General features: G+C 41.1%; 50 protein-coding genes, 1 pseudogene and 1 other annotated feature (1 of these 52 running past the window's edge). Of the genes and pseudogenes, 20 read left to right on the top strand and 31 right to left on the bottom strand.

What is annotated here, in order from left to right:
- Positions 1-617 carry the 5' portion of an ATP-binding domain-containing protein gene (locus tag A6M13_RS07180; RefSeq protein WP_066544467.1) on the bottom strand. The gene continues 451 nt to the left of window position 1, outside the view, so only the first 617 of its 1,068 coding nucleotides appear in the window; its start codon is at positions 615-617; its stop codon lies beyond the left edge, outside the window.
- A 27-nt stretch (positions 618-644) separates the two neighbouring features.
- On the bottom strand, positions 645-1,574 hold the full coding sequence (locus tag A6M13_RS07175; protein ID WP_066544465.1) for a helicase domain-containing protein: 930 nt from the start codon (positions 1,572-1,574) through the stop codon (positions 645-647).
- A 186-nt stretch (positions 1,575-1,760) separates the two neighbouring features.
- On the opposite strand from A6M13_RS07175, the gene A6M13_RS07170 reads away from it, so the two are divergent.
- On the top strand, positions 1,761-3,140 hold the full coding sequence (locus tag A6M13_RS07170) for an L-cystine transporter (RefSeq protein WP_066544463.1): 1,380 nt from the start codon (positions 1,761-1,763) through the stop codon (positions 3,138-3,140).
- A 157-nt stretch (positions 3,141-3,297) separates the two neighbouring features.
- Here A6M13_RS07170 and A6M13_RS07165 read toward each other — a convergent pair whose 3' ends face one another.
- The 3 genes from A6M13_RS07165 to A6M13_RS07155 form a co-directional block, all read right to left on the bottom strand.
- On the bottom strand, positions 3,298-3,915 hold the full coding sequence (locus A6M13_RS07165; RefSeq protein ID WP_066544460.1) for a LysE family translocator: 618 nt from the start codon (positions 3,913-3,915) through the stop codon (positions 3,298-3,300).
- A 120-nt stretch (positions 3,916-4,035) separates the two neighbouring features.
- The gene (locus A6M13_RS07160; protein ID WP_066544458.1) at positions 4,036-10,224 is read right to left on the bottom strand and encodes an NEAT domain-containing protein; all 6,189 of its coding nucleotides are present in this window, start codon (positions 10,222-10,224) and stop codon (positions 4,036-4,038) included.
- Between the two features lie 716 nt (positions 10,225-10,940).
- The gene (locus tag A6M13_RS07155) at positions 10,941-12,734 is read right to left on the bottom strand and encodes a sensor domain-containing diguanylate cyclase (RefSeq protein WP_066544446.1); all 1,794 of its coding nucleotides are present in this window, start codon (positions 12,732-12,734) and stop codon (positions 10,941-10,943) included.
- A 251-nt stretch (positions 12,735-12,985) separates the two neighbouring features.
- Between A6M13_RS07155 and A6M13_RS07150 the strand changes: the two genes are divergently transcribed.
- A complete protein-coding gene (locus A6M13_RS07150) occupies positions 12,986-13,309 on the top strand; it encodes a hypothetical protein (protein ID WP_066544443.1) in 324 nt (107 codons plus the stop codon).
- A 152-nt stretch (positions 13,310-13,461) separates the two neighbouring features.
- Entirely contained in the window at positions 13,462-15,207 is a 1,746-nt protein-coding gene (gene dhaK / locus A6M13_RS07145) for a dihydroxyacetone kinase subunit DhaK (protein WP_066544438.1), read from the top strand.
- A 95-nt stretch (positions 15,208-15,302) separates the two neighbouring features.
- Here the strand turns inward: dhaK and A6M13_RS07140 are convergent, their stop codons facing one another.
- The 5 genes from A6M13_RS07140 to A6M13_RS07120 are packed head-to-tail and all read right to left on the bottom strand — an operon-like array spanning position 15,303 to position 20,778.
- A complete protein-coding gene (locus A6M13_RS07140; RefSeq protein ID WP_066544434.1) occupies positions 15,303-16,268 on the bottom strand; it encodes an SDR family oxidoreductase in 966 nt (321 codons plus the stop codon).
- Positions 16,265-17,197: a bile acid:sodium symporter family protein gene (locus A6M13_RS07135; protein WP_066544426.1), complete on the bottom strand. Its 933-nt coding sequence runs from the start codon at positions 17,195-17,197 to the stop codon at positions 16,265-16,267. The genes A6M13_RS07140 and A6M13_RS07135 overlap by 4 nt, the downstream gene beginning before the upstream one ends.
- A gap of 3 nt (positions 17,198-17,200) precedes the next feature.
- Positions 17,201-18,952 (bottom strand): thiamine pyrophosphate-binding protein, encoded by a 1,752-nt coding sequence (locus tag A6M13_RS07130; RefSeq protein ID WP_066544424.1) that lies wholly within the window; start codon positions 18,950-18,952, stop codon positions 17,201-17,203.
- Between the two features lies 1 nt (position 18,953).
- Complete coding sequence (locus tag A6M13_RS07125) at positions 18,954-20,051, bottom strand: iron-containing alcohol dehydrogenase family protein (RefSeq protein ID WP_245669254.1); 1,098 nt, start codon at positions 20,049-20,051, stop codon at positions 18,954-18,956.
- Positions 20,052-20,064: 13 nt separating this feature from the next.
- Positions 20,065-20,778, bottom strand: coding sequence for a GntR family transcriptional regulator (locus A6M13_RS07120; RefSeq protein WP_066544421.1), 714 nt, complete (start codon positions 20,776-20,778; stop codon positions 20,065-20,067).
- A gap of 385 nt (positions 20,779-21,163) precedes the next feature.
- Between A6M13_RS07120 and A6M13_RS07115 the strand changes: the two genes are divergently transcribed.
- Positions 21,164-21,673: an acyl-CoA thioesterase gene (locus A6M13_RS07115; RefSeq protein WP_066544418.1), complete on the top strand. Its 510-nt coding sequence runs from the start codon at positions 21,164-21,166 to the stop codon at positions 21,671-21,673.
- Positions 21,674-21,761: 88 nt separating this feature from the next.
- Positions 21,762-22,049, top strand: coding sequence for a BRCT domain-containing protein (locus tag A6M13_RS07110; protein WP_066544416.1), 288 nt, complete (start codon positions 21,762-21,764; stop codon positions 22,047-22,049).
- Positions 22,050-22,065: 16 nt separating this feature from the next.
- On the opposite strand, the gene A6M13_RS07105 is transcribed toward A6M13_RS07110, so the two are convergent.
- The 3 genes from A6M13_RS07105 to A6M13_RS07095 form a co-directional block, all read right to left on the bottom strand.
- A complete protein-coding gene (locus tag A6M13_RS07105) occupies positions 22,066-23,655 on the bottom strand; it encodes an MFS transporter (protein ID WP_066544409.1) in 1,590 nt (529 codons plus the stop codon).
- Between the two features lie 302 nt (positions 23,656-23,957).
- Entirely contained in the window at positions 23,958-25,157 is a 1,200-nt protein-coding gene (locus tag A6M13_RS07100) for an MFS transporter (RefSeq protein ID WP_281181711.1), read from the bottom strand.
- A 4-nt stretch (positions 25,158-25,161) separates the two neighbouring features.
- A complete protein-coding gene (locus A6M13_RS07095) occupies positions 25,162-25,416 on the bottom strand; it encodes a hypothetical protein (RefSeq protein WP_066544399.1) in 255 nt (84 codons plus the stop codon).
- A gap of 132 nt (positions 25,417-25,548) precedes the next feature.
- On the opposite strand from A6M13_RS07095, the gene A6M13_RS07090 reads away from it, so the two are divergent.
- Positions 25,549-26,067: an NfeD family membrane protein gene (locus tag A6M13_RS07090; protein WP_066544397.1), complete on the top strand. Its 519-nt coding sequence runs from the start codon at positions 25,549-25,551 to the stop codon at positions 26,065-26,067.
- Positions 26,068-26,151: 84 nt separating this feature from the next.
- The gene (locus A6M13_RS07085) at positions 26,152-27,654 is read left to right on the top strand and encodes a flotillin lipid rafts scaffold protein FloT (protein WP_066544395.1); all 1,503 of its coding nucleotides are present in this window, start codon (positions 26,152-26,154) and stop codon (positions 27,652-27,654) included.
- Positions 27,655-27,939: 285 nt separating this feature from the next.
- Here A6M13_RS07085 and A6M13_RS07080 read toward each other — a convergent pair whose 3' ends face one another.
- The 5 genes from A6M13_RS07080 to A6M13_RS07060 are packed head-to-tail and all read right to left on the bottom strand — an operon-like array spanning position 27,940 to position 31,886.
- Positions 27,940-28,719 carry an FAD synthetase family protein gene (locus tag A6M13_RS07080; protein WP_083998259.1) on the bottom strand — a complete coding sequence of 260 codons (780 nt, stop codon included), beginning with the start codon at positions 28,717-28,719 and terminating at the stop codon, positions 27,940-27,942.
- A 16-nt stretch (positions 28,720-28,735) separates the two neighbouring features.
- Complete coding sequence (gene dmpG, locus A6M13_RS07075; RefSeq protein WP_066544388.1) at positions 28,736-29,734, bottom strand: 4-hydroxy-2-oxovalerate aldolase; 999 nt, start codon at positions 29,732-29,734, stop codon at positions 28,736-28,738.
- Positions 29,731-30,612 (bottom strand): acetaldehyde dehydrogenase (acetylating), encoded by an 882-nt coding sequence (locus tag A6M13_RS07070; protein ID WP_066544382.1) that lies wholly within the window; start codon positions 30,610-30,612, stop codon positions 29,731-29,733. The genes dmpG and A6M13_RS07070 overlap by 4 nt, the downstream gene beginning before the upstream one ends.
- Complete coding sequence (locus A6M13_RS07065) at positions 30,609-31,394, bottom strand: 2-keto-4-pentenoate hydratase (RefSeq protein ID WP_066544380.1); 786 nt, start codon at positions 31,392-31,394, stop codon at positions 30,609-30,611. Before A6M13_RS07065 ends, A6M13_RS07070 begins: the two co-directional genes overlap by 4 nt.
- A gap of 21 nt (positions 31,395-31,415) precedes the next feature.
- Complete coding sequence (locus A6M13_RS07060) at positions 31,416-31,886, bottom strand: flavin reductase family protein (RefSeq protein WP_066544378.1); 471 nt, start codon at positions 31,884-31,886, stop codon at positions 31,416-31,418.
- Positions 31,887-32,341: 455 nt separating this feature from the next.
- Between A6M13_RS07060 and A6M13_RS07055 the strand changes: the two genes are divergently transcribed.
- Positions 32,342-33,640, top strand: a complete 1,299-nt coding sequence (locus A6M13_RS07055) for an MFS transporter (RefSeq protein ID WP_066544374.1) — start codon at positions 32,342-32,344, stop codon at positions 33,638-33,640.
- A 22-nt stretch (positions 33,641-33,662) separates the two neighbouring features.
- On the opposite strand, the gene A6M13_RS16715 is transcribed toward A6M13_RS07055, so the two are convergent.
- The gene (locus A6M13_RS16715; protein ID WP_425393912.1) at positions 33,663-33,905 is read right to left on the bottom strand and encodes a hypothetical protein; all 243 of its coding nucleotides are present in this window, start codon (positions 33,903-33,905) and stop codon (positions 33,663-33,665) included.
- Between the two features lie 226 nt (positions 33,906-34,131).
- The gene (locus A6M13_RS07050) at positions 34,132-35,925 is read right to left on the bottom strand and encodes a V4R domain-containing protein (protein WP_066544371.1); all 1,794 of its coding nucleotides are present in this window, start codon (positions 35,923-35,925) and stop codon (positions 34,132-34,134) included.
- Between the two features lie 179 nt (positions 35,926-36,104).
- Between A6M13_RS07050 and A6M13_RS07045 the strand changes: the two genes are divergently transcribed.
- From A6M13_RS07045 to A6M13_RS07025, 5 genes and pseudogenes are all read left to right on the top strand, one after another.
- The gene (locus A6M13_RS07045; RefSeq protein WP_066544369.1) at positions 36,105-37,004 is read left to right on the top strand and encodes an alpha/beta fold hydrolase; all 900 of its coding nucleotides are present in this window, start codon (positions 36,105-36,107) and stop codon (positions 37,002-37,004) included.
- 19 nt (positions 37,005-37,023) lie between these two features.
- Positions 37,024-38,202: an acyl-CoA dehydrogenase family protein gene (locus tag A6M13_RS07040; RefSeq protein ID WP_066544366.1), complete on the top strand. Its 1,179-nt coding sequence runs from the start codon at positions 37,024-37,026 to the stop codon at positions 38,200-38,202.
- Positions 38,203-38,231: 29 nt separating this feature from the next.
- Positions 38,232-39,212, top strand: a complete 981-nt coding sequence (locus tag A6M13_RS07035; RefSeq protein ID WP_066544362.1) for a VOC family protein — start codon at positions 38,232-38,234, stop codon at positions 39,210-39,212.
- Positions 39,213-39,301: 89 nt separating this feature from the next.
- Entirely contained in the window at positions 39,302-40,348 is a 1,047-nt protein-coding gene (locus A6M13_RS07030; protein ID WP_066544359.1) for an AbrB family transcriptional regulator, read from the top strand.
- A gap of 200 nt (positions 40,349-40,548) precedes the next feature.
- A pseudogene (locus A6M13_RS07025) lies at positions 40,549-41,240 on the top strand (aquaporin).
- Between the two features lie 96 nt (positions 41,241-41,336).
- Here A6M13_RS07025 and A6M13_RS07020 read toward each other — a convergent pair.
- On the bottom strand, positions 41,337-42,269 hold the full coding sequence (locus A6M13_RS07020; protein ID WP_083998258.1) for a 5-oxoprolinase subunit C family protein: 933 nt from the start codon (positions 42,267-42,269) through the stop codon (positions 41,337-41,339).
- Positions 42,266-42,961 carry a 5-oxoprolinase subunit PxpB gene (pxpB, locus tag A6M13_RS07015; protein WP_425393911.1) on the bottom strand — a complete coding sequence of 232 codons (696 nt, stop codon included), beginning with the start codon at positions 42,959-42,961 and terminating at the stop codon, positions 42,266-42,268. Before pxpB ends, A6M13_RS07020 begins: the two co-directional genes overlap by 4 nt.
- 101 nt (positions 42,962-43,062) lie before the next feature.
- On the opposite strand from pxpB, the gene A6M13_RS07010 reads away from it, so the two are divergent.
- From A6M13_RS07010 to A6M13_RS07000, 3 genes are all read left to right on the top strand, one after another.
- Complete coding sequence (locus A6M13_RS07010) at positions 43,063-43,821, top strand: LamB/YcsF family protein (protein WP_066544352.1); 759 nt, start codon at positions 43,063-43,065, stop codon at positions 43,819-43,821.
- A gap of 74 nt (positions 43,822-43,895) precedes the next feature.
- A complete protein-coding gene (locus tag A6M13_RS07005) occupies positions 43,896-45,038 on the top strand; it encodes an NRAMP family divalent metal transporter (RefSeq protein WP_066544349.1) in 1,143 nt (380 codons plus the stop codon).
- A gap of 74 nt (positions 45,039-45,112) precedes the next feature.
- The gene (locus A6M13_RS07000) at positions 45,113-45,478 is read left to right on the top strand and encodes a hypothetical protein (protein ID WP_066544346.1); all 366 of its coding nucleotides are present in this window, start codon (positions 45,113-45,115) and stop codon (positions 45,476-45,478) included.
- Here A6M13_RS07000 and A6M13_RS06995 read toward each other — a convergent pair.
- The 6 genes from A6M13_RS06995 to A6M13_RS06970 all read right to left on the bottom strand — a co-directional run bounded on the left by A6M13_RS06995 (position 45,446) and on the right by A6M13_RS06970 (position 49,284).
- On the bottom strand, positions 45,446-45,724 hold the full coding sequence (locus A6M13_RS06995; protein WP_066544343.1) for a CPCC family cysteine-rich protein: 279 nt from the start codon (positions 45,722-45,724) through the stop codon (positions 45,446-45,448). The genes A6M13_RS07000 and A6M13_RS06995 overlap by 33 nt on opposite strands.
- Before the next feature lie 13 nt (positions 45,725-45,737).
- Positions 45,738-46,925: a hypothetical protein gene (locus A6M13_RS06990; protein WP_066544337.1), complete on the bottom strand. Its 1,188-nt coding sequence runs from the start codon at positions 46,923-46,925 to the stop codon at positions 45,738-45,740.
- A 19-nt stretch (positions 46,926-46,944) separates the two neighbouring features.
- The gene (locus A6M13_RS06985) at positions 46,945-47,412 is read right to left on the bottom strand and encodes a DUF4279 domain-containing protein (protein ID WP_169817420.1); all 468 of its coding nucleotides are present in this window, start codon (positions 47,410-47,412) and stop codon (positions 46,945-46,947) included.
- Positions 47,399-47,800: a hypothetical protein gene (locus tag A6M13_RS16100; protein ID WP_066544334.1), complete on the bottom strand. Its 402-nt coding sequence runs from the start codon at positions 47,798-47,800 to the stop codon at positions 47,399-47,401. The genes A6M13_RS06985 and A6M13_RS16100 overlap by 14 nt, the downstream gene beginning before the upstream one ends.
- Positions 47,801-47,822: 22 nt before the next feature.
- Positions 47,823-48,398 (bottom strand): hypothetical protein, encoded by a 576-nt coding sequence (locus tag A6M13_RS06975; RefSeq protein WP_066544332.1) that lies wholly within the window; start codon positions 48,396-48,398, stop codon positions 47,823-47,825.
- A gap of 340 nt (positions 48,399-48,738) precedes the next feature.
- Complete coding sequence (locus A6M13_RS06970; protein ID WP_066544329.1) at positions 48,739-49,284, bottom strand: tetratricopeptide repeat protein; 546 nt, start codon at positions 49,282-49,284, stop codon at positions 48,739-48,741.
- A 113-nt stretch (positions 49,285-49,397) separates the two neighbouring features.
- Positions 49,398-49,636, bottom strand: a binding site (T-box leader).
- Between the two features lie 251 nt (positions 49,637-49,887).
- Here A6M13_RS06970 and A6M13_RS06965 point away from each other — a divergent pair.
- Positions 49,888-50,319 carry a hypothetical protein gene (locus A6M13_RS06965; RefSeq protein WP_066544327.1) on the top strand — a complete coding sequence of 144 codons (432 nt, stop codon included), beginning with the start codon at positions 49,888-49,890 and terminating at the stop codon, positions 50,317-50,319.
- A 28-nt stretch (positions 50,320-50,347) separates the two neighbouring features.
- Here A6M13_RS06965 and A6M13_RS16655 read toward each other — a convergent pair whose 3' ends face one another.
- The gene (locus tag A6M13_RS16655) at positions 50,348-51,313 is read right to left on the bottom strand and encodes a pyroglutamyl-peptidase I (protein WP_083998256.1); all 966 of its coding nucleotides are present in this window, start codon (positions 51,311-51,313) and stop codon (positions 50,348-50,350) included.
- Positions 51,314-51,469: 156 nt separating this feature from the next.
- Here A6M13_RS16655 and A6M13_RS06955 point away from each other — a divergent pair, with 156 nt between their 5' ends.
- Entirely contained in the window at positions 51,470-51,772 is a 303-nt protein-coding gene (locus A6M13_RS06955) for a hypothetical protein (RefSeq protein WP_066544325.1), read from the top strand.
- Positions 51,773-51,975: 203 nt separating this feature from the next.
- The gene (locus A6M13_RS06950) at positions 51,976-53,106 is read left to right on the top strand and encodes a SpoIIE family protein phosphatase (RefSeq protein ID WP_066544322.1); all 1,131 of its coding nucleotides are present in this window, start codon (positions 51,976-51,978) and stop codon (positions 53,104-53,106) included.
- Positions 53,107-53,182: 76 nt separating this feature from the next.
- On the opposite strand, the gene A6M13_RS06945 is transcribed toward A6M13_RS06950, so the two are convergent.
- The gene (locus tag A6M13_RS06945; protein ID WP_066544315.1) at positions 53,183-53,995 is read right to left on the bottom strand and encodes a CheR family methyltransferase; all 813 of its coding nucleotides are present in this window, start codon (positions 53,993-53,995) and stop codon (positions 53,183-53,185) included.
- A complete protein-coding gene (locus A6M13_RS06940) occupies positions 53,988-56,675 on the bottom strand; it encodes a response regulator (RefSeq protein ID WP_066544313.1) in 2,688 nt (895 codons plus the stop codon). The genes A6M13_RS06945 and A6M13_RS06940 overlap by 8 nt, the downstream gene beginning before the upstream one ends.
- Positions 56,676-56,828: 153 nt before the next feature.
- On the opposite strand from A6M13_RS06940, the gene A6M13_RS06935 reads away from it, so the two are divergent.
- Positions 56,829-57,467, top strand: a complete 639-nt coding sequence (locus A6M13_RS06935; RefSeq protein WP_066544301.1) for a cyclase family protein — start codon at positions 56,829-56,831, stop codon at positions 57,465-57,467.
- The last annotated feature ends 204 nt before the right edge of the window (positions 57,468-57,671 follow it).

Below are 57,671 nucleotides of genomic sequence, written 5' to 3'. Positions count from 1 at the left end.
GATGAACGATACGTTGTCGTTAAACGGTGAATGGTCGCGCGTGGAAAAATAGTTGAAAGTGCCTGTAGTGACATTGTTTCATACGGAAATAACGCTTGCCCGACATCGCCAATAATTGTACGTTTACATGTAAATAGTTGTGCAAGCACTGCATATTGAATTGGTGTATAATCCTGCATTTCATCCAGCACAAAATGCTGAACAAGCTCAAATGTCGTCATGCCGGAGAAATACGTTTGTACATATAAATAAGGATACACATCATTGAACTCAAAATGCTTATTTTTAAAGTAAAATGAACCTTTTGGTAACGTCTCGATAAATGCACGATAAATCGCAAACGCTGACGGATACGCTAAACGCTTTTTCAATCGCTTCACAACTTCATTTTTAGAAGGCAGCTTTAATTCACCGTTACGCTTTCGCTTTAACACATGCATCATATCGTCGGCAATATTTGCAAGACGTACTGTAATAGGCTCTTTATGATAGGCCTCGAAGCGTTGTGCGATATAGGAGTCTTCAATGACGATATCTGCAATTTTCATATTTTCTATGCGTAAAATGGTTGTATCGACATCGGCTAAAAAACATTGCAACCGCTCAACAAATGCCATATTCGCTTTTTGTGCGGCACGTTTTGCTCATGCACTTTGGGGATTTTCTAAAATAAAGGCAGTCTCTTCTTCAAATGATGTATAGGTAACCGCATTTGGCAATAAACGTTCTGTTAGCTCATCTAATGTAAAAGAACGAATTGGCTCCTCGCCAAGCTCCGGCAACACATTTGAAATATAATGTCCGAATACTTTATTCGGTGACAAAATAAAAATGCGTTCGGCGCGTAAAGTATCTCGGTATTTATATAAATAATACGCAATACGGTGCAGTGCTACAGCCGTTTTGCCGGAACCCGCTACCCCTTGAATAATTAGTGTATGTGCCGTATCATCACGCACAATTTGATTTTGCTCCTTTTGAATAGATGTCACAATCGTCTTCATTTTGTCGCTACCATTTGCGTGTAACACTTGTTGTAGTGCTTCATCTTGAATCGTCAATGAACTATTCAACACATATTGTAGCTCTCCATGCTCAATTTTAATTTGGCGCTTGCCAATAAGTTCCCCGTCAAAGCGTTGCTGCATGGCTTCGTAATATGCCGCGCCGATTTCAAACTCATAATACATATGACAAATCGGTGCACGCCAGTCATAAATAAGCGTTTGCCCGTTTTCACCTTCATGACCAAAGCGTCCAATATAAAAACGTTCTGCCTCCGTTTCATCTTCATATATAAAATCAAAACCGCCAAAATAAGGTGAGTCTAATAGACGGTCAATTTGCTGTTTCGCTAGCACGTTTGCAACACCTTGTTTATCAATCATACGTAGTGACTGTTGATAATCATATATTTCAAACTTATCGAGTTCTGCATGAAAGTCGACGACATATTTTTGTAAGTCATTAAATGAGGCATTTTTATGCTCAATCGTCGCACATAGGTGTTTGCGAGTTTGCTGTAAGCTGTGTAATGTTTGTTGTAAATAGTCATATTCTCGTTGTTCAATCATTAAAATCCCTCCAGAACAACTAGTGTAGCAAAAGGTTTTTCGCTGGTGTCAAAGTGGAGGGTTATAAAACGCTCGAAAAATATTTCCGAAAATTCCCACATTAATTCATACTTGACTTATCGGAATTAAGGTGTATGATAAAAACAGATTTAGTTCGTAAGATGAATTGTTTGGGAGGGAATTAATATGAATTTTGCAGTATTAGCTAATATTCTTGTTTTATTAGCGCTACTAACGTTTTTATATACGTTAAAAAAGAAAAACGTTAAATTTTCAAACCGTGTATTTATCGGTTTAGCACTTGGGGTTGTATTAGGGGCTGCCTTACAACTGATTTACGGCGTGGAATCTGAAAGCTTAGCGGAGACAATGCCTTGGTATAACATTATCGGTACAGGCTATGTTCGTTTATTACAAATGATTTCAATGCCACTTATTTTCATTTCGATTTTAGCAGCGTTCACAAAAATTTCAGCTGGTAAAAATATCGGAAAGGCAGCCGCACTGATTTTAGCAGTTTTAATTGGCACAACAGCTGTTGCAGCAGCTGTCGGCATTACATCTTCTATCGTATTTGATTTAGATGCTTCTGAAATTGTACAAGGAGATGCTGAAACAGCACGTGGTGAATCACTTGTTGAGCGCTCTGAAGAAGTCACAACACTACCTGACCAAATTTTATCGATGTTCCCTGGTAATCCATTTGCCGATTTAACAGGCGCACGTTCAACATCAACAATTGGTGTTGTTATTTTTGCCGCATTACTTGGGATTGCTTATTTAAAACTTCGTCGTAAAGAAGAAGAGCAAGCAACAACGGTTAAAAAAGGCATTGACGCGATTTACGGCTTAATTATGGGTGTTGTGCGTATGGTATTACAATTAACACCATACGGGGTACTTGCTATTATGGCACGTACGATTGCGACAAGTGATTTCCAAGCAATTATTGACTTAGGAAAATTCGTGATTGCTTCTTATGTTGCACTTATTGCGATGTTTATTATCCATTTAATCATTATTGCATTGACGGGCTTAAACCCACTGCAATATGTGAAAAAAACGGGCGAAGTATTATTATTCGCATTCACATCACGTTCAAGTGCAGGTGCATTACCACTTAATATTGCGACACAAACAAAACGTTTAGGTGTGCCTGAAGGGGTTGCAAACTTTGCAGGGTCATTTGGTTTATCTATCGGGCAAAATGGCTGTGCGGGTATTTATCCGGCGATGCTTGCTGTTATGATTGCTCCGACTGTAGGCATTAACCCACTAGACCCTGGCTTTATCGCAACATTAATTTTAATTACGGCCATTAGCTCGTTCGGCGTAGCTGGCGTTGGTGGTGGTGCAACATTTGCTGCGATTATCGTTCTGTCTGCGATGGACTTACCAATTGTGTTAGCCGGTATTTTAATTTCGGTTGAACCATTAATTGACATGGGTCGTACAGCACTCAATGTAAGTGGTTCTATGCTATCTGGTATTGTATCAAGTCGTTCTACAAAAGAGCTAGATACCGATGTCTATAATGCACCTATCAATGAAAAAGGGTTATTATAAACAACTTCCCTGCGTCAGCACCGTTGAGACGGTGCTGACGCAGGGTTTTTTAGTGGCGTTCTACAATAAAAAGCTGAGAAAATTTGGTTTCAACCGCAATGTGTCAGCTTTTTTATTTGCATATTTTTATTTTCCTTTAAAAAGTGTCGGATAAACTTTATGTTTTTTCAAAGGCTAATTTAATACCAAACCCAACTAACACTGCACCTGTAATTGCCTCCATCGCTGCTTGCGTCGCTGGCTTGTTCATAAAAGTACGTATGCTGTCGAGTAATAACACGTAAAAAATAAACCAAATAAATGTCAGTACTGCATAGATGATACCCATTGCTAAAAATGCCCAAAATGGTTGGGCGTCTGGTGCTAAAAACTGCGGTAAAAACGTTAGAAAAAACACCGCTACTTTTGGGTTTGTAATATTTGTGAAAAACGCTTGTTTAAATGCGGAATTTCCTTTAGCTGCCATCTCTAACTCTGCAGCTGTCTCTTTTTTCGCGCGCATATTCATCCATGTACGAATGCCTAAATAGCATAAATAAATCGCACCGATGTATTTTAACACCGTAAACGCAAACGCTGATTGGACAATTAATGCCGATAACCCCGCTACACATGCAACGGTATGAATACCTAACCCTGCGCATGTGCCAAGCATCGACTGCATACCCGCCTTTCGTCCGCCAGTAATCGTATTTTTCGTAACAATCGCTGTATCTGGACCTGGTAAAATGATTAGCAATACACACGCCAGTATAAATAATGGTATGCTCGTCACGCTTACACCTCCTAATAGTTTTAATTTTCATTATAATCAATCTTTTTTGCGTATTCAACATCAATAAAAGCCCACTCGAAAATGCGATATGCATATCGAGCGGGCTTTTACTGTTATTCGTTAAAATTCATAACCACTTATATCCAGTGCACGCTTTAATATTTTTGCCATTTGTGAACGTGTTAATGATGCTTGTGGTGAGATTTCACCATTATTCCCCGTCATAATCTGTTGGTGTTGCAATTGGGCAAATGCTTCTTCAGCATACGCAGAAATTTTTGCTGCATCTGTATATGAAAGTGTCGTTTCTATATTTACATAGCCTTTATATTGTAGCATACGGTGAATCATCACAGCAGCTTGCTGACGCGTAATTTGTTTACCTGGTTCAAATGTTGTCGCAGATGTACCGGTAATAATACCAATTTCTTGTAATGCTTGTACATCGGCTTCATACCACTTGCCTTTTGTATCGGTAAATGTCGTAGTAGTCGTTGGCGTTACTTGTAAAGCACGCGCAATCATCACTGCAAATTGGGCGCGTGTAATTGGTGCACCTGGGCTAAATGTTGTTGCGGATGTACCCGTTGTAATACCCGCATTAAATAATGCAGCAATTTCAGCTTCATGTCCTGTTGCAGCAATATCTGTGAATGGATGTGTCACTGTCTCTTCTTCAACAACGGCTGTTGCTGTAACAGTTGCCGTTAATTCACCTTCTGTTGTTGTCACCACAAATTGTAAATTTTCAAGCGATGATAGCGTAAAGTTGACTGTTGGTGCCGGTGTTGTGGCTGTCAGACGTTGCCATAATGCGGCTAGCTTCGCCGTAAACGCTTCATTTTGCGACCAAGAGGCGATTTCTTCACCATCTTGTAGCACGGTAAACGACTGTAGCGATTCTGTCGGTTGTAATGCTAATGAGACATCATATCCATCCGCATGTTGGTGTGTGTCAATATTGCTAATAAATGCTGTAAATGCAGCGGGTGCTGTAATATCAAATGTCACATCACCTGTTGATGGTAGCGTTTCGGTAACGATAGGTTGTTGTGGTACTTCTGGTGCTACCGGCTGTTCTGGCTGTGGCTCAACAGGTGTTGGTGATCCTGGTATTACTGGTAATGATGGTGTAGTCGGTTGCTCAGGGTTTACTGGTGTTTCTGGTTCTGTTGGCTCTTCAGGATTTACCGGTGTTAATTCATATCCTGTTACTTGTGCACCAATAACCGTTTCAATCCCGCTTCCTGAAATACCATTTACATAGAAGAATAAGTCATCTAAATTGGGTACCGTAAATGTCAATGTCGTTTCTTCTGTACCTTCAGGATCAATCGATGCTACTGTTTCCCCGCGCTGTGTCACGAAGAAATCATACGTTTGACGGGGGTTAATCGTTAACGTAACTTCATATGCATCTTCGACTTTCTTTACGCTTGCTGCTGGTATAATTGTCGCCATTGCTGTAGCAGACGGAATATGTGCGATTAATGATTCATACGTGAATGTCAACGGTTGCGGCGTTGCGGTGAAAATGGTCTCATCTAAATCTGAACCATCCACATATTGTGAGCTGTCTACTTCATCGCTTGGTACTTCCTCTTCCACAACTTTCACATTGGTTAATGTTCCTGTATACGTTGTTTCTTTTTGTGCTGCGGTTTCTGTTTCTGGTGTCACATAGACAACCTCAACCGTCACATCATCAATCGACGCTACTGTAAATGTGGCTGTTTCGTGATTAGCTGCTGATACTTCTGTTAAAATATTGTCACCTTGCTTCACAATAAATGTTTGATAGAAGCCACGTGCACTTTCTGCTTTTGTCGTATCAATCGTAAACTGAATACCATCGTCTACCTTTTTTGCTTGTGCTGCTTCAATGACACCTGGAATAATAAATTGCGCTGGCATACCTGCTGTAATCGTTAATTCGACGGCTTGGTCTTGTCGTGTTAATGCATCCAACCATGATGTTGTTGCTTTGGTGAAATCAAAATTAAATGTATATGTGCCGTGTGTGCTGGCTTTTAACGTTACGGCAGCTTTATGATCTTCTAATTTCACACGGACAACACGCACAAGGTCTTTCGTTTCAGCTGAGCCTGTTTCAGATACAAGAACAGCCGCTTCGTCATTTACAACGAAATCTTCAACCGCATAGGAATGCCCCGCAAATGTAATATAGGCATAGCGGTCCCCATTTGTTGCTTCAATGACATCTGCTCTTGGTACCCACGCTGAGAAATACGCATCATTTGCTGTACCACTTGTAAAGGCAAAGCTTGTTTTTTCTTCAATAAAGTCAAATTTGAACGTATAATTTCCGCGTGTGCTTCCTAAGAAAACATTCGCCTGATAGTGTGCATCTAATGCTATACGCACCGTACGTGTTAAGTCCTTCGTATCAACTGAGCCTGTTGTTGCGACAATGGTTGCATCTGCCCCTGTTTCATTGCCTTCTTTGAATGTATCAATTGCGTATGAATGACCACCAAATGTAATTTCTGCATACGGCTCGCCGTCTTCACCAATGACAAAATCTGCATTTGTCACGAAATCACGTAAGTATGCATCTGCACTCGCACCCGTTTCAAAATCTGTACCCGTTGTAAACTGGAAGTCTACATTTTTTTCGACAAATTGAACAACTGCTGGCTGTTCTGGTTGCGCAGTCATGTCACCGGCAACAAACGCCTTCACCGGCACTTTATATACCGTGCCGTCTACATGCTCAACTTCAAAGAACATCCCTTCACCAATCGCGCCGGTAAAGCTTGTTTGCATCGCACCAGTGTCTGGACTATTCCAATTTACAAACATCATATTATCTTTTTTAATGCGTACCGCTTTTACTTCGTCTGTTGGTGCAAACGCCATGCCAAGGATAATGGCATTCTCTGCCGTATCTACATATGGCTGCTCGGTCATTGCCGATTGTAATAAACGAATCGCTTCTGCTTCTGTCCCTTCTTCATAAACAAATGTCACATTTGTTTTTTCGGTTACATCTAAATAAGAACTGAACCCTTCGTATAACGTAGCCTCTTGTGCATCTGCTGCTACTTGATACGTCACTACGTGATCAGCGGTACCTGAGCTACTAAATGTTAACGTCGCTTCGTTGTCGTCATTTAACTTCACTTCATATGTGCGTAATGGATTGGCGATTTTCACAAGCTGACCGCCTGATACTGAACCGAAAATTGGATAGCGTAAATCCAGTGAAATACGGGCATAACGTCCATCTTCACGCGTAATCACATCAATATTTTTGGTAGCCTCGCGGTAGTTCTTCACATAGTGGGCATCTGTCACATCGGTAATCGCAAAGTGTTCATGCGCCGATACATCACCATTTGCTGGTGTTTCGAATGGGAAGTAAACAGTCGTCGTGTTGTCCATCACAAATGCTGGCATTGAAGGCATTGGATAATAAGTAAATGGCAGTACCGCTTTATAGCCATCAATTAATAACACTTCAACAATTTGTGTACCATCTTCTTTTGTTGCAACAATTGTATAGGTGTCACTGTCTTTTAATTTAATATTGGTGCTTGCCGCAATTGTAAATTGCGCATATTTTGCACCGTCACGTGTAATCATATTAGCTGACTGCATCGCTGCTTCAATATATGGTCGGGCTGAAGCTCGTGTATGTTCAGCTGTAAACCACACATTTTCTTCTACTGTTTCTTCTACTGGTTGCTCCGGCTCTTGCGGTTGCTCAATAGGCGGTGTCACTGCCACGATATCTTTATCAAATGTTAAACGTAAATCATATTTACCGTATGTGTCTGCATCCACATAAATATCGAGTACATTGCTCGCTAATGGGAATTTCACCGTATACACACGGTCTAAGCCTTCTTTTTCATTGTCGGCAATAATTTCTGCATCGACTTTTTCACCAGCCGCGTTGACATATTGCAGTTCGTTCGCAATATACATTTTGCCGTTCAATGTAATATTCGCATAATATTGACCATTCTCTTTATACACTTCGGCTGGCTTTTCAAAATAAGGACCTAAGTACGCAGCAATATCAATTGGTGCAGGCGGTGCATCGGGCGCTAGCACAATTGTATACGGTACATCTTCTTTTAGGACAAAGTTTGTTTGGACATGGTACTGACCATATGTGTCACCATCCACATATAGTTTCATCGTTTCAGTGTGAACGGGGAACTTGATAACGCGCACACGATCTAAGCCTTCCTTGCCATTATCGCTCACAAATGTCACAGGCTTTTCGTTCCCCTGTTCATCCGTATATAAAATCGTGTCGGCAATATACATCTTGCCCGTAATCGTAATATATGCATAGCGCTGACCGTCTTCTTCTTTTAGTGTGGCAGGTTTTTCAAAATATGGATTTAAGTAATTCACCACGAAGTCATCCATTGCGCCATTCCCTACTGCTGTTAACGTATAGGGCAATTCTTCCCCTGCTACTTCGTTTGCTTCAAATGGGGCAACACTTTCTAAATCAAATAATAAACGACCGATAAAGGAATTTGTTAGCTTTTGATCGTACGGACGATACGTATTGAATTTCACACGTGTCGGTGCTGATAAATCATCCACTTCGACTTCAAATTCTTGATTGAAAACGCCCGCTGCGACATCTAGCTTCTTCGTCATTGTAAATGGGGTAAATGTATAATCTCCGTATACGTTCTCCATTTCCCACCCATCCGTATACGACATCGCACTATTATTACGAATTGTACCTTTTACTGTATACGTACCATCGTTGACGACAACGCGTGTATCCTCAATGAAATATTCATTTGATGCCAAACCAACCTCTTTTGTAAATGGGGCACGCTGCACATCACGTAATAATGTCACATCAATGGTATATTCGCCGTCCTCATGCGGAAATGCTGTTGGGACATGCTTCGTGTGCTTACGTAACGGTAGCGGTGCATCTAACTTTTCTAGCGTGACAAAGTTTGTCACAATGCTTCCTTGTTCCGTGACTTGTTCTCCTGTTATTTTATCTTTCCCACTAATTGTTAGTGGAATGTTTTGCTGTAATGTATCGACCGTAAATTGTAGCGCGTACACAGAGCCATCCGCTGCCTTTAGTTCCTCATACGGTAATGTCGAAGAAAACGATGTAATGTCCACTAATGATTCCTCATTATTTAATACTTGAACAGTCAGTGTCTTTTTAGCTGCCGTCACATCTATGGCCACTTCTTGTGCGAAAAATGTATTCGCATATGGGCGTGTGATGTCCATCGCGTGCGTACGATATGTTGATACTACTTTATAATTGCCTACGTCAACAGTTGGTGCTTCCGCTACATACGTAATCGTTGCAGGGTCAATTTTTAAATAAAGACGCTCTGTTCCTCCGTACGTAGGTGTTTCACGGTCATAATAATATTTTGAACTCATTAATTCCGTATAATCATATGGATTCCGAATTTCAAATCGTATCGTCGTTTCATGTGTCTCCTCATTCACTGCGACTTGAGCCGCTTTTGTCTCTTCTGTCCCTGTCCATGCATATAAAATACTGTTGATATTATGTAGTTCATAATTATTTTGTGGATTTTCTGCATGCAGACCTGGTAAAACAGTTGCGGTCACATAGTACTTCCCATTGATGACTTCTAATTTAGCTTTTGGTGCCACGGTCGCTTTAACTGCAGTTGGTGTGACAAAGCCTGAACCTGACATAAATGATGCAAGCGATACATCATAAACACCATCTGCTAACGTCTCACGCTGCTCAAACTGTCGACTTGGTGCATCTTGTTTTGTTATCGTTGTCGCATCAAATGACAATGTTGCTTGTTGTGGTATATCTTCACGAATAATCGTCGATATTTTTTGAGAAAAATTATACTGAATGGTTAATGGCTTTGTTAAATCACTTATAGTAAATTGAATCGTTTGCGGTAAACTATCGCCAACACGGGGCAGTGACTCCGTGACCGTAACCGGAATATCTTGCCCGTCTTGCTGCACCGAAATCGTATCAATATGAGACGCTGATACTACATTTCGATTGACATATAACGTGACAATCTTTTCACCAGATTCGGTTACTTCAACTTCTGCATGTAACGGTGTATGATAGGTCAGCTGGAACTGGTCTACATTGCCTCCTTCTGTCGCCAATGTTGTACCAATCGCATAATACCCTGCTTCTAATTGTGCTAAATCGTATGAGGATGTTACTTCAGCTGTTGATGCCTCTGCATGCGACATTGTCGGTGCAACAGCACTCACCGCTAATACAGTTGCTAATGCTACACGCATATACTTTTTCGAATAACGATATGATTTCATAATTTCCTCCTGCTATTTTCATCTTGTGTATGTCCTCTAAAAGAAAACGATAATCATTCTCAATGAGTGTGAAAGAAAAAAATCTATATTTCTACAGATTTCACATCGTTTTTATGATGCCCGTAAATGTTCAAGAGGCTTCTTTTTTTGTTTCTTCTCACCGCATTGTTCATACAAGTTCAATCTACAAAAAAACAGCACTGTTGTCGATAATACGTTTTTATCGAAGTGATAAGCATCAATTTTTACTATTTTTGGCTTTTTGTTCTCCATACTGCTACATAATAACGACAGAAAATGCGACTTTTACATTTTGCTTAAACGAAAGTGCCGTTCTTTTCCTAAAATTTTCATGGATAAAAGTAGCGGAAAGTGATTTATATCGAAAAAGCATATTTTTATTATTTTCAACAAAAACAAACAGACTTTACACCTATCTTTTTTCACTACGCTTCTTCGTTGTCAGATCATGTTCGTATAAGAGCCCCTCACTCTTGTCAGTTCCATGTTCGTGGCAATATACGGCGAAAATCTATAAAAATACAAAAAAAGATGCTTTAAGCATAAAAAAGTGGTAGGAGAAAATGTAATATTTCTCCCACCACTTCGTTGCTCAATATGCTGTCCGTAAAACGTCACTGCGCACCTTAAAAAGCTAATTTTCGGCACGACAGCTTAAAATTCTACTAACTTTCATCTCACAAATCAACGATTAACTATGTTGTCATATATACTTTATTACGACCTGAACGTTTCGCTGTATATAGTGCCTGGTCAGCAGCTTCAATTAACGCTCGCGGTGTTTCATATTTGTCAGCCAATGTTGCAACACCGCCACTAATTGTTACATAACCTTGCATGCGCCCTTCATGTACTAACTGTGTCTCGTGGACAATGCCACGTAAATGTTCAGCAATTGCATAGGCCTGCTCTCTCGTGTAGTTTGGCATCAACAATATAAATTCTTCGCCACCATAGCGCACAAATATAATATCATCCGGTAATTGCGCTGCGACAATTTGCGTTACTTTTTGTAAAATGGCATCGCCTTCTAAGTGACCATAAAAATCATTATATTTTTTAAACTCGTCTAAATCAAACATCATAATTGAAAACGGCTCCTGTTTCGTCTTTGCTTCATTAAATATAAATGGCAATGTATCATTTAAATATTGGCGATTATAAATCCCCGTTAAACTATCATACATCGCTTGTTTATGCAGGCGTTCGTTTGCCTTTGAGAGCTCGGCTGTACGTTGACGAATCGTTTCATCTAATGTGCTATTCATCTGCACTAACTCTTCATTTAATTGTGCCGTTTCCGTAAATTGCTGTGCATAGCGGTTCGCAATCGACATGATAACAATAATCACATTAATCGTTAAGCAAAATAACGTCATTGGAAATACGTTAATAATGCCCACACCGGATAAATAATCTGTTATCATGCCGCCTAATGTAATCGCCACACCAATACAATTTGGGATAATAAATCGACGACGATACTTTAATGCGTTTCTAAATACAAATGCAATATACATGACAACGATAAATTGTGAGACGCCTAGTATAAAGAAGACTTGTTGGAAAAATAATGGCTGTGTAAAAAGCGTAATCAGCACAATTGTTGCTAAAATCACACTGTTGAAGACCACTACCGATCGCTTAAATAAATCGCGATATAAATAATAAATAAACCATACATAAAACATCGCTGTTAAGCATGTTGCAATATATTCTAACTTTGTTGCGGTTACATACGAAATATCAATCGGTAATAAACGATAAATAAATGGCACGGTCATTAATGTGCGCACTACAATGCTAAAGCAAAAAAGGGAAAACGCTAAAAATGCCTTTTCCTCTCGACGTAGTAAACCAATAATCAACGTCAAAATACCAACAGCTAAAATAATACCGAGTAATACAATAATAAAGTACACTTGCTGTTGAAATTGTCGGTCAACAAGAGACGCTTCACCAATGAATAACGGATTGGCTAGCCCCCCACGTATATGCGCAAAGCTCGAAATTTGGATAGCAATCGTAATAACAGATTCTTCTACTTTAAAATAGCCTGTTTGTGACTCTAACATCGTGACATGTTCCGCTTCTGTACGCCCTACTTGCCCGCTTGTAGCAATGCGCTCTCCATTTACATATAACGCCATTGCACTATACTGATACGGTGAACGAATGGCTAACACTTGCCCCTTATACGATGCTGGAATTTCAATTTGCGTTACATATGTACCATAACCATTTACGTTCCCCGTAATTGCTTCAAACTCTTGTGGAATCGTGACACGTTTGCCACGTTCGTATATTTCTGGTGGCTCTAGCCCATCATACAGTTCATTTTCAAAAAATAACCAATCTCCCTGAATCTTTACAACTTCTTGCTGTTGCAAGACAGACTGCACGGGGAGAGTTGCCGCTTCTGTTTGAAAAGCACCGATTCCGATGCATAAAATGCTCATGACCCATGCTAGTAGCAATCGATTTCTCATGGCTCTCTCCTTTAAATTGCAACAATCATAAATTGTATACATTGGTTTCATCGAATTCTTTCTATTTTACCATATTTCTCTACTATATTAACTGCCTAAAATCTAGCCAATCATGCTAGTCTTCGCTTTTTTACTGATATCATCATTGCCGTTTGTTTTCATTGACGAACGCTAAGTGAACAGATACAATCAAACCACAATATAGATGTATACAAACGCATACGAATTGTGCTGAACGGAGTGATGAATACATGAGAAAAGACTACGTGATCAAGCAATCTGAGGACGAACGCCGCGCACATCATCGCGCAAACAGTGCTGAACGTCGTGAACGAGGCTCTGGTGCACAAACATTTCGTCGTAAACGCATTGTCCAATTTTTAATTCAATTAGAAACACGCAAAGCTTCGTTACAAAAACAGCTAGAAACGCCTGAACTACAAAATTTACATCCCGTGTTGGTAGGCGAATTAAAAGCAGTGCAAACGACCATTGATGAGTATATTCAATTATTCGAGCTATATGAATATGAAGATGGCTCGTTCGAACAAGCTCTTGAAGAAAAATCCGAATGATACACATACCTATTCAGCAAACAAAGCTGGATAGGTTTTTTATTAGCACATCATTACGTGACGCTTTATATCCCTTTTTTTAGGAAAATAAGGTATGATACGAATGTAATACTTAAAATACACGCATTGTGCGTCAGAAAGAGGTTAACGTCATGAAGAAAATTATAAATCAGCCAGAAAATGTCGTCGTTGAAATGTGTAATGGTCTCGTGTTAGCCCATCCAGAATTAACATTTTCACCTAAATACAAAATCATCAAAAAAAAAGACTTAAACACTCAAAAAGTAAGCTTAATTAGCGGTGGTGGTAGTGGACATGAGCCAGCACATGCAGGCTTTGTCGGCACAGGTATGCTCGATGCTGCAGTTTGTGGCGATGTGTTTGCATCCCCATCACAAATTCAAGTGTACCGAGGCATTCAAGAAGTCGCAACAGATGCCGGTGTACTGATGATTATTAAAAACTATAGCGGTGACATGATGAACTTTAAAAATGGCGCTGCGCTTGCGGAAGAAGACGGTATTACCGTAGATTACGTACGTGTAGATGATGATATTGCTGTAGAAGATAGCTTATATACAGTCGGTCGTCGTGGTGTTGCCGGTACTATTTTTGTACATAAAATTGCTGGCGCTGCGGCTGAACGTGGACTAACGTTAGCAGAAGTAAAAAGTGCTGCGGAAAAAACGGCTCGTGCGACAAAAAGCATTGGCTTAGCCTTAACCTCTTGTACGGTACCGGCTTCGGGAACACCAACATTTACATTAGCAGAAGATGAAATGGAATATGGTGTTGGGATTCATGGTGAACCAGGTATTACGCGTGAAAAACTACTGCCTGCTGATGAGCTAGCTGCGCGTATGGTTACCGATTTATTACGTGATTATGGAACAGCTCCGCAAGAAGTGGCTGTACTTATTAACGGCTTCGGTGCCACACCATTACAAGAACTATATATTTTAAATAATGCTGTATTACGTGAATTACAACAGCGTGGTGTCACAACATATCGCACATTTGTTGGCAACTATATGACAAGTATCGATATGGCGGGTGCGTCTGTGTCATTACTAGCACTTGATGAGGAATTAAAAGGTTATTTAGATGCGCCCGCTTCCACACCTACATTAAAAGTAGACGGTGCTGCACTACCGATGACGGCAGCTGCACCTCAAACAATTACAGCAGACGAGCAAGTGTCATTCACGGTTGAAACAGATGTGCAATTCGCTGCGATTACGAACGAGCAGTTCACACTACATAATATGCACTATTATGTAGACAAAATGAGCGCCGTTATTATTGAAAACGAAGTACCATTTTGTGAACTTGACCAACATGCAGGTGATGGCGACTTCGGAATGAGCGTTGCAAAAGGCTTCAAACAATTAAAACGTGAATGGGCAACAATTTTAGCAGAAACGACAACGATAAGTGCATTTTTACATGCAAGTTCTCTTGTCATTATGGAGCATTGTGGTGGTGCATCTGGTCCGATTTGGGGCTCTGCTTTCCGCGCAGCTGCCAAATCTGTAGCATCTGCGGAAACATTAACAGTGGCTCAATTTGCGAATATGCTGCAAGCAGCTGTGGACGGTATCCAAACAACAGGTGAACGCTCTTTCGGACGCGGTGCTGTTGTTGGCGATAAAACATTAATCGATGCGCTCGTACCAACTGTTGAAGCATGGCAACAAGCCGCTGCAAATAATGCTACGTTTAAAGAAGCATTTGTCACAGGAGCAGAAGCAGCTGTTGATGGCGCTGAACGCACAAAAGATATTGTCGCACGTATGGGGCGTGCCGGCGCTGTAGGTGACCGTAGTTTAGGCTACCCTGATGCTGGTGCACACGGCCTTGGCGTTATTTTCACTGCGCTTGCGCAAGAAGTAAAATAAATAAAACAATAAATACATTAATCTATTTATTTTATATTCATTCTAATAAAAACACCGGTCATCGATACTACCCATGATGACCGGTGTTTTTTTCATTATGATAGGACGGTAGCCGCTTCTTTCATACGACTCCACATATACAATTCAAATGCTTCAAGGGACGTTTTCATCGGAATATACCCAAACTGCTCTTTTAATTTTGTGTTTAACAACACCGGACGATAACGTAAAAAGTCAATTTGCTCTTCTCCATACTGTGTTAAATGCAATCGCTTCAGCGCAAACAATCCACTGTAAACAGCTGTTGCAGGAATTTTGATAACGCGCTTATTGAGCAAAATACCAAGCTCATCAATCGTTAACGCTCCGTCACCGGCAACATTAAAAATACCTGTCACATCACTATCAATCGCTTTCACAAAACACGCGACGACATCTTGGTCCCAAATAAAGACAAACGGACTATCCGAGCCAGCAATGCCGAGCAATACTTTTTGTTCAAATAAATTTGTAATTTGATTGCGGACATTTTCCCCTAAAATTGTACCAATACGGAAAATCGTTTGTTCAAGCTGTGGATGTTGCTGGCGATACACCGCTAACATTTCCTCGACTAAGCGCTTATGATGCGAATATGCAAATACTTCATTGCCTCGAATAGCATGCTCCTCGGTAAGCCACGCTGCATTATCTGCGTAATAACCATATGCTGCGCCACTTGACGACACAATGATGCGACGGACATTGGCGGCGACACACGCCTGTAAAATATTTTCTGTTCCTAATACATCGACCGAATATTCAAAGCTACGGTCACTATGTTTCCCGGGTGTCACAATCGATGCTAAATGCACAACGACCTCCACTGCATGCTGTTGAAAAATTGCTGTTGCCTCTGGTGCGCGCACGTCTAATTTCACATACTGTAAACGTTCATGTAGTGGGAACGGGGATTCCTCTCGAATATCCGCCGCAATAACCGTGTGCGCACTCTGTTCTAATAAATGCGTAACAAGCTGATGGCCTAAATAGCCCGCTGCTCCTGTAATTAATACGTTCATGTGCGTCGTACCTCCGTTGTTGTTGCCAAATCATTGGCTGGTGGCTTGCGTGACCAAATTGTGGCAATGGTTAAGCCGGAAATAATGTGCCAAATCCCCCAAAATGCCGCAACAAGGGCCATACCTCCAAGCCCACCGAAGAAATTAAAAATCAGAACAAGACCTAATCCTGAATTTTGAATACCGGTTTCAATCGCGATTGCACGGCGGTCACGTTCTTCCACACGTAAAGCACGCGCTGTAAAATAGCCAATGCACAGTGCTAGCGCATTTTGAATCATAACAACCCATACGACTGCACCGACATGCTCGGTAAAGGCACTGAAATTATTGGCCACCATTACAATAACAAATACAATGAAAATCACGATTGATAACTTCATCATAATTTGATTAAAACGCGCCGCAAAACGTGGCATTTTTTGACGAATTACCATCCCTACAATAAGTGGTAAACCAATCATTAAAAAGATGGTCGTAAACATATCCCCAACGCTGATGCTAAACGATTGAATCATATCGCGTGTTGGCCCATACATTGATGCCCATAGCAATGTGTTTAGCGGCGTCATGACAATCGCTAAAATCGTTGAAATGGCTGACATGCTAATCGATAATGGTGTATTGCCCTTTGCTAAATGCGTTAAAAAGTTTGATAAATTACCTCCTGGACAAGCAGCGACTAAAAACAAGCCTAGCGCAATACTCGGAAGCGGCTGCACAATACTGACTAATACAAACGTAATCGCTGGTAGTAGTAGAAATTGACAAGCTATACCGATAAGTGCCGGTTTAGGCGTTTTCAGTGAGCGCTTAAAATCCGATAGCTGTAAATCAAGTGCTACACCGAACATAATAAAGCCGATCACAATATTCATGACCAAAATGGCACTTTCATTGAAGTTAATTTGGATTGTATCAATGCCCATATATTATTTTCCTTTCGGCTCAGCATGCATATCTTTGAAATAACGTAATCCAGGTGCCCACATATGCTTCACTGGGTCTACTTCCACATGAATTACGGTACACTTCCCAACCTCAATCGAACGTTGCATCGCTTCTTCTAACTGATTTGGATGCGTCACATATTCACCATGTGCGCCCATTGCCTCTGCCACTAAGTCAAAGCGAATTTCACCTAAATCGGCATTAATACTTTCATGTGGGTCTAATGTTTTCTTCAACATCGTTTTTAATGGACGCAGTGCGAAATGCTGATTCATCTTAACCATGCCCCACTGTTTATCACACATGACAATATAGACAACATGTAAATGATTACGAATAGCTGTTTCAATTTCTTGTGGATGGAAGCCCATCGCTCCATCACCAATAATACAAACAACCGGTGTATTTGGCTTTGCCACTGCAACACCAAGCGCCTGTCCAACCCCTGCACCAAGCATGCCAAATTTAAACGTCGAATGTAGCGGCATCACGTCATTTACTGTGTAATAAAAGTTTGCCCAAATAACCGTGTTGCCACCATCCATCACAAGCGGTGTATGTTTCGGAAACACCTTGCCAATCGCATTCGGCACACGCGCTGGATTAATCGGTTTACTATTATCTTTTAAATGCTCATCTAGCTTTTTACGATGCGCCTGCTTTGTCGCTAAATGCTTGGAAATAGACTGCTGACGTTGACGGTTTACATGAGTTTCACCGTCTTGCGCTAACTGCTGAAGCATTTGCTGTAAGAAAAATTTAATATCTGCTTGAATTAACAAGTCTGCTGGTTTATTTGCCCCTAAAATCATCGGGTCTAAATCAATTTGAATGACCTTTTGATGTGGATTCCAATAAGGTGCTTTCCCCCACCAGTCGGTTTCACCAACACGAGAGCCTAAAATTAACACAACATCCGCTTCACTACGAATATTATTATTCGCTTCAATATGCACCATTGGCATCATTAAATCATGCTCTTCAGACATGGCACCGCGACCTGCCCAGCTCGTTGTCACCATCATGTTCATGCGTTGGGCAAATTCCGTTAGTTCTGCTTTTGCTCCAGAATGCAGCACACCACTTCCGGCATGAATAATCGGGAAGTTCGCCTCTTTTAATAACATCATGGCACGCTCAACTTGGTATTGAGATGCTTTCGGTAACTCCATCATGCGGTATTGTGACGGCTCCCAAAATGAAATATCACATTTCACTTTCGTATTCATAATATTTTCTGGAATATCTACATGCACAACCCCTGGACGCCCTTCAAAACATTTACGTAACGCCATACGTAGCATTTCAGGAATACGATCAAATGACGGCACAGCCTCGCTCCACTTTGCAAACTGCTTAATCGTACCTGTTTGGTCAAAGCATTGATACGTGCCGCCACGGTCTGGATACATGATACCTGTACGACGCGCACTCGTAATGCATAGCACACGATTCCCTTCTGCTTGCTCCACAACTAAACCTGGTAAAATATTCGCAACCCCTGGACCATTACTTGCCATACATACCCCTAAACGATTGGACGTTCGTGCATAAGCACCCGCCATATGCGCCGCAGATGTTTCATGTCGTGGTGAAATTAAACGAATACCATGCTTTTCAAGATTCGAATAAAAGCCAAAATATGTACCATCAATAATGCCAAAAAGATTTTTTACCCCTTCAATCGCCAACATTTTTGCAACTACTTCTCCACCTGTCATCATTGTACTCATATTACAGTCCTCCTAAAGTTTGTTGTAATTGTGTAAATAAGTGTGTAATATTTTGTGCTGTCGGAATGCGGCGATTCGTTTGAATACCGTTTCCGCTTAATGCTAGTTGTGTCAATTGCTCTTTTTGTTGTGCTAATAATGGAACGAGATGCCTCGCACTTTCCCACACGTGAAAATCTACATTTAACTGCATCAAATATAATGCCACATTTTTAGTCTGCAGTAGCTCAGCAATGCGGTCATAACGCGCTTGACACGCTTCATAGCTAAATGTGACAACAAACGGGTGCATCAGCGCGACACTTTGTCCATGTGGCAAGTGAGCGAGCACCCCTAATGCTCTACCAGTTGCATGAGCTAAATTAGTCGAAGCATTCGAAAACGCGACCCCTGCATAAAAACTCCCGAGTAACAGTTGCTCGCGTACGTCTACATCATCGGGCGCTTGCTGAATTTGCTGTAAACCTCGTGCAAGTAGCGCTATCGCTTGCTCCGCATACATGTCAGAAAACATATTAGCTTCTGTTGATACATACGCTTCAATGGCGTGTGTAAGTGCATCAAGCGCTGTAAATGCCGTTATGTGTAAGGGCAATGTTGTCGTTAGCGTCGCATCTAATATCGCAACATCCGGTACTAGCTGCTCATGTGCTGGGTTAACTTTTTTCTGTGCCGCTTCGTCCGTTAAAACCGCTACTTTTGTTGCTTCTGAACCTGTCCCCGCTGTAGTCGGAATGGCGATGAACGGCACCCGCTCCACGGCTTGAGTACATAACTGTTCAAAAGGTACTGTTTTATTGCGGGCAAGTGCTGCTACTGCTTTTGCCATATCAATAACACTCCCACCGCCAATTGCGACAACTGCGTCATGCGTATCTATACGTGCCAACACCTGTTCAAGCATCGCGAGTGTCGGCTCACCTGTAGGCATCTCATAATACGTTGCACCATCTATCACCACTGCATGCCTACGCCAAACACTCCCGCTATATAACAAAAACGGGCGTGTGCATTGTTGCAAAGCTAACTGTTCATTCAGTACACGCTGCCATTCACCACGTGCAACCATTACTTTTTTAGGCATTGTCAATGTATACACGACATTCGCTCCTCTACCGCTGAATTTTTAGCCGTAACGAATAAAGCTCAGGATGAAAATAACTTTTGTAGTACTCTAAAACCTTGCCGTCTAATGATAAAATTGTTCGTTCAATACATAGTACATTTGTATGCGGTGCAATATTGAGTAACGCTGCATCCTCAACACTAATCGGGCAACAACAAATCATTTGCTCCGCCTCCACCATAACAAGTTGTAGCTGCTGTTCGATCACATCATAAATCGTTACCGCATTTAAATCATACGTAGCTAGCTGCTCACCAACCTCCGGCGCATAAAAATGACGCTCTACAGCAATCGGTAAATCATTTGCTGTTCGCAAGCGCGCGATTAAAAATACGTCATCACATTGTAAATATTGCTGCTCTTGCTCACTTGCCTGCTGTCGCTGCGCCTCTAATAAAACAGCGCCAGGCGTCATACCTAAACGTTTGACCGTTTCTGAAAAGCTATTCAATGTGTTTAGCCAATCATGTACAGCATTTTGCTTTGTGATAAACGTTCCTTTTCCGTGCACTTTTTCCAACACGCGCTCTTGCACTAAATGCGTCACCGCTTGTCGCACAGTCGAGCGACTCACCTGATACAAGTCCATCAGCTCACGTTCACTTGGAATTTTATCGTCATATATGTCCGCGCGAATATCGCGTAGTAAAATTTCCTTCAGCTGAATATGTAGCGGCAACGGGCTATCGAATTTCAGCATGGTTTCACCTCTTTCATACGAACATCGGAACGTCCGTACCAGTTGTCATCTCTTAAGGTGATTATAGCCATGTGATATGAAAACACGCAATCTTTTTTCTTAATTTTCTGATATTTATTTCCAAATAATATACTACGGTAATGCTTAGTGCGCAGAAAAAAGGCACCCATACCATTAGTAAATCATAACTAATTTTACGGGCGCCTTTAGTGTTCTAATCAGCATCTCATATACTGTCACTATAAAACAATGAATTCTTAGTAGTCAAGTGTGTTTTTACTAATTTAACAAAATATTTTAAATAAATAGAAATTTATTGCTTTTTCTACTATTTGCGCGTATTTTCATACATAAAGCGAGTTGCAATTGAGAGGAGATCACACAAATGACAGAAGAAATGAAGTTTTGCCGACAATCCCGCGTCTATCGTTCCGGTCGCGTATTTCCAAATGATTTTAATAATCACAACACATTATTCGGGGGACGTTTGCTGAGTAATATGGACCAAGTTGCCTCGATTGCAGCGGCGAAACATAGCCGCCGTGAATGCGTCACAGCCTCAGTGGATGCGGTGGAATTTTTGCATCCAATTCGCCCAGAAGAATATGTAACGTTTGAAGCATTTGTCGTATGGACCGGTACAAGTTCAATGGTTGTATTTTTAAAAGTGTATACAGAAAATTTACGTAACGGCGAACAAAAAATTGCGTCGATTGCCTATTTCACCTTTATTGCGTTAGATGAAAATGGACGTCCTTATAAAATTCCAGGGATTGTGCCTGAAACAGAAGAAGAACGCTACTTATATGAGACGGCGAAACAACGCAATAATTATGTCGCTGAGAAAAAGCAGTTAAATAAAGAACTCGTATCCTTCTTAAAGAAAAAGCTTTAAATTATCGCTGTCGTGTAAAGCTTGCACCATGCATTGAAAACCTTTATGATAAAACACACAAAATGAAACGTAAAAAGGTTGAAAATACATGATGGAACATCCATTTTATCAAAAAAATCTCGTTTTTACTGGCGCATTATCGACCATGACCCGTCATACCGCAGCACAAAAAGCAAGCGCATTTGGTGCAGTTATGCAAGGCGCAGTAACTACACACACCCATTTCGTCATAATAGGCGATAAACGCCGTGGCATTAGTACAAAGCATGCCAAAGCGCAGCACCTGATTGCACTTGGTCACGACATTCAGTTACTAGAAGAAGCCGACTTTTTATGGCTACTATCATTTAACGAAAAAGGAGCATCCCATACGTAATGGGTGCTCCTTTTGATTATTTACGTAAGCTTTTTAACATAACTGCGCCAAATAATACAAGCACAGATATAACAGCTGCGGACATAAATAAGCCACTAAAGCCTTGCTGTGCTGCAAGTGTCGTCATATCCGATACGGTGTCGGTAATCACTTGACGTAATGCGGGGTCTTGTACTTGACCGACTAATGCCTGCATATCGGTATCGCTCGAAATTTGCCCGATTAATGTGCCAAGTTCTGCTTGTGCAGCTGGTGATAAATTTGCGGCTTCGACGTTTTGTTGTAGTTTACTCGGGAAGTCCGTCGCAAATAATGTCGGTAATTCATTGAAGCCGCGTGTAATAAAGCCAGCATAAATCGTCGGTGCAATCGTCATACCAATTTGGCGTGCGAGTGATAACGATGCAAGCGCACTTCCTTGATTGTCGCCTGCACTTTCCGTTGCTAAAATATTGAGCGGCGCCCCTAAAATAACGCCAATCCCAATACCGACAATAAACGAACTAATAATAAAGAGCCAAATGGCATCCGTAAATTGTGCAAACAGTACATAACCAATTCCTGATAGCACACCCGATAATACAACCGTAAAAATCGGGCCACGCTTATCCGTTAATGCACCACCCGCTCCTGCACCAATCCCTGCGGCAATTGCAAGTGGCGTCATCCAATAGCCTGATTTTGACTGTTCAATGCCTAGTACTTGCTCTGTAAAAGCTGGAATGAAAATCATGCTCGCTAATAACGCACCTGAGAATGCCCCAATTAATAATGTCATTAAATACGGGCCACGCTTTAAGAGCTGAATCGGTAAAATCGGGTCACCCCCGCGCTTTTCTAGACGGCTTTCATGTACGAGTAATACTGCAAATAATACGATACCACCTAATAAGAAGCCATATACATGCGGAGACAACATACTATCAACAATATTGACGCCCTCTAAGTTCGTCAAACCGTACATAATCGCTAAAATGCTCAGTGATAATAAGACGGTGCCCATTAAATCGAGCTTCCCTGCTGTATCTGCTGTCGTTTCTGTTAATTTCGTAAACCCTAAATATACTAAGACAATCGCAATTGGAATATTAATTAAAAATAAAATATGCCAGTTTCCTGTAAAGTCCAATAAAATACTGCCTAAGTTTGGGCCAATTAATGATGCAATGCCGTTCACACCACCAAGCGCGCCAAGTGCCTTCCCTTGTTGCTCCTTCGGTAATGTCGCCAAAATATGCGACGACGCAATGATGAAAATACCACCGCCACCAAGCGCCTGTACTAAACGTGCCAATAAATAAAATTCAAATGTTGGACTGAGGGCTACGAGCAAGGAACCGAGCCCAAAAAGCGCAATTTCAATAATAAAAAGCTTTTTGCGCCCATAACGGTCTGACAGTTTCCCGACAATCGGCACACTGATGGCAAGACCGAGTGTATAAATCGTTACACCCCATGCGCCCCAGTTAGCATCGACATTGTACGCGTCATTAATGGTCGTTAACGCCGCGGAAATAATGCCGTTATCGAGCGCTGCCATAAACACACCAATCATAAATAGCGGTAATACCCACTTATTATGACCTTCGACCTGATTTTGTGTCATAAAAACACCTCCTGTACGTATTAATTTACTAAATTAATTGTGTCTGCTTCAAGTAAAAAGCGAAAAGAGCTTGAGACAAAACAAAGTGTTAGGAGAAATCTCGTCATTTCTCCTAACACTTTTCTGCTTTCGTCGCACACATTTAAGCAAGCTTTTTTCAATGGCGCTTGCTACATGCAATATACTCAACTTTTTATACGCGCGGTGAATCGTTATACTGTCGCATATGTATCCGTATGAAGCGGTGAAATGTTCATCTACATCACACCATTTCGTCCTGGCATAAAAAATCAACATATATTCTATTGAACCTGCATCGCACTTTTCTTCACATATAAAAAGAAAAAGCATGTTAACGTTAAACTAATCACACCAAACACAATCCCCATTTGCTGTAGCCCGATTAAATCGAGTAGTGCGCCCGTTGATAATAAGACGATTTGGAATAACACCGTATCAAACATATTACGGAAGGCAAAAAATCGACCGTGGTGACTTTTCGGCACTTGACGCTGGAAAATTGTCATCATTGACGGGAAGAAACACCCAACTGCAAAGCCGAATACAGCAAATGTTACAATCGGCATCCACGAGATATGAGAGAAGCCAAGCGATAAATCAAGTACACTAATAACTAATGCCACCGTAAATAACAATTGTGTCGGTGTCATATACGTCGTTAGTTTTCTCACAAAAAATGCTCCGAGCATAAAGCCAATCCCTTCAACTGTATATAAAATACCGGAGATGGACTGATTTTGCTGTAGCTCGACAATGTTAATAATCACTAAATTAAACGACCCTAAAAACAATGTTGGAATAACGGCTAAACAAAATGCCATTAACACAATGGGCTGCTCTTTAAAAATCGGCAATACTTCTTTAAAACTGCCGCTATGTTTTGCCTTCGCCTGCTGTTGTTCCTCGTCAATTTTCAGCATAAACATACACCCAAGCATTAATACATACATAATAAGTGAAATAATATATAGCCAAATTAAATCGACAGTCACAATGAGTAATCCGGCTGCCGCTGTTCCGATAATGCGGCTAATGGTACGCACATTCATATGCCAGCCGTTCATCGTCATTAGCTCGTCGTCTTTTACGACAATCGGCACAATCGCCTGCATTGCTGGCATAAAAAATGCTGCCGCAATTTGTAGCACAATTAAAAAAAGCATCATCCATACAATGGACTCGAAATAAATCGCCACAAACATAAAGAACACACTGATAATTCGACCGACTGATGACCAAATCAATACGCTCTTTTTCGCGTAGCGGTCAACCATTTTTCCCGCAATTGGTCCTACTAAAAACCCTGCAAGCATACCAATTGCCAGAAGTACTGACTTATGAAAGTCAGATGGAATTAATTGTTGCATAAAGCCTAAGTTACCGATAATGCCTGCCCATAAACCAAGCCCTACAATTAATTCACCAATTAAAATAATCCATACATTTCGATTGTGCCACATATATTCACTATACTCCCTTATTGTTTCACTGTTGTCGCTGTAAAAGACGCATTAAAAGTGTCCCGATAATCGCACCGCCAAAAATGCCTATCCCTGTCGCTGAAACACTAATACCATTCCACTGCCCAACGAAAATGCCACTTAAAATCGTCACAAAGCCGACAATGACAAACACTAATGTTGCAATCGCTGCATATCGTCTTTCTAGCTTGCGCGCACAAACCATTGTAATCAGTAAGACAATACCACCCATTAATACTGTATACGCTAATAAATTCATGTCGTTCTCCTCCTTTCTCTATAGTAGAGGAATTTTGCAGAAAATAAAATTTTTAAAATTTTTCATTTTTTCTGAAACTTTTTCACAAACTTTACGTAAATAAACTAACAGCACATAAAGGAGGTGAATTTGATGGTACTCGGCTACCCAATGACAACTGTTTATATGACTGTGCTTATTGTCGCAGGGCTTTTAACGTTACTATATCTTATACTCGCAGACGCGATAGACGGCGCACTTGATAGTATTCCGTTCTTTGACTTAGCTGTTCTGCTCCCACTCATTACGATTACCGCCGCAATTGGCTACACACTCGAAACCTTCACATCTTGGCAACACACCTTAATTTTTATTCTCGCACTTATTGGCGCATCAATTGCGACCGCACTTCTGTATTACTTTTTATTTGTACCGCTTCGCAAATCCGACGTTTCCCTCGCCTATACCGACGCGTCCCTTGAAGGGCAAATTGCACGGGTGTTAACACCAATTCCCGTTGATGGCTACGGCGAAATTTTAATCGAAGGGGTAAGTGGCAATATTTCAAAACGCGCACAAAGCTACACAAATCGCGCCATTCCATTTGAAGCGATTGTGATTATTATCGAAGTGCAAGACGGTGTCGCATACGTTGCCGAACGACACACATAAAAGAAAACGCTTTCAATTTATACAGAGCAAGGCATTGCCGTAATGGCAGATGGTAAAAAACAAATCAATTGGAGGGATTTTAGTATGACAAATGGTATTTTAATCGCAGCAGGAATTGTCGCCGCCGTTATTTTAGCAATTATCTTCTTATACGTTACAAAATATCGCACAGCAGGACCAGATGAAGCACTTATTGTCACAGGCAGTTTATTAGGCAGTAAAAATGTGCACACCGATGAATCCGGCAATAAATTAAAAATTATTCGTGGTGGCGGTACATTCGTCTTCCCTGTATTCCAACAAGCAGAGCCACTAAGTTTATTGTCGAGTAAACTAGATGTTACAACGCCAGAAGTCTATACAGAACAAGGCGTTCCGGTAATGGCAGATGGTACAGCCATCATTAAGATCGGTGGCTCGATTACGGAAATCGCAACAGCCGCCGAGCAGTTTTTAGGCAAAGCAAAAGCAGACCGCGAAAACGAGGCGAAGGAAGTACTTGAAGGTCACTTACGTTCGATTTTAGGTTCAATGACCGTTGAGGAAATTTATAAAAACCGTGATAAATTCTCACAGGAAGTACAGCGCGTTGCCTCAAATGACTTAGCGAAAATGGGCTTAGTCATTGTATCATTCACAATTAAAGATGTGCGCGATAAAAATGGCTATTTAGAAGCACTTGGGAAACCACGTATTGCACAAGTAAAACGCGATGCTGATATTGCCACAGCCGAAGCGGATAAAGAAACACGCATTCGTCGTGCACATGCAGACCAAGAAGCGATGCGTGCTGAGCTAGAACGCGCAACTGAAATTGCGGAAGCAGAAAAAGAAAACCAATTAAAAGTTGCCGAATACCGCGCACAACAAGATATTGCAAAAGCGCGCGCAGACCAATCCTATGAACTGGAATCGGCACGAGCGAAACAACAAGTTATGGAGCAACAAATGCAAATTCAAATTATTGAACGTCAAAAGCAAATCGAGTTAGAAGAACGCGAAATTTTACGTCGCGAGAAGCAATATGATTCAGAAGTCAAGAAAAAAGCCGATGCCGACCGTTACGCCGTTGAACAAAAAGCAATTGCCGATAAGATGAAAGAAATTGCCGAAGCGGACGCTGAAAAATACCGTATCGAAACGCAAGCGCAAGCCGATGCAGAAAAAATTCGCCTTGCTGGTCTTGCTCACGCAGAATCAGAGCGTGCGCGTGGTACAGCGGAAGCAGAAATTATTCGCCTACGCGGTTTAGCAGAAGCGGAAGCGAAGGAAAAAATTGCCGAAGCATTCGAGCAGTTCGGACAAGCAGCCGTACTCGACATGATTGTAAAAATGCTACCAGAATACGCACGTGAAGTGGCTGCACCACTGAGCAATATTGACAAAATTACGGTTGTTGATACAGGAAACGGCGCTGGCGCAAACAAAGTGACATCGTATGCAACGAATTTAATGGCAGGGCTTCAAGAAACATTGAAAGAATCATCAGGCATTGATATTAAAGAGTTAATTAATGCCTACGTAGGCGTTCAAGCACCTAAAAAATTACCAAAAGTGCCGATGCCAACAGGAGAAAAAAGCGAATAACTCTATGTAAAACGTCTATGACAAAACAAAGTGGTAGGAGAAAAGTCAACATTTCTCCTATCACTTTTCTATGCTTGCTGTTACTCCGCAGATTGCTTAATTGTATTGATTATCCATGAATCTTTCTCTCTCATTTCTATACATTAAAATATTTAGATGATATTTACAAATTCACAGTATCCTAAAGCAATGTTATATGACTTTCCTTCATTTATACATAAAAAAGAAATGGTTTGTTCGCACATCGCCATTTCTTCTTGTAGAGTTTCTTCTATTATAATTATATTATTCATGAATCTTTTCAAGCCACACAATTTTGACGGGTTGCTTTTGTTGAATACCACGTTCAAAATATAGCTCGCGATTTTCTCCAACTGCAATATGGGCTTCTACAACTGCGTTACAAGCCATTTCAACTTGAGCTTTGTAGCGGCCAACTGGTGGAAGCATATAATAATCTGCGACACCGCGCTTTGTGCAATATTTTGTATAATAATAATTACCTAAAAACTTCGGTACAGCTGCGACATTTCCTGATTCAACACATTGACGAATAATGGTTGAACTAATTTTTTCGCCATTTTTTTGCGCCTCTTCAACAATTGTGACACCGATACCTTGCTTTGTATACGCACGTAATGTTTCGTGATTACCGCTCGCTTTTCGCCCGTAGTGATAGTCAAAGCCACAAACAATATGTTGGGCGCCTAGTGCTAACACATAGCCTTCAATAAAATCGTGCGCTTCAATCTTTGAAAATGCCTCGTCAAACTTCACGACGTAATAATAATCGACACCTAGCTGCGCAAGCTTTTCAATACGATCCTCAAGCGGCTCTAAATAATGCACCGCGCCACCTGTTTGAATAACGCTTTTAGGGTGAGGGAAAAATGATAAAATCGCTGTCGACAGCTGTTGTTCAGCTGCTTGCTGTTTTGCATTTTCAATTACTTGCTGATGTCCTAAATGTACCCCATCAAAATATCCGAGTGCCATGACTGACGGCGCTTGCTTCCCCTTTAGCTGCTGAATATTGTGTGCATCGACATAAACGACTTCCATCATGTTCCCTCTCCTTTCATTACGCGCGCTGTAATTGCTGTGCGACTTCGTAAATTAAATCTTCCTGACCACCGACTGCTTTCATATTGCCAAGCGTCATTAAAATATCACGCTCATCGACACCAAATTGCTGTGCGGCTTTTTGCGCATGCAACAGGAAGCTTGAATAGACACCGGCATGCCCTAACACTAAGCTACCAGCTGTAATTTCTTGTGGTTGCTGCATGATTGGCGCAATGACATCCGTTGCAACGTCTAGTAATTTATATAAATCAATGCCCGTTGCATACCCATATTTCTCAAGAACCGATACCATTACTTCTGTTTGTGTATTCCCAGCACCTGCTCCTAATGCGCGCATACTGCCGTCAATAAACGTCGCACCAGCTTGTACGGCTGCGACTGTGTTTGCCATTGCCATTGATAAATTATTATGCGCATGGAAACCGATGTCGCATGTTAAAGCGTCGCGCAGTGCCTCGACACGTACAGTTACATCTTGTGGCAACATCGCACCGGCAGAATCCGTCACATAGACAACTTCCGCACCGTACGATTCAAATAGTTTCGCTTGCTCCACCACTTTTTCAACAGGCGCCATATGGGCCATCATTAAAAAGCCAACTGTTTTTAAACCAAGCTCGCGCCCAAGCTGAATGTGCTGTGCCGCTACATCTGCTTCTGTGACATGTGTCGCAACGCGTACCATTTTCGCGCCGGCAGTTACGGCATTTTGTAAATCTTGCTTTGTACCGATACCGGGAATTAACAGTACAGATACGTCGGAATTTGTACACTCTGACGCGGCTGCTTCAATCAGTTTTAACTCATCTGTTGCCGATAAGCCGTATTGTAACGATGAACCACCAAGCCCGTCACCGTGTGAGACTTCAAAATAACGAACACCAGCTGCATTTAAGCCTTTTGCAGCGGCACGTACTTGTGCTTCTGTAAACGCGTGACGCACTGCATGACTCCCATCGCGTAAGGATACATCTAAAATTGTAACTTGGCTCATTGCGTTACCTCCTGTAAAGCGTGACGTGCTATTTCATTCGCCACTTGTACGGCAGCGGCTGTCATAATATCTAAGTTGCCTGCATACGCCGGTAAATAATCGGCAGCCCCTTCGACTTCGACAAACACCGAAATTTTTGTACCTTCAAACACCGTATTTGCTTTTAAAGAATAGCCCGGCACATATGCTTGTACCGCCGTAACCATTTCTTCAATCGATGCACGGATCGCGTCTTCATGTCCAGCTTCTTCAACAAGTACATGAATCGTGTCACGCATAATAATCGGTGGTTCTGCTGGGTTTAATAAAATAATCGCTTTCCCTTTTTTCGCACCGCCTACGACTTCAATCGCACGTGACGTTGTCGACGTAAATTCATCAATATTGGCACGTGTTCCAGGACCAGCACTTTTACTTGAAATGGTCGCAACAATTTCTGCGTACGCTACTGGCACTACGCGGCTAATCGCATGAATCATCGGAATCGTTGCTTGTCCACCGCACGTTACCATATTGACATTGGCTTTATCTAAATGCTCCTGTAAATTAACAGGCGGAACAACGAACGGTCCAATCGCAGCTGGTGTTAAATCAATGACCTTTTTGCCAGCTGCTGTTAACGCATCACTGTTTTGTTGATGTGCATAGGCACTTGTTGCATCAAATACGATATCAACTAAATCTAAACGCTCAACTAAGCCGTCAATACCTGTCGCAATCGTTTCATAGCCGCGTTTTGCGGCACGTTGTAAACCGTCTGAGTTTGGGTCAATACCGACCATGACACTCATTTCAAGCACATCGCTGCGCTCGATTTTATACATCAAATCCGTTCCAATATTGCCTGAACCGATAATACCTACCTTAAGCTTTGTCATTGAATCACCGCTTTCTGTAAAAAGGTAGCGCTTACTTTTCCAAGCGCACCGAAATCTGCTTCAAATACGTCTCCTGCTATAAATGGTACCGCTTTTGACACCGCACCTGACAAGACGAACATACCTGGCTCAATCGTAATACCGTACTGGTTCACCGCATTCGCCAGCCATACAACTGCTTCAAGTGGATTGCCAAGCACTGCCGCACTCGTTGCTGTATCGAAGACCTCACCATTTTTAGACGCTGTCATTGGAATGGCTGTAATGTCAGCAATGTCCTCAAGCTTCGTCTTTGTATCACCGAACACTGCACCAGCGGACGAACCGTTATCGGCGACTGTATCCTCAAACTTAATACGCCAATCCGCAATACGACTATCAATGACTTCAATTGCTGGGACAACGTAGTCAACAGCGGCGATAACATCGGTCACCGTCACGTTGCCAGCTAATGCTTGCTTAAATACAAAGGCAAGCTCAAACTCCACTTTTGGCTGAATAAAACGATCCACATCAATCGTACGCTCAAATACCATTGACTCTAAAATAAAACCGTAATCTGGTGTATAAACGCCGAGCATATCTTGCATCGCTTTACTTGTTAAACCAATTTTTAAGCCTTTGACACGATCGCCATTTGTTTGCTTTTCGGCAATTTGTGCTAATTGAATACGGTATGCATCGTCCGCTGAAATAACCTCATATGTGTCGGTTAACGGGGCGATTGGTTGCTTCGTACGCTCTGCTTCTTGCAACGCACGTGCTGCTGCTTGAATATCCATCCACTGTCCACTCCCTCTACTCTAAACTGTTTCGAATTGATGTAAGCTACGATATTGACCACTAAAGAACAATAACGGATCTTTGTCGGTAATCTGTAGATCTAATACTTGCCCGATAAATAATGTATGGTCACCTTCTACATGCGTTGATACAACTTGACATGCGATTTGTGCGACAACACCATCAAGCACAGGTAAACCTTCTAATTGATTGAAAACGACTGGTTCTTCTCCTGGACGTCCTGCAAAATGACGCGAATAGTGCTCTTGGTCGTCTGCTAAAATATTGACAGCAAATTTACCAGAAGCTTGTACCTTCTCTAAAAACTTCGCTTTATGCCCAATCGAAATCACCACTAACTTTGGATCTAACGATACCGACATAAAACCATTGGCTGTCATACCATGTGGCACACCTTCATTTTCTGTTGTTAATACTGTAACACCTGTTGCGAACTTGCCCATTGCATCTCGGAATAAACGATCATCCATTTGTAAAACCTCCATTTCTCGCTGATTACACACATCATAAAACAGCTAACATAAAAATGTGATTACAATTTTTATTGAAAATGACTGAAAAATAAATAAAAAATAATATTTTTAATTATGAATTTTCAGTGAATTCTCCGAGAATCGCTTGATGTAACGATAACTTTTGATACTTCTCAAAAAACGCCCTTTTTTCTAAAAATCGCACAAATTACTATATTTCGCGTAATTTTCTTGTTGCAAATACACATTTTTTCCCCTAGAATTCATTTCATCGGCAATAACTGCTTTTATAACTACATGCCGAAAACCGCACCACTGCCTTTTTCGTAACATGTAGTGCGTAGCAGATCACAGGAGGTGACCTTTCTTTTACCGCTTATTTGAAAGCGTTAACATTTTTCCACAAAAGTATTGGGATCAGGAAAATTTCACACAACAAGGGGGACATCATTATGCGTTGGGTAATACTAGGGTTTCTATTTTTACTATCTGTCCTGAATTACACGGATAAAGCAGTATTAGGATTAGCTGCTGAACCGATTATGTCGCAGTTAAATTTATCTTATGACCAATTTGGTTTAGTTGGTAGTAGCTTCTTCGCTGCATACGCTGTCGGAAGTATCGTACTAGGTACGCTAACGTATCGATACAATACAAAATATTTATTAATGTTAATTGCTACTGGTTGGACGGTGTCATTAGCAAGTGCTTATTTTGTCGAAACGTTAACGCACTTAATTTTATTACGTGTCGTTTTAGGATTCTTTGAAGGTGGTACATTCGGACTTTGCGTTGTGCATTTAGCACGTTGGTTCAATAGCTCGGAGCGTGGGGTCGCTGCAGCTATTATGACATCAGGAACAACGGTCGGCACATACTTAGCTGCACCGGTATTAGTACTAGGGATTTCTACAGTAGGTTGGCAACATACATTTGCATTACTAGGCGCTGGAAGTTTAGTATGGGCAATTTGTTTCTTCTTCATGCGTGATGAACCGAAAGAGCCTTTAGTAGAAGATGTGAAAACATTAGCCTCGAACACAGAAGTACCATTTAAGGATATTTTAAAAGTATTCTTCAACCCATATGTATTATCAATTTTAGTCGTTGGTTTCGTGTCAATGTGGATTACAACATGGGTATTAACATGGGCGCCTACGTATTTAACACAAATCGTAGGGTTAGAGCCACAAACGATGAGCTTAGTATTTGCCGCAATGGGGATTTCGGGAACTATCTTTGCTATCTGTATGGGTAAACTTACAGACTACTTATTTAAAAAGAACAAAAGTCTTATTAAATCGTATGACCGTGTATTAGTAACTGTATTTTTAGTTGGTGCCGCTGCATTTGCAATGACAACATTCGTTGACTCACCAATTTTAGCATCATTATTTTTAGGTGTCGGCTTAATTATGAACACAAGCTTACTGCCATTAAATGCTGCAATCAAAACGATGATTATTCCAAAAAACTTAGTTGGTAGTGTAACAGGGATTTCATTATCAATTTCAAGTATGGCTGGCGTTATCGGTCCTTGGGTAACAGGTTACTTAATCACTCTTGCAGGTGAAGATGTACGCTCTGGCTTTAACTCAGGTGTATTAGTTGTTGTGGGTCTATACTTATTCACAGCGATTGTATTAGTCGCGACACGTAAGTTAAAAATTACCGCAACAGAAAAAGCAGATGCACAACGCGCTGCTGAAGAAGCAAAAATGGATTTAGAAGTAGCTGAAGGGAATAGCTAAAAGATTCGCACATAAAAAACGCTTATCCGTTATGGATAAGCGTTTTTTTGATGGCTTGTAGTAGATAGCTCTGTGTTTTAATCCCCTCATTCAGGGTGTATTCAAATATTACGCGTGAGCAATTAGAAACAGTCATTATTGTTTCAACCCCCTCATTCAGGGTGTATTCAAACCGAGCGCAAAAGCAGAAGATATGTTTTTGCAAAACTGTTTCAATCCCCTCATTCAGGGTGTATTCAAACGCCATTTTACCTAAAAAATGCATAAATAACCACTTATATATCCATTTATTTAACAAAAAATAAGGATTTTTAACTCACAACTATCATAAAAGTAGCCTAAAATGTCGGTGCGGGTGTTCTAGCGTTTTTCTGTGCACTACACATCCGCACTAGCTCTTCTTATTATAACGTATTATTGTGTGACACCCCATTAAATAAACATAATTTTCAAACAAAAGGAAGTCCAGCCTTCGCTGAACTTCCACTTCTTTACGTAAACTTCACTTCACCAAGTAGTAGTAACGCTTGGATTAATAATAATGCATAGGCAGCGAGTGAAGCATTTTTCAATGTATCTTCTAGCTGTTCCTCAATTTGCTTAATACGGTACTGAATACCACCAATTGATAAATTTAAGTATTCCATCGTTTCCTTTAAACGCTGGTTATTCAGTAAATAAATATAGAGCGTATACAGTAGCTCTTTCTTACGTGGGTTATTGTAGTCGTATAAACCTTTTAGCATTTTTTGTGCTAAATCATGAATTTGCTCAATGCTCATGTTCGTTACTAAGTCGCCAAGCATGCCAAGCTCCTCGTAGTCCGTAAATAGCTGTTGGTTTTCAAAGCGTTGGGCAATGCGCGCCTCTTTTAACGACTGTTCGAACGATGTAAAGTGTGTAAATAATCGGCTCATCCCAAGTGCGTATGTATAGTTGGCATTTTGCTGATTCATTTTTTTCAGCACTTTCGTACAAACATTTTTAAATTGGCGTGCATCTACCGTATGCGAAGTAAGCAATACAATTTCTTCACCAATATCTGCTAAAATCGTTGGCACGCGCCATGTATCAAACATACGCGATAACTGCATGAGTTGATCATGGTAGTCGAGTAAATCCCCGACCGCTTTTTTGCTCGGCGTAATGCGAATAACAGATGTCGTATACGGCCCACTAAATTGAAATGGTAAAAACTTAAAGCTGGATTCAATCGAAGCAATGTTTTGCTTATGAATTAAACGCTCGATAATCGAACTACGCATTCGCTGCTGCTCCTCAAATTGAGCTTCCTCGTATAATATACACAGTGCTACAACGCTCGCAACTTTTTCTAAAAACATCGCATCACTTTCTTCCATCACTCGTCCATCCATATAAATAAATGAACATGTGGCGTAATGCTTTTTATTAATCGTTACAGGTGACGACAATTTAGCATAACCCGCACTTTCATAATAGGCGATATTTTGCACATCTTTTTCATAAATAAGCGTTGCAGGTGTTTCTAGCAAAATACGCTGCTCTGTCGATAACCCGCTTTGCTTTAATAACTGTCCATGTATGTCCTCTATTAAGATTGGCATATCTAGTAGCTTTTGTGCTTCATCAATCAGTTCCGCCATCGAATAACGCTCTGTCACACTTTGCGTCAGTTGGGTTTGGAATACTGAAAGACGTTCTAGCAATTGCTTATGTTGCAGTAGTGCGTCATATGTCATTTCAAGCTCCGATAAAATATTGTCGCTTTGATATAAATTCACAAGTTCTTGCTTCTCTGGTAACCAATCTTCTTCTAGACGGATTTCATACTCACAGCAGTCATCCCCTTTTGCAAAGCATTTTGTTTCAATTACGATTAACGACACGCCAAATTCATATGATAGTGCACCGCTCGCAAATCCACATAAAGTATGACAAACAGGCTCTGTTGATAATCCATGATGCTTTAATTGAATAGCCGCTTCAAATGATTCAATCCATTGCCCAGTCGTATTGATACATTCGATCGTCCCGTCATCATGACGTACAATTTTCCCGTTAAACGTAACGTCCGTCACATGCCCTAAGCGCACATGCATCTTCCCTATTTTCCCCTTACGTTCACGTTTTTCTAAATAATTTCTTGCAGCTTCCTCTCCAAAATCACGACCATATCGAAATAAAAATCCTTTCGCTTTATGTGACCCAATATTTTGTTCTAAATTTTCTCGCATCGTCATATAAGCATTCGCAGACATTAAGATTTTGCTCGTATCTTGCGTCTCATATAGTTGATCACTCATAAAAACACCCCTTTGCAATACTGCTTACAGTGCATTTTACGCAATGTTTCTCGTATTTACAATAATTTTCTACAGTTAAAATTCATTTTTTCCATAAAAATCACCATTATATTCTGACTATTCACATTATAAGATAACAACATGAAAGCCATTACAAAACGGTATGGAGGGACAAGCAAATGACGATTTTCAATGGATACCACAATAGCTGGGTACTTGCCAATGGCGTAAAAACACATTATTCATGGGCAGGAACAGAGGGGCCAGCTGTTATTTTATTACACGGAGCAGGACCAGGTGCATGTGGGGCAGCAGGCTGGCGTTTAATGTTACCAGCATTAGCAGAAGCAGGATTCCGCGCCTACGCTATCGACCAACTTTCGATGGGCTTCACAGATGTACGTGAACATGCATGGCCAGTAAACGGGCACCAAAGCCTAGTCGATCATGTACATGATTTCATCGAAGCATTGTGCTTAGACGAAGTATTTTTAATCGGTAACTCACAAGGCGCGTACGTTGCCGCTAAATATGCACTCGATCACCCTGAAAAAGTGCAAAAAATTGTCTACATCGGTTCAAATACAATTTACCAAGCAATGTTTGATGCTCCACAACGTCGCATGCGTTCATTCTTAAATGTAATTGGCTACGATTACACGGAAGAAGCGTTACGTAAATTTATGACACGTAACATGGCTGAAGGCACTGAAGTACCAGAAGAATTAATTCAATTACGTCACCAAGCTGCTACTCGCCCAGGCGTAAAAGAAGCAAATGATGCATTTGACGCATACATTGAACGTATGAATGACGATCCGAACTTATGGTTACGTTACTCATTAAAAGATAAATTACCGAAACTACAAATCCCAAGTATTTTCTTATGGGGTAAACAAGATGCCGTAGCACCAGTTGAAGTTGGCTACAAGTTAGCAGAAATGTTACCAAATGTCGAATTCCAATATTTAGATAATTGTGGACATCAATGCCAAACAGATCAACCAGAACTTGTTAACAGCATCGTCATCGACTTTTTAACAGCGGATGTGAAAGAAACAGTCGCAACAAATTTATAGACAAGAAAGGATTGAGCATATGGTACTTCTAAATAACTCAACGTCTCTGTACGAGGAAATGATGGCAAAGGCGAAACGTATCGGAGAGCTGGCAGAAGAAGAAGCAAAGCAAGCAGATATTGATGCAACGATTTCACCAAAGCTAGCAGATTTAATTCGCAGTGAGGAGATTCATCGCTTAATTTTACCGAAAGAATACGGACATCCTCAGCTAGACTGGACAACATTCGTTGATTTAGTAAGCACTGTTGGCTACTACAACTTATCTGCTGCATGGTTAACGTATTTCTTCTCAGCACATAATGCATGGGTATCGTATTTACCGAAGCCGTTACGTGATGAAGTTGTCGCATCAGGCGGCTTTGTAGCAGACGTATTCGCACCAATCGGTCAAGTAGAAGCGGTTGAAGGCGGCTATACAGTATCAGGTACTTACCACTTTGTAAGCGGTATCAATTATTCAAAGTGGGTCGGTGTTGGCGCATTTATGAAATTTGAAGATAATGACAAACCTGAACGTGTAGGTATTTTATTAGATGTTGACCAATTAAAAATTATTCCAAGCTGGGATTCATTAGGTTTACGTGGCTCAGGCAGTAACACATTAGTAGTTGATAATGTATTTGTAAAGCCAGAAGCGATTTTACGTTTTAACAAAATTATCGCTTGCAGCCAGCCTCCTGAAGCACAAGAAGAAAGTTATGATGAGAACTATTTATACTACAACACACCATTCTATCCAGGTTTCTATGTTGGGTTTGCTGCAATGGCTGTTGGTGGCGCACGTCGCGTTGTTGATGAATTCGCCAAACATACAGCTGGGCGTGTTCGATTCTCAGGTGTGAAGGAAAATGAATCACCATCAAGTCAGCGTGTATTAGCAGAGTTAAGTATGGAGTTAGAAGCAGTTGAAGGCTTAATGCGCCAATACATTTATTTAATGGAGCGCGACAAAGGCAATGCATACGAAGGACCTCGCTACAAAGCGATTCGTGCAAGCATTATTGATAAAAGTACACAGATCGGCGTAAAAGCATTATTAACGCTTGGTGGACATGCTTTATTAAAAGGGCATCCGGTTGAAATTTTAACACGTGATTTAATGGCCATTGCTACGCATATTACATCATTATATGAAGATGCTGTCACAGGCTATGGTCGCCATTTATTCGGTATCGAAACAAATATTCAAGGCTAATCCTAAAACTTTATAGAGGTGAACATACAATGGAAAAATTTATTTACGCACCAGAAATTGCAAAGCTAGGACATGTTGCTTTAGTATCAGAAGACTTAGAAAAATCATTATGGTTTTTCCGTGACACAATTGGTTTAGAAGAAACAGAAGTAGTCGATGGCGTACATTACTTACGTGCATGGGGCGACTTTGAACACCATACATTATCAATTACTGCTGGCGAAACATCATACATCGACCATATCGGTTGGCGCACAAAGCGTCGTGAAGATGTTGCGACGTTTGCTAAATTATTAGAAGATGCTGGGACAGATGTACGCTGGGTTGCTGCCGGCGAAGAAGTAGGTCAAGGTGAAGCGGTACGTTTTGAATTACCATCTGGTCACCGTTTTGAGCTATACTACGATATGGACAAAACACCTGCAGACCCATCTCGAAAATCGGTACTAAAAAACCAAACATATAAATCATGGGCAAAGGGTGTATCTCCGCGTCGTATTGACCACGTAAATTTACAAACATCTCATGATAATGCAGAAATCGTTCAATATTTACAAAATGCTTTAGGCTTCAAATTACGTGAATACTTTGTAAATCCAGATGATGTTCAAGTAGCGAGCTGGTTATCAGTAACAAACTTAGTGCATGACGTAGCCGTTATTTCAACACCACGCTCGAAAGCACCAAATGAAATGCACCATATTGCATATTGGTTAGACAATGCACAAGATTTATTACGTGCTGCTGATATTTTATGTGAATCAGAAGTTGCATTTGTTGGCCCAGGGAAACACGGGATTTCACAAGCAATGTATATTTACGTAAAAGATCCAGGCAGTGGCTTACGCTTAGAAATCTTCACAAATGGGTATTTAATCTTCGAGCCAGACTGGGAGCCAGTAAAATGGTCTTATGAAGAATACTTGAAAAACGGCTCGGCATATTGGGGCGACCGTCGACGCGATGATGTAGACCGTGAAGAACAAGTAAAGCAATTAATTAAATCGTAACGTGTAAAAGAAGTGCCGCCTGCTGCCCAATTTGGTAGGTGTCACTTCTACCAAAGGGCCGTTCCCTTTGATGAAGGGAGTGTTACCGCGTGCAAGCTTTTGTAAAAGTACTGACGCTATCGTTAATCGGTGGCTATTTATTTCAACTATTTCACATCCCGATTCCGTGGATGCTCGGGCCAATCGTTTTTGTTATGCTTGCGCAATTTGTGCATAATGGCAAATTGTACTGGCCCGGAAAGCTCGCCGATTTAGGTGTGGTCATCGTTGGCACCGTAATCGGCGTGCAATTTAATACCGCACTCTTTGGCATGATGGGTTCACTACTTGTCTATATGCTTCTGCTCAATATCGTTCTCATTGGAGGAGCGATCGGAATTGCCTATATTACAAGTAAATGGACACATATTCCACTAAAAGCATCGGTTCTTAGTACAATCCCCGGTGGATTAAGCCAAATTGTGCTTTTTGCAAAAGAAGAAAAAGTGAAAGAGATTGGTGTCATTTCTTATTTCCAAGTCATTCGTTTGTTACTAGTCGTAATCATTGTTCCAATGCTTGTTGCTGGTCAAATGATGACAAAGCCCCCGAATGATGCAACCTTATCGATTAGCTTACTTCTTTTGATTGCCCTGGCATGGGGTGTTTCCCATTTGACACAACGTATACACATACCAGTGGCATTTTTTATTACCCCTATTTTATTACTAATTGTGTTGCAGCTCGCTACCCCACTTGCGATGCCTGCTGTTCCTGATATTGTGATGGACGTTGCACAATTACTAATCGGCGCACATATCGGCTTAATGCTCAAGCCTCACATGATTAAACTCCCCGTAAAAGTTTTAGTCGGTGGGCTTGTCAGTGCCGCTGCGCTTATCGCTCTTACGTTTGGCTCAAGTTTTTTAATGTCGCTTGCTTTACATACAAGCTTTGCGACAAGTTTTCTAAGCACCGCCCCTGGAGGCTTAGATCAAATGGTACTCTTAGCCGATGCCGTTCATGCAGACGCTTCGATGGTATCCATGTTTCAAACATTTCGTTTGCTCTTTATTTTCCTCATCATCTTGCCGCTAATGCGGTGCTATTACACGATGAAGGGACGCAAAGAAGCATTCACTGTTCACCATTCGTAACACACCCTATAATGACCCTCTCGCAGTGCCGACGCGAGAGGGATTTTTATATATGTTTGAGTAACATATATAATAATAGAAACTCATATCCCGAAAATAAATATCTTAGTGTAAAACATGCGAAAAACGGGAATATAACAACAGATTCTAGGATTTGTCTTCCTTGTGATTGCACGATCAATTTTATTAAATGGGGTGAAATTATGAACAAAATGATTGCAGAAGTCATCGGAACCTTTGTGTTAGTCCTATTTGGTACAGGTACAGCGGTTCTTGGGGCGTCGACGGGGTTGGGATTCTCGGTATTTCGATGGCATTTGGTTTATCCATCGTTGCGATGGCATACTGTATCGGAACCGTGTCAGGCTGTCATGTCAATCCAGCCGTATCCATTGCCATGTTTGTCAATAAGCGCATTACAACAGTCGAGCTTGGGTTTTATTTAGCGGGACAAATTGTCGGAGCGATTTTAGGTTCAGCGGTCTTATATTTCTTTTTATCTACATTAGACTCACCACTCACAAACTTTGGACAAAATAGCTTCGGCTCACTTGGCGCATCTGGAGCGTTTGTCGCCGAATTTATTTTAACGTTCGTCTTTGTACTTGTCATTATTGTCGTAACTGGGCACAATGGCAATGCCAATTTAGCCGGCTTAGTCATCGGTTTTACGCTGGTACTCATTCATTTACTAGGCATTCCGTTAACAGGGACCCCTGTTAACCCTGCACGAAGCTTAGGACCTGCCCTTTTTGCAGGTGGTGAAGCCTTATCACAACTATGGGTATTCATTTTAGCCCCCATTGCAGGCGGTGTCGTCGCAGCCATTTTAGGCAAAACGTTATTTGACACCGAAAGTGGTAATGAATTGATTGCGAATAAAGACGTGTAAAAAAGTCCCTCTTGATAATTGAAATAAAATTTCCTATGAATAGATGATATATCATTGTAATACTCATAATTGCAACCACACATATTTAAACACATCTTAAATTAAACCTAACACAACTTCCAACATTTTCAACTGCCGTTGTAACTTTTCATATGCCGCTTCCGCTTCGGCAATCGACACCACCTCGAATAACACCTTTTCATTCGGGCCGATTTGCGCAAGGCGATGTAAATCCGCCGCAATAACTTGCGCAATTTTGGGATAGCCGCCTGTCGTTTGTCGGTCTGCCATTAAAATAATGGGTTCTCCGTTTGGGGGCATTTGAATGGTGCCAAATGTTACCGCTTCGGATATTAACTGAAACGGCTTGGCAATTTGAATCGGGTGTTGTGGGATCATGCGGTATCCCATACGATCTGCCTCGAGTGACACTGTAAACACATTGTGTGAAAAGGCTTGTTGCACATCATGCGAAAACGTTGCCCATTCTGTCCCGTGCAAGATTCGAATCGGGGCGTTCGTATAAAATGCGGCGAGCTGTAAATGATGTTTCCCGCTCGGCATATATCCCGCTTCATACGGTAATTCATCGCCCTTTTGTAGCGCCCGACCATCATAACCACCGATGCCTGCCTTTACGTACGTACTACGGCTATTCATAACAATGGGGACTTGAATACCACCGCGTACCGCTAAATAACAGCGCACCCTATGCGTAATCGGTCCACATACTAACACATCATTCGCTTCTACGTGAATAACACGGTTCATAGAAATCTGCTTTCCTTGGAGCGTCGCATCGACATGTCCACCGGTTAATACAATCGCTGTTGGTTTTGTAAATTGATACGTGCCTCCGACGACGGTCATTTCAATTGACGCCGTATTACATTGCTGCAGTAGTGCATTGCCGATACGGTACGCCACTTCATCCATCACGCCACTTACAATCACACCATATTGCTGAAAGCCTGTACGTCCCATATCTTGAATCGTCGAGAAAAAGCCCGGTTTTTGGACAATTATCACTGTGCATCCTCCTTTACTGCGATGAACTTTACACGGTCGCCTGCACGTAACAATGTCGGTGGTTGCTCATGTGGCAAAAACAAATCAAGCTGTGTGCGGCCAATAATTTGCCAGCCACCAGGTGTTGCGAGTGGATAGACGCCTGTTTGTTCACCTGCAATGCCAACCGAGCCTGCTTCGATATGTAAACGGGGTGTTTCGCGTCGCGGTGTCGCAAGTCGTTTATCAAGTCCGCCTAAAAACGGGAAGCCTGGCGCAAAGCCAAGCATATACACTAAATAATCCCCCGCTGTATGGATGTCAATTACTTCCTCAGGCGTTAATCCATTTTTCTGTGCAACATACGCCAAGTCCGGACCGTGCTCTCCGCCGTACACTACCGGAATTTCAACAATGCGAGTGCTCGTCCTTTTTGTCGCTCCGCTTTGTGCGAGACGTTGTTGTACAAACGCCATCACAATGTCCGCACTCGTCATGTGCTGTTGTTCTTCGGTATTTTTTTTAATCTGAAGTGGATCAAAATGAATACAAATATTTGTATAGCCAGGTAGAATCTCCGTTATCCCCTTGATTGGTTTGTCTGCCAAAATCTGTAGTGCGAGACGAATGTTTTCATGTGTTTGTTCATGAATTTCATCGCCAAAATACACAAAAATCATCCGCTCACTTGCGATTTTCATATGTGTAAACAAGTTGCAACACCGCCTTTTCACAAAATAGATATTCCAAATTTTCAATCTTTATGTAATACTATCATAAACTATGACATCCTATAGAGGAGTTGAGAAATTTTATGTTTAAAGTAGATATAAATTGTGATTTAGGTGAAAGTTTCGGGCGGTATGCACTAGGTGAGCAAGAGGAGATTTTACAGTATATTACGTCTGCCAATATCGCATGTGGCTTCCATGCTGGAGACCCAACTGTTATGCGTAAGACGGTCGAGCTTGCTATTGCACACAATGTACAAATTGGCGCACATCCAGGGCTACCAGATTTAAATGGTTTTGGGCGACGCGAAATGAATATTACACCGCAAGAGGCGTACGATATGGTCGTCTATCAAATTGGTGCATTACAAGGCTTTTTAGCAACAAAAGGTGTCCAAATGCAGCACGTCAAACCTCATGGTGCGCTCTATAATATGGCAAGTGTCAATCGTCCACTTGCCGATGCGATTGCACAGGCGGTCAAGGACGTATCACCACAGCTCATTTTATTTGGCTTAGCATCCAGTGAATTAACAGCTGCCGGAGAAGCAATCGGCTTACAAACCGTGCATGAAGTGTTCGCTGACCGAACGTATCAAGCAGACGGGACACTGACGTCTCGCAAACAGTCGAACGCACTCATTACCGATGAAACAGTAGCCATTGCACAAGTGGTCCAAATGGTAAAAGAAAAGCATGTGACATCGGTGCAAGGGACGCAGGTTGCACTGAAAGCCGAAAGTATTTGTATTCACGGAGATGGGGAGCATGCGGTAGCATTTGCGTCACGTACGCGAGCAGCGTTAGAAGAAGCTGGCATTACTGTTACAGCTTTTCATTAATCACTCAGGGGGATTGGATGAATAACGTTAAACAGTAAGGGAAAGTATCCGTTTTACTTGGCGCGGCATTTTTAATGGCGACTTCTTCAGTAGGACCAGGATTTTTAACGCAAACAACGTTTTTTACAGAGCAACTACTCGCAAGTATGGGCTTTGTCATTTTAATTTCATTAATTCTCGATATTATTGCACAAATGAATATATGGCGTGTCCTTGGGGTATCAGGCTTACGCGGGCAGGACGTTGCCAATAAAGTATTGCCTGGGCTTGGCTATGTGCTTGCCACGCTAATCGTAATTGGAGGCTTAGCTTTTAATATCGGAAATGTCGCAGGTGCAGGTCTTGGTTTAAATGCGATGCTCGGCATTGATACATTATACGGTGCAATTGTGAGTGCCGGAATTGCGATTTTTATTTTCCTTTTTAAAGAAGCGAGTAAAGTCATGGACCGTGTGACACAAATCGCAGGGTTCATTATGATTTTCCTCATGCTTTACGTGGCATTTTCTACATCACCACCTGTAGGCGAAGCCATTCAACAAACGTTTGTACCTAAGGAGTTTGGTTGGCTTGCGATTGTCACACTTGTTGGTGGAACAGTTGGTGGCTATATTACATTTGCTGGCGGTCACCGTTTAATCGAAGCAGGGATTACAGGCGAGGAAAATTTAAAGCAAATTACAACAGGCTCGGTGACAGGCATTTTAATTACAGGTGTTATGCGTGTCGCACTCTTTTTAGCTGTATTGGGCGTTGTTTCTAAAGGCTTAACATTAGACCCTAACAACCCCGCCGCTTCTGTTTTCACCCATGCACTTGGTGATTTTGGCGGACGCGTTTTCGGTGTCATTATGTGGGCAGCAGCGATTACATCTGTCGTTGGCGCAGCCTACACATCGGTATCATTTATCCGTTCATTCCACCCACTTCTTGAAACGTATAAAAACTGGATTACGATTGGCTTTATTATCGTCTCGACAGCCGTTTTTGCGACGATTGGACAACCGGTCAAAACACTCGTATTCGTCGGTGCGCTAAACGCGCTCATTTTACCGCTTGCACTCGGTATTATGCTCATTGCTGCCTATAATAAAAAAATTATGGGACCGACATATAAGCACCCACTTTGGCTAACGATTACAGGTGTTATCGTCGTTGTCTTAATGGCTGTTTTATGTATTCGTACAGTGATTACCAATTTCTCGACATTATTTTAACAGCGAAAAAGCCGTCCTTTATGTTTATAAAAGATGGCTTTTTACGTCTCACACTCACGAAATGAGGGATTTCCATGACGTATTACTATTATATTGCGGCAAATATTCCGCTCGATGCACATACTTACAACGAACACATTTTTTCACTTATGCCTTGTGAGGAGCATATAAAAGGCTTTACGTTGCCAATACAGCTTGAAATTAATAACGGGCTTTCGAAAAAACGACAAGCACAGTCTTTACTAAACTTTCTATATGCCCAAACAGCCTCGTATGAAAGCTGTACCATTGAAATCGCTCATCTGCTGAATTCAAACCATGAACCATATCGCATTACGCAAAACACAACGGTCGATTTGCATACCATTCAATCAGCGGACGCTTTATTACTACAAGTTGGACAGCTCTTAACAATCCGAAAAGTGCCCGTCGTGTCGTAATGCAGGAAGCGGACGCCACGCTTTGTCTTTTTTGTACAAATGTTGCTGCGCGCACCCAAGCTCACGGTGTTGGAAGTTTCGCTGCGCCGTACGTAATGACAAGGTGTTAGCGCCACCTGCATAATCAACATCCTCATACTGTACTGCATCATCCTCCCAATCACACAATACGCAAATAGCATATGTGCCCGGTGGTGGTTGTTCTAATGTTCGATAGCCACAACAAGGGCATGTATACAGCGTCATCCATCTTCCTCCTTTACCAACCCGTATCGACCCAGTGTACATTTCCTGTGAAGCCATCAATGTATTGAATATTCCCACCTGTTGGCGATGTTGGATAGGTCGGTAAATAAATAAGGGAATAGCGCTTACGATCATGTAGATCACGTTCTACCGTTAGCTCCGCATCAATGAACTGCTGGGCGATATGATTTGCCTGTTCTAATGATAACGTAGGCTTTTGCAATGTTGGAAAAGTAGCTGTTGGAATAGGTACATAGCTGACGGAGTGAATTTGATTTGTTTCACGGTTCACGAAAATCGTAATCGCTTGGAAATCAAATGCGATATCTTCATAAATATACACAAAACGAAATGTCTCATACCTATCCTCATCAACGCGTAAGCTTGGCACGTTTTCATGATAATAATGCGTATACTCTTCGCCAGCGAAATGACGTACAATTTGACAAGCACGTGTAAAAACATCTTCTTCAAGCACTAGATGCTCATCTGTTTCAATACGCCAATACAAGTCCTCGTCCCTCGTCATCTGTTCTACATTCGCCTGTCGCCCACCTTGTATGAAGCTTCGCACATCTGCTATTTCCTGCACTTGTGGTAACGGCTGAAAGGATGCCTCACTCACAACCTCTTCATCATACCAAAAACGTACGGTGCCATCGGGGGCAACACCGTATAAGTCATACTTTTGTTTATAGGCATATTGCCAGCCAAGCTCTTCGACAATGCCGAGCGTGACAATTTGTTGCTGCTGTAAAATGGCTCGTGCCTGTTCTTGTGTAATTAATTGTTCGGGGTATTGAATAGTAACATCATTTTCTTGCAATGTAACGTCTTCGACAAATCCTGTTAAGCTAATCGTTATCGTCATGCCTGTGTTGGGAATCGCAATATCATATAACGGCTCATGCCACTTAAGTACCGCAACATATTCATCATTCGTGCATGTAAGTGATTGTAATTTAAATTGGGGCTGTTCAAAAATCGTTTGGACACGTTTCACAATGTCATGCGCTTGCTGTTGTGTAATCTGTTCATCGGTGACACTTTTCCCGTAAAATACCGCTCCGTAAAATTGCCCATCACTAAAGTTCGCCTCTGCTACTAGCTTTCCAGCTTCATTAAAATAACTGGTCTTATGTTCGTCCACTGTCGATGAAACAATTTGTTCATTCACAAATGGTACTATGTATTGCTCCATACATTCAGTCCTTTCTCCTTTATGCATCCATCTCTCGTTCCTCAAATGGATAAATATACATATCAACATCGAGTGACGCACCGATACTACTTAAAAATTGACTATATGCCGCCGTAACTTCAAACCCTGGCATATCCCCTTGCTCTACTTCCATCACAAGTGCGATGTGAACATCCATCTGCAGTTCTTCCTTTAACGCACAAATCATCGTCGCTTTCGTCGAAAACAGATCATAAATAGGTTGTAATACGTCCTCTACATATCGTGTTTCACGTTTAGCGACTTTGTATTCCCAAGACGTATAAAAACGCTCTAGTGGCATAATTTCCCGTACACGGTCGCCTACTTTCCATGTCGTTGTCGGTTCAATGCCTAAACGCTCGGTCACAACCTCTAGCGGAAAATCATCGTTACCTCTAAATTGTAAGTACGCATATAAAGTTGTTTGTGCCATCGATTGTCCTCCTGTATGATTAAAATTCATCATAAGCCCCTCCTCGTAAAGAGACAACCAGAAAACCACCCGCTGCGGATAATTGCCAGCCTTCGTAAAGAGCACTATCATGCCAAAGCTGTAACGTTCGTCCATGTTCGAGTTGAATAGCCAGATCCGACCATTGCTCTGTGTGAACAATATTTAGGATGCGCTTTCCTTTGATAAAATTCGCCACTTGTTCGTATGTATATTGCCCGCCAATAATATCACGATAGCCAATAAGAATACCTTGCTCATTTACAAGTCGCCATGAACATTCAATGATAATGGCACCCGCTTCTAGCTCAATAATAAACGCGGTATGCTTGTCTTTTTGTACGCGCGTAATTGCCTGCCCAATAACAGGGCGAAAATCAATCTGGCTCACGTGTTTTTTCATCTGCACACATCCTTTGCTGCACTTAATCTTCCCAATAAAATACCGCATCCCATACAAGGTACTTCCCTTTACTACGCGATAAAGTTGGAATTGTGCCATCATACGCAAATGGCTCTGCTAATTCTTCCCGTTGTAAAACAGTAAAATGATATTTCATAAATAACCGAATTAAATAGTGCTGTAACGCTTCAAATTGTGGCTCAATATATAAATTATCTGGGCCATCTAACATGACCGCACTACCACCGCATTGTTTACCATGATGATACGTAACACTTTCTGAGCCAGGCCCAATAACAATGACCGGTGCAAGTCGGCTAATCAGTACTTGTAAGCCTTCCATCTGCTTGTGCTGCGTCCATTGATTTTCCTCTATGTTGACAAACGCATCTTCATAGCAAAACACCTTTATATAAGATGCATAGCCACTGCCAAAATGGTCGCGCTCTACTACATAACGAATAGTTGCGCGAGACAGCTCCGCAAGCAATGGCTTAAGATAATGATGTAACGTGCGGTCATCCTTATCCGAGTATGGATACTGTTCACTGATTATGTGTTGCTGAACCATGTGATGCAATTGCTCATTTGAAAACATTACACACCACCCCTTCTTTTTTTGCCAAAAAATTCTTACTAATTGTAACATAGATTGGTGAACACATACGGAGCACCTTATCGAACAATTACAAAAACAATACATTTCGTTTAAACAGCATTCACAGTATGTAATTTTTTTCAGAAAGCATTGCGAAGATGCATTCATGTACCGTCGGAATCCAGAACAGAATATGACGATTAATCATAAGATAAGGTATACCGACTTAATGTTTTTTATTTCCCAAAAGCAATGCGCTCGTTCTACTCGTACAACAAAAAGCACACGCACAATCTGACGCGATTGTACGTGTGCTTTCTTTTATCATGCGCTCAAAAATTTACGCATACCGTAATGATGCTGTATGACGCAAAATGGTTTGCGTTAATAATGACTGTGTACGATGCTGGAGCAAGAGCACTTTTTCAACAAATGCATGTGCATCTTCAAATGAATGTTGAAGCCAATATAATTTGGCAAGCTGTTCAAACAGCACTTGCTCATACTCTTGGTGACCGTATTGTTGAAGTAAGCGCTGTGCTCGTAAAAGACTACACTTTGCAGCTTCGTACTGTCCATCATACATTTGCACATCCGCTAAGCGAATGTACGTACCACATAATGGTGCATCACCATCAATTAAAACTTGCATTGCTTTTTCATAATATTGTATCGCTTTTGCGGGTTCGTTCAGTAAATGATAGGCATACGCGACGTTAGCCGTAATGGCATAAAAATCTGTGACCGACTCATAGTGTAGTTGAGACAATTGCGTTAAACATTGCTCAATCACTTGAGGCTGCGTGGTCTGCTCTCGTAAGAAGTTGCTTTCATCAAAGTAAGTTGTACTCGCCATACGAGTGAAAATCTGGTCAATCGTTTTCATGTTGTAACCCCATTTCAATTGTTGTTACACAACTAGCAGCTTTTTTATGCAATTCGCATGTTTGTAAGGCCCTTCTTGATTTCATAAAAAAACCCCCAATCGTCACGTTGTACGATTAGGGCGATTAATCATCGCGTTACCACCTAATTTTGTCAGCAATTCACATTGCTCACCTCTGCCAGTACGTGTTCATACTGTTGCCGTTGTAACGAGTGCCGCTCGTCGTAGCCTACTATTAATTCGGTACGAGGCTCAAAGGTCATATTCCGTAAGGTCCGTTTGCTTCATTCTCACCATCAGAAGCTCTCTTGAAAACTTTCGTTTACGTACTCATCCTTATCAACGCCATATTCATTTGATAGGAACATGCTAACACTTCCCTTCAACTTTTTCAATATTTTTTGTAAAATAATTCATAAAAAATATAATCATGCGTCTTTTTTCTATATTATGTGCGAATTTTGTACATAAATAAGTCTTTATATTCATTTTGATGAAAAACTATCATTTCTTTATTTTTCTACTTGAAAACGATTTCATTTTTCACATAAATGTTTTAAAATTACATAAACGAGAATTATTTATACATAAAGGAGGGATTTTATGTTACTACCAATTTTAGTAAGCATTGTGTTATGTTTGATTGGCATTTGGCTCTTCTATGTAAATTATGTATATGCTGGAGTAGAGCCGATGCTCCAAAATGGCTTTATTTGTTTAGTAGGTGGGATATTGCTTACGTGCGGAATTTGGGCAAATAACTTTGATGTAACGGTACAAACACCGTGGACAGCTATTTTTCCAGCAAGTTTATTATGCGTCTATTGGTTAATCGTTCAATCCTTCCCTGACTATACATATGAGCAGGCAAAGGCATTAGTAAGTGCGGTTACGGACGATGACATCTTTCCACGTCATAAAGATTTTTGTGTCGAGGATGGTATGTATTGTTTTTACACAGATCGTCGCACGTATCATGTAGACCCACAATCTGGTGAAATTTTCGAATATTATGCACTTTCATCAGTGCAATAAAAAAATGTGTGCCGCGGCACACATTTTTTTATGCTTTCGTTAACGTTGTTAAGCAAATTTCAACCGCTGCTTGAATATCACGTTGATGCCACCCTGGAATGCGTGGATGACGAATGCTAATATCAAAGTTTGCGGGCACGTGAATAAACCCAGCCTGCTTCTGATACTGCTGTGCATACTGCAAGCCAGCATACATAATGTTATTGCATAAATACGTCCCTGCACTATTGGAAATTTTAGCTGGATATCCTGCTTCTTGTAATGCCGTCACAAATGCACGAATCGGCAACATTGTAAACAGCCCGTCCGCTGCATCTGCATCTATTGCTTCATCTGTCGGCGCATAACCTTTATTGTCCACTTCGCCGTCCTTCACATTAATTGCGATGCGTTCAGGTGTAACTTGATGACGTCCTGCCGCTACGCCTAACGATACGACAATATCTGGTGCTAATGCCGTCAAATATTCTTTTAGCACCTTTTCTGATTCGTGAAAATCAACTGGCAATACTTTGCCGTGTACGATGTAATCACCGAATTGTTGCCCGTCTAATGCGCGTGCAATTTGCTCGGTTGGGTTTACCGGTAATTGTAAAAATGGCTCAAAGCCTGTTACTAAAATTGTTTTCATTACGTTCTCCTCGATGTTTTGTAAAATCGTACTTTCTTGTAAATATGTCACGTTATACTGTACAGCAAGTTGCGCGAGATAATGGCGTAGCGCTAAAAAGTCGTCCTGTGCAATATATTGCTCATAACGCTGCTTCTCTTCAGCTGTCGCATATTTTTTAAAATAGCCCCACATATGCTGAATCGCATTGCGCTGACTACCGGCTGTCGGCTGTATGCTATAAGCTTCTGCAATCGCTACTTGAATGTCTGCAACAGCCGCATTTTCTCGCATTAAGAGGCGTATACGATTGTAATGTGCCTGACTGTAATACATGACCGCATATTTTTCGCGACGCCACAATAATTCCGCTTCTCTACGCATCCATATCCCTCCCTTATTCGTTGTTTTATTGTAGCATATTTCCTTTTCGCTTTGTTTTTGACACGCATGCGGTTTCTTCTTTTACTGGGCTTTTCGTATAGTCGACACGTAAAATAATTGCTATAATAAAGCAGAATAAATTGTGAGGTGGCAGACGTGAACCGCTTTGGAGTAATCGTTTTCTCAATCGTTAGTATGATATTAACGTTTGCCTACACACGCTTAATGAATGTAATGCTTCATGCCATTTTCGATAGTGGCGAACCAACCATGCTCTTTAAAGTATTTGCGACATTGATGTTCCCATCTAGCTTTGCATTATTTTTACTAATGGTGTTTTTAACGTATCATTTTATTGCGCGTGCGATAAATATGTATGTCGATATGAAATGGGCACTTTACATGATTGCGATGTGTTGGTTATTTTTAATCGGTTATATTGCACTAATGGTGTTTTAAAAGGTTGGTGGTGATATTATCAATATCGCTACCTTCCTTTTATTTTATAGTAAAATCCTACTCGCTCACTATATCCAATGAACTGTTTTTGTCAGCTCCCATCAGGAACAAGTGGTTATTCGTTCACTTTCATTTGACATTTCTGTATACTTATAAAGAGTGTCAGAATAGTAAAGTATAAAGAGATTAGGTGAACAATTCGTATGACTATTCTTCTAGTAGATGATAATAAAGTAAATTTATTTGTAATCGAAAAGATTTTAAAAAGTGATGGCATTGACCAATTTGTTTCATGCCAATCCGCAAAAGAAATGTTTACATATTTAACTTGTCCATCAAATCAATGGCAAAATGTCGAAGTTATTTTACTCGATGTGATGATGCCTGAAATGGATGGCATTGAAGCATGTCGTCGATTAAAAGAGGATGCTCGCTTTAAAGATATCCAAGTCATTTTCGTCACAGCGCTCGAAGATAAATTCAAATTATCTGAAGCACTTGATGTTGGTGGCATCGACTATATTACAAAGCCTATTAACAAAGTTGAGCTCTTGGCGCGTTTACGTGTGGCGCAGCGCTTAAAATCTGAGTTGGACTGGCATAAAAAACAAGAAAGTAATGTTGCACGTGAATTAAACTTAGCTGCACGTGTGCAGCAAAGTTTATTAAGCCCATCCATTAACCAACCTCATTTAAGCATTACAGCCTCGTATTTGCCGTCGTCGAATTTAGCAGGGGACTTATATTATTGGCACAAAATTGACGAGCACCGTTATGCTTGTATTTTACTTGATATGATGGGACATGGTGTATCTGCCTCGCTCGTTTGTATGTATATCTCCTCGATTTTACGAGAGGCGATTTCCAAGTTAACAGAGCCTGAACTTGTCATAGCTGAGTTAAACCGCTATATGAACCTTTTACATAATGAACAAGAAAACATTTTGTATTATTTCACAGCGGTCTATTTAATTATCGACACACAACATAAAACGGTTGAATATGTAAATGCAGGACATCCGACTGCCTATGCGCTTGTCGATGGCACAAAAACAGTGCCACTTTCACAAACAAGCTGGGCTGTTGGCTTTGTAGAAGATATGACTGTGCAAAAAGCGTTACTCACGTACGAAACGTCGCTTCAAATTGTCCTGTTTACAGACGGTGTTCTTGAAGCAATGGAACCTGACGAATTTAAAGCAGATAAAAAATTACAGATAATTGCAAGCTCAAACTGGACGCATGAACAAGCACCGATTGATTATTTAGTTTGTCCAACGCTCCAGCAAAACCAACCCGATGATATGTGCGTCGTGTTAATTCAAGCAACGTAACGACAAAATATGCGACAAAACTAAAAGCCTTCAGCAAGGATCCTTGCTGAAGGCTTTTTTTGCGCTACGCTTTTCTTTACGATTTTTGGTAAATACGTTCCGCGACATCAATCGCGTGATAGTGACGGGCAATCGGTGTAAACTGAATCGTTTCCTTATCGCCTAACCCTAAATAGCCACCCCGTGCTAAACTTTCATAAAAAAGCTTTTGTACTTTATGTTGCAATGGTACAGAGAAATAAATGAGCACATTGCGGCATAAAATCATATCAAACTCTTGAAATGACTGGTCCGTTACTAAATTATGTTGTGCAAATGTAATGGCCTCTCGCAATTCTTGATTAAAAATCGCGCGGTTATTTTCCGTCTTATAATAATCTGAAAAAGCTTCCTCGCCGCCTGCTAATAAATAATTTTTCGTATAGCCTTGCATTTTTTGAAGTGAAAAGGCGCCTTCTTTTGCACGTAATAACACTTGCTCATTCATATCTGTTGCATAAATTGTTGCTCGTTCAAGTAGCCCTTGTTCCTTTAGCAAAATCGCCATCGAATACGCCTCTTCCCCCGTTGCACAGCCGGCGTGCCATATACGAATGCGCTCTAAATGTGCTAGTTTCGGCAAAACATCGGTGCGCAATGTACGGAAGAATAATGGGTCACGAAACATTTCAGTAACATTGATTGAAAAATCATTTAACACCGTATGTAACAACGGTTCGTTATGAATGATTTCAGCCGTTAAACGCGTAATGGTTGGCAGTTGTTCAAGACGTATACGATGCTCGATACGTCGTAAAATCGAGCTGCGATTATATTCGCGAAAATCATAGCCAGACAAAGCATAAATTGCATCCAGTAAAAGCTGTAATTCTAACTGTTGTTTATCCATAATGATGTTCCTTTTTCGCAAGCCATACTGTTAATACAGAAAATAGCTGTTCTAAGTTGAGTGGTTTTGTCACATAATCAGATGCCCCAACAGCAATAGCCTTTTCTCGATCTTGCTTCATTGCTTTCGCCGTTAACGCAATAATTGGCAAATCAAGCTGTAATTGCTGACGAATATAACGCGTCGCTTCATACCCGTCCATTTCTGGCATCATAATATCCATTAAAATAATATCGGTCTCTGTATGTTGCTCTAGCTTTTCTAACGCTTCTACACCATTTCCTGCTTCGATGATAGTCGCACCTTTTTGCTCTAGCGCTTGCTTTAATGCAAAAATATTACGGCTATCATCATCGACTAGTAAAATTGTTTTGCCATTAAATACTTCGTTCGTATACACGCGTTCCACTGGCAATACTTTCGGTGTGCGTGGTATTGGCGCTTCTACAATACGTTGAAGCCCCTGTGGTAAGCTCGGAATATACACCGTAAATGTACTGCCTACGCCTACTTCACTTTGTAGTGTAATCCAGCCACCTAATAATTTTGTAAACTCTCGGCAAATCGATAAACCAAGTCCCGTTCCACCGTATTTACGCATTGTTGCTCCGTCTACTTGTTGGAAGGATTCAAAAATCAGCTCTTGTTTTTGCTCTTCTACACCGATACCTGTATCGGTAACACTTAGCGCAATCCATTGCTCGCTTATTTCTTGCATTTGCTCCGTTACGGGCGGTGCTGTGATTTTCACACGCACACTACCTTCTTCTGTAAACTTCAGTGCATTAGAAATTAAGTTATTACAAATTTGCTGGAATCGCTTCACATCTGTATGGAACGGCGTTGCGACGTTTTTCGTGATATTTACATGGAACTGCAAATTCTTTTGCTGTGCAACCGGTGTAAACATACTTTCTAAATGCTGTGGCAATTCACGTAAGTCCGTTTCACTAAACCACACATCCATTTTGCCCGCTTCCACTTTTGATAAATCTAAAATATCATTAATTAATGCTAGTAAATCCTCACCTGATTTATGGATAATTGTCGCATACTCCAACTCTTCATCTTCTAAACGGTTGTCGGCATTTTCTGCAAGCATTTCCGATAAAATTAAAATGCTATTTAACGGTGTACGCAGCTCATGCGACATATTCGCTAAAAACTCCGACTTATAGTTAGAACTTTGACGCAACTGCTCAGCACTTTGCTCAAGCTCGACTTGTATCACCTGTAATTCACGCGTTTTCTGTTCAGCATCTTTTGTACGTTCCTCGAGCTGTTCATTAATCGCTGTTAACTCTTCGGTCTGCATTTGCAATTCTTCTGATTGCGTTTGCAGTTCCTCTGACTGTGCTTGAAGCTCTTCTGTTTGCAACTGAGAAGCTGTTAATAAACGTGTAATTTCCAGTCGAGTTTGAATACTGTTAATCGTTACACCTACTCGTTCAACAACTTCATTAATTAATGCACGATGCTGCGCAGTATAATTTTGAATCGCCGCAATTTCCATCACCGCAACAACTTGCTTCTCAAACATAATCGGTACAATTAAGCCATTTGCAACTTGAATATCACCAAGTGCTGTTTCAATAAAGCGGAGACCATTTTCACGGTTTTCATAGCTAAGCGCACGTCCTTCTAACACACTTTGCCCAATTAAACCCTCACCGATATGGAAATGTGTTCGACCGATATCATGTCTTGCTTCAGCAAAGGTCGCAAGCTTAACATATTTCGTTGCATCTTTTGCATCTTGCATATAAAAAGTACCGTATACGGACCTTGTACGTGTTGTAAGAGATTTCAGCAATGTTTGCCCAAGCTCCGACACTTCCTCAATCCCTTGGTACTCTAGTAACACATCCGCTAAGTTTTGTTGCAGCCACTGACGGTTTTCCATCGTCGTTAATAGCGCATTTGTTGCATCAACTAAATCTTTCATTTCATCATTCGTTGTCGCCACTAGTCGTTTACGTCCTTTACCGTTTGAAGCTTCAATATTGTGTAATGCTTCGGTTACATCTGTAATCGACGTCACAACACGACGCGAAATCGTATTAAAAATCAGTACCGCTAAAATCGCAATAAACCCTAATGCGAAAAATAAACTTATCGTTAAGCGCTCATTTTTCGCATCTAGCTCAACAATTTTATTGGCAATCGCCTCTGTTTCGACATTACGAAACTCCGTAAATTGTAGCTGTAAATCGCTGATTGCTTCACTGCTTTGCTCACCGTTAAACGCTTCAATCATTTCTTCACGATTATTAGCACGAATGGCTTGCTCTAAAGGCTGGGCAATCGTCGCTATCCACTCTTCAATATCGCGATAAATATAATCTAAATTTTCTTGTCGTGTCGAATACGTCTGTACAAATCCCCCTAACTCATAGTACGTCGTTTCCCACGCGCCTGCATTTTCATAGTATGCTTCTAAATAACGACTTTCACTTGTGATTAAATAACGATGTAATGACGATTCCATCGCCAACACATGTCGCTCTAACCGGTTCGACATCGTACGCATTTTTGTATCATACGAAATGATTTCATCACGCTGTACTTTTATGTCGTTAATTTGGGTATTCAAAAAGACACCCGCTACTAATAAACAAGCAATTAAAAAAACATAACCGCTCGTTATCTTCCAGCGAATGCCGATGCGTTTTCTCATCATCTACTCTTCCCTTCCTTTTTACAAAAACGGTTGCTCTCCTCCATTATAAATGTTTCTTTCATAAAATACCCTATTCCAGTACAATTTATCCATAGTTTTTTTAAATGCGGTATAGTAAACATACATATAGGTAACGATGAAAGGGGATTTTTTATGTGGATTGATATTACGATGCCATTACGAAATACGATGCCCGTTTGGCCAGAAGATACACCATTTACTTATAAACTGGATGCCACTTACGAACAAGACGGCGCAAATGTCGGGCAAATTCAAATGAGCGTTCATGCTGGCACACATGTCGATGCACCGTATCATTATGACGATTTTGGCAAGTCCATTGATGCGCTACCGGTCGATTTATTTATCGGTGATGTGTATATAGTCGATGCAACGAGTGAAACATACATTACGGTCGATTTTTTACGTGCGTGTTCATTACCAGACTCTACACGCCTTTTTGTCAAAACAAAAAAAGCGCATCATCCATTTACATTTGATGAGGCGTTCACAGCATTTTCACCAGAAGCTATTCATTTTTTAGCGACGCACGGCATCCGTTTAATCGGCACAGACGCACCATCTGTGGATGCATTTGGTGCGCCACTTGTCGCGCATCAAGCTTGCAATGATACAGGCATGACCATTATCGAAAATTTAATGCTGCAAGCTTGTAGCACTGGCTTTTACGATTTTATCGGTTTGCCACTTGCGATTCAAGGTGGCGATGCGTCACCGATTCGAGCAGTCGTGCAGAAAAAACAGCAATTTGTCGTTACGGATAATGCTTAATATGCGCGTATTTCGGGAACGGTGGCACTCTTCGTTAGTGCATGAGTTGAACGTAGCTCGGTCGTTGGCTTAAAGTATTCGAACTTTTAATTGTCGGTTTATGTATTTGGACAGGTATCGGAGCAGCAGTCAGTTTAAAATTGTTATCATCATAACAAAAGAGGTTGAGACAAAACAAAGTGTTAGGAGAAATATCGTCATTTC

Origin of the sequence: Caryophanon tenue, assembly GCF_001700315.1 — a bacterium.
Classification (GTDB): Bacteria; Bacillota; Bacilli; order Bacillales_A; family Planococcaceae; genus Caryophanon; species Caryophanon tenue.
This window is presented reverse-complemented; position numbering and strand designations above follow the sequence as displayed.

What these genes read in the sequence shown, in the direction of transcription:
- A6M13_RS06945 (WP_066544315.1), bottom strand. Translation starts at nt 53,995, where the DNA reads ATGGATAAACAACAGTTAGAATTACAGCTTTTACTGGATGCAATTTAT.
- A6M13_RS07065 (WP_066544380.1), bottom strand. Translation starts at nt 31,394, where the DNA reads ATGGATATTCAAGCAGCAGCACGTGCGTTGCAAGAAGCAGAGCGTACG.
- A6M13_RS16100 (WP_066544334.1), bottom strand. Translation starts at nt 47,800, where the DNA reads ATGAAAAAACACGTGAGCCAGATTGATTTTCGCCCTGTTATTGGGCAG.
- A6M13_RS07095 (WP_066544399.1), bottom strand. Translation starts at nt 25,416, where the DNA reads ATGAATTTATTAGCGTATACAGTATTAATGGGTGGTATTGTCTTACTG.
- A6M13_RS07105 (WP_066544409.1), bottom strand. Translation starts at nt 23,655, where the DNA reads ATGACACAAAATCAGGTCGAAGGTCATAATAAGTGGGTATTACCGCTA.
- A6M13_RS07005 (WP_066544349.1), top strand. Translation starts at nt 43,896, where the DNA reads ATGGCGACTTCTTCAGTAGGACCAGGATTTTTAACGCAAACAACGTTT.
- A6M13_RS06990 (WP_066544337.1), bottom strand. Translation starts at nt 46,925, where the DNA reads ATGGAGCAATACATAGTACCATTTGTGAATGAACAAATTGTTTCATCG.
- A6M13_RS07070 (WP_066544382.1), bottom strand. Translation starts at nt 30,612, where the DNA reads ATGACAAAGCTTAAGGTAGGTATTATCGGTTCAGGCAATATTGGAACG.
- A6M13_RS07050 (WP_066544371.1), bottom strand. Translation starts at nt 35,925, where the DNA reads ATGAGTGATCAACTATATGAGACGCAAGATACGAGCAAAATCTTAATG.
- dhaK (WP_066544438.1), top strand. Translation starts at nt 13,462, where the DNA reads ATGAAGAAAATTATAAATCAGCCAGAAAATGTCGTCGTTGAAATGTGT.
- A6M13_RS06950 (WP_066544322.1), top strand. Translation starts at nt 51,976, where the DNA reads ATGACTATTCTTCTAGTAGATGATAATAAAGTAAATTTATTTGTAATC.
- A6M13_RS07110 (WP_066544416.1), top strand. Translation starts at nt 21,762, where the DNA reads ATGATGGAACATCCATTTTATCAAAAAAATCTCGTTTTTACTGGCGCA.
- A6M13_RS06985 (WP_169817420.1), bottom strand. Translation starts at nt 47,412, where the DNA reads ATGATGAATTTTAATCATACAGGAGGACAATCGATGGCACAAACAACT.
- A6M13_RS07080 (WP_083998259.1), bottom strand. Translation starts at nt 28,719, where the DNA reads ATGATGGAAGTCGTTTATGTCGATGCACACAATATTCAGCAGCTAAAG.
- A6M13_RS07035 (WP_066544362.1), top strand. Translation starts at nt 38,232, where the DNA reads ATGGAAAAATTTATTTACGCACCAGAAATTGCAAAGCTAGGACATGTT.
- A6M13_RS07120 (WP_066544421.1), bottom strand. Translation starts at nt 20,778, where the DNA reads ATGCTGAAATTCGATAGCCCGTTGCCGCTACATATTCAGCTGAAGGAA.
- A6M13_RS07085 (WP_066544395.1), top strand. Translation starts at nt 26,152, where the DNA reads ATGACAAATGGTATTTTAATCGCAGCAGGAATTGTCGCCGCCGTTATT.
- A6M13_RS07135 (WP_066544426.1), bottom strand. Translation starts at nt 17,197, where the DNA reads ATGGGCATTGATACAATCCAAATTAACTTCAATGAAAGTGCCATTTTG.
- A6M13_RS07115 (WP_066544418.1), top strand. Translation starts at nt 21,164, where the DNA reads ATGACAGAAGAAATGAAGTTTTGCCGACAATCCCGCGTCTATCGTTCC.
- A6M13_RS06965 (WP_066544327.1), top strand. Translation starts at nt 49,888, where the DNA reads ATGTTACTACCAATTTTAGTAAGCATTGTGTTATGTTTGATTGGCATT.
- A6M13_RS07000 (WP_066544346.1), top strand. Translation starts at nt 45,113, where the DNA reads ATGACGTATTACTATTATATTGCGGCAAATATTCCGCTCGATGCACAT.
- A6M13_RS06940 (WP_066544313.1), bottom strand. Translation starts at nt 56,675, where the DNA reads ATGATGAGAAAACGCATCGGCATTCGCTGGAAGATAACGAGCGGTTAT.
- A6M13_RS06995 (WP_066544343.1), bottom strand. Translation starts at nt 45,724, where the DNA reads ATGACGCTGTATACATGCCCTTGTTGTGGCTATCGAACATTAGAACAA.
- A6M13_RS07155 (WP_066544446.1), bottom strand. Translation starts at nt 12,734, where the DNA reads ATGAGAAATCGATTGCTACTAGCATGGGTCATGAGCATTTTATGCATC.
- A6M13_RS07140 (WP_066544434.1), bottom strand. Translation starts at nt 16,268, where the DNA reads ATGAACGTATTAATTACAGGAGCAGCGGGCTATTTAGGCCATCAGCTT.
- A6M13_RS06975 (WP_066544332.1), bottom strand. Translation starts at nt 48,398, where the DNA reads ATGTTTTCAAATGAGCAATTGCATCACATGGTTCAGCAACACATAATC.
- A6M13_RS07010 (WP_066544352.1), top strand. Translation starts at nt 43,063, where the DNA reads ATGTTTAAAGTAGATATAAATTGTGATTTAGGTGAAAGTTTCGGGCGG.
- A6M13_RS16655 (WP_083998256.1), bottom strand. Translation starts at nt 51,313, where the DNA reads ATGCGTAGAGAAGCGGAATTATTGTGGCGTCGCGAAAAATATGCGGTC.
- A6M13_RS07170 (WP_066544463.1), top strand. Translation starts at nt 1,761, where the DNA reads ATGAATTTTGCAGTATTAGCTAATATTCTTGTTTTATTAGCGCTACTA.
- A6M13_RS07090 (WP_066544397.1), top strand. Translation starts at nt 25,549, where the DNA reads ATGGTACTCGGCTACCCAATGACAACTGTTTATATGACTGTGCTTATT.
- A6M13_RS07055 (WP_066544374.1), top strand. Translation starts at nt 32,342, where the DNA reads ATGCGTTGGGTAATACTAGGGTTTCTATTTTTACTATCTGTCCTGAAT.
- A6M13_RS16715 (WP_425393912.1), bottom strand. Translation starts at nt 33,905, where the DNA reads ATGCATTTTTTAGGTAAAATGGCGTTTGAATACACCCTGAATGAGGGG.
- A6M13_RS07130 (WP_066544424.1), bottom strand. Translation starts at nt 18,952, where the DNA reads ATGAGTACAATGATGACAGGTGGAGAAGTAGTTGCAAAAATGTTGGCG.
- A6M13_RS07150 (WP_066544443.1), top strand. Translation starts at nt 12,986, where the DNA reads ATGAGAAAAGACTACGTGATCAAGCAATCTGAGGACGAACGCCGCGCA.
- A6M13_RS07040 (WP_066544366.1), top strand. Translation starts at nt 37,024, where the DNA reads ATGGTACTTCTAAATAACTCAACGTCTCTGTACGAGGAAATGATGGCA.
- A6M13_RS07160 (WP_066544458.1), bottom strand. Translation starts at nt 10,224, where the DNA reads ATGAAATCATATCGTTATTCGAAAAAGTATATGCGTGTAGCATTAGCA.
- A6M13_RS07175 (WP_066544465.1), bottom strand. Translation starts at nt 1,574, where the DNA reads ATGATTGAACAACGAGAATATGACTATTTACAACAAACATTACACAGC.
- A6M13_RS07060 (WP_066544378.1), bottom strand. Translation starts at nt 31,886, where the DNA reads ATGGATGATCGTTTATTCCGAGATGCAATGGGCAAGTTCGCAACAGGT.
- A6M13_RS06935 (WP_066544301.1), top strand. Translation starts at nt 56,829, where the DNA reads ATGTGGATTGATATTACGATGCCATTACGAAATACGATGCCCGTTTGG.
- dmpG (WP_066544388.1), bottom strand. Translation starts at nt 29,734, where the DNA reads ATGAGCCAAGTTACAATTTTAGATGTATCCTTACGCGATGGGAGTCAT.
- A6M13_RS07045 (WP_066544369.1), top strand. Translation starts at nt 36,105, where the DNA reads ATGACGATTTTCAATGGATACCACAATAGCTGGGTACTTGCCAATGGC.
- A6M13_RS06970 (WP_066544329.1), bottom strand. Translation starts at nt 49,284, where the DNA reads ATGAAAACGATTGACCAGATTTTCACTCGTATGGCGAGTACAACTTAC.